At 66.3% G+C, this 55641-nt stretch carries 56 protein-coding genes (2 of these 56 cut by a window edge); 28 read left to right on the top strand and 28 right to left on the bottom strand.

Features of this window, described 5'->3' with window-relative positions:
- On the bottom strand, positions 1-487 hold the 5' portion of the coding sequence (locus VGN66_RS06555; RefSeq protein ID WP_327518047.1) for an O-acetyl-ADP-ribose deacetylase. 20 nt of this gene lie to the left of the window's left edge; the window shows 487 of its 507 coding nt (coding positions 1-487); it begins with the start codon at positions 485-487; the stop codon falls past the left edge of the window.
- 174 nt (positions 488-661) lie between these two features.
- Here VGN66_RS06555 and VGN66_RS06550 point away from each other — a divergent pair, with 174 nt between their 5' ends.
- Genes VGN66_RS06550 through VGN66_RS06535 form a run of 4 tightly spaced genes read left to right on the top strand, consistent with a single transcriptional unit; the run spans position 662 to position 5463 of the window.
- The gene (locus tag VGN66_RS06550; protein WP_327518046.1) at positions 662-2167 is read left to right on the top strand and encodes an efflux transporter outer membrane subunit; all 1506 of its coding nucleotides are present in this window, start codon (positions 662-664) and stop codon (positions 2165-2167) included.
- Positions 2167-3552, top strand: coding sequence for an efflux RND transporter periplasmic adaptor subunit (locus VGN66_RS06545; protein WP_327518045.1), 1386 nt, complete (start codon positions 2167-2169; stop codon positions 3550-3552). The genes VGN66_RS06550 and VGN66_RS06545 overlap by 1 nt, the downstream gene beginning before the upstream one ends.
- Positions 3545-4255: an ABC transporter ATP-binding protein gene (locus VGN66_RS06540; protein WP_327518044.1), complete on the top strand. Its 711-nt coding sequence runs from the start codon at positions 3545-3547 to the stop codon at positions 4253-4255. Before VGN66_RS06545 ends, VGN66_RS06540 begins: the two co-directional genes overlap by 8 nt.
- The gene (locus tag VGN66_RS06535) at positions 4255-5463 is read left to right on the top strand and encodes an ABC transporter permease (protein ID WP_327518043.1); all 1209 of its coding nucleotides are present in this window, start codon (positions 4255-4257) and stop codon (positions 5461-5463) included. The genes VGN66_RS06540 and VGN66_RS06535 overlap by 1 nt, the downstream gene beginning before the upstream one ends.
- Positions 5464-5466: 3 nt before the next feature.
- Here VGN66_RS06535 and VGN66_RS06530 read toward each other — a convergent pair whose 3' ends face one another.
- The 3 genes from VGN66_RS06530 to VGN66_RS06520 are packed head-to-tail and all read right to left on the bottom strand — an operon-like array spanning position 5467 to position 7797.
- On the bottom strand, positions 5467-6324 hold the full coding sequence (locus VGN66_RS06530) for a DMT family transporter (protein ID WP_327518042.1): 858 nt from the start codon (positions 6322-6324) through the stop codon (positions 5467-5469).
- Positions 6317-6889, bottom strand: coding sequence for a nucleotidyltransferase family protein (locus VGN66_RS06525; RefSeq protein ID WP_327518041.1), 573 nt, complete (start codon positions 6887-6889; stop codon positions 6317-6319). Before VGN66_RS06525 ends, VGN66_RS06530 begins: the two co-directional genes overlap by 8 nt.
- Complete coding sequence (locus VGN66_RS06520) at positions 6886-7797, bottom strand: XdhC family protein (protein ID WP_327518040.1); 912 nt, start codon at positions 7795-7797, stop codon at positions 6886-6888. The genes VGN66_RS06525 and VGN66_RS06520 overlap by 4 nt, the downstream gene beginning before the upstream one ends.
- Before the next feature lie 62 nt (positions 7798-7859).
- Here VGN66_RS06520 and VGN66_RS06515 point away from each other — a divergent pair, with 62 nt between their 5' ends.
- Positions 7860-8924 (top strand): glycerophosphodiester phosphodiesterase, encoded by a 1065-nt coding sequence (locus VGN66_RS06515; protein ID WP_414713182.1) that lies wholly within the window; start codon positions 7860-7862, stop codon positions 8922-8924.
- A gap of 11 nt (positions 8925-8935) precedes the next feature.
- A complete protein-coding gene (locus tag VGN66_RS06510) occupies positions 8936-9187 on the top strand; it encodes a hypothetical protein (RefSeq protein WP_224921456.1) in 252 nt (83 codons plus the stop codon).
- Positions 9188-9304: 117 nt separating this feature from the next.
- On the opposite strand, the gene VGN66_RS06505 is transcribed toward VGN66_RS06510, so the two are convergent.
- Positions 9305-10027: an alpha/beta fold hydrolase gene (locus VGN66_RS06505; RefSeq protein ID WP_327518039.1), complete on the bottom strand. Its 723-nt coding sequence runs from the start codon at positions 10025-10027 to the stop codon at positions 9305-9307.
- A 77-nt stretch (positions 10028-10104) separates the two neighbouring features.
- On the opposite strand from VGN66_RS06505, the gene phhA reads away from it, so the two are divergent.
- Positions 10105-10977 (top strand): phenylalanine 4-monooxygenase, encoded by an 873-nt coding sequence (gene phhA, locus VGN66_RS06500; protein ID WP_327518038.1) that lies wholly within the window; start codon positions 10105-10107, stop codon positions 10975-10977.
- Positions 10978-11073: 96 nt separating this feature from the next.
- Here the strand turns inward: phhA and VGN66_RS06495 are convergent, their stop codons facing one another.
- From VGN66_RS06495 to VGN66_RS06475, 5 genes are all read right to left on the bottom strand, one after another.
- Complete coding sequence (locus tag VGN66_RS06495; protein WP_327518037.1) at positions 11074-12051, bottom strand: 50S ribosomal protein L11 methyltransferase; 978 nt, start codon at positions 12049-12051, stop codon at positions 11074-11076.
- Positions 12048-12947, bottom strand: a complete 900-nt coding sequence (gene bla / locus VGN66_RS06490) for a subclass B3 metallo-beta-lactamase (protein WP_327518036.1) — start codon at positions 12945-12947, stop codon at positions 12048-12050. Before bla ends, VGN66_RS06495 begins: the two co-directional genes overlap by 4 nt.
- Entirely contained in the window at positions 12937-13638 is a 702-nt protein-coding gene (locus VGN66_RS06485; RefSeq protein WP_327518035.1) for an SDR family oxidoreductase, read from the bottom strand. The genes bla and VGN66_RS06485 overlap by 11 nt, the downstream gene beginning before the upstream one ends.
- 161 nt (positions 13639-13799) lie before the next feature.
- The gene (locus VGN66_RS06480) at positions 13800-15164 is read right to left on the bottom strand and encodes a methyl-accepting chemotaxis protein (protein ID WP_327518034.1); all 1365 of its coding nucleotides are present in this window, start codon (positions 15162-15164) and stop codon (positions 13800-13802) included.
- Between the two features lie 12 nt (positions 15165-15176).
- Positions 15177-16520, bottom strand: coding sequence for a methyl-accepting chemotaxis protein (locus VGN66_RS06475; protein WP_327518033.1), 1344 nt, complete (start codon positions 16518-16520; stop codon positions 15177-15179).
- A gap of 192 nt (positions 16521-16712) precedes the next feature.
- Here VGN66_RS06475 and sdhC point away from each other — a divergent pair, with 192 nt between their 5' ends.
- From sdhC to sdhA, 3 genes are read left to right on the top strand one after another with little or no spacing between them, the layout of a single operon-like run.
- On the top strand, positions 16713-17177 hold the full coding sequence (sdhC, locus tag VGN66_RS06470; RefSeq protein ID WP_327518032.1) for a succinate dehydrogenase, cytochrome b556 subunit: 465 nt from the start codon (positions 16713-16715) through the stop codon (positions 17175-17177).
- Positions 17177-17575 carry a succinate dehydrogenase, hydrophobic membrane anchor protein gene (gene sdhD, locus VGN66_RS06465; protein WP_327518031.1) on the top strand — a complete coding sequence of 133 codons (399 nt, stop codon included), beginning with the start codon at positions 17177-17179 and terminating at the stop codon, positions 17573-17575. The genes sdhC and sdhD overlap by 1 nt, the downstream gene beginning before the upstream one ends.
- Positions 17575-19377: a succinate dehydrogenase flavoprotein subunit gene (gene sdhA / locus VGN66_RS06460; protein ID WP_327518030.1), complete on the top strand. Its 1803-nt coding sequence runs from the start codon at positions 17575-17577 to the stop codon at positions 19375-19377. The genes sdhD and sdhA overlap by 1 nt, the downstream gene beginning before the upstream one ends.
- A 40-nt stretch (positions 19378-19417) precedes the next feature.
- On the opposite strand, the gene VGN66_RS06455 is transcribed toward sdhA, so the two are convergent.
- Positions 19418-19735, bottom strand: coding sequence for a type II toxin-antitoxin system RelE/ParE family toxin (locus VGN66_RS06455; RefSeq protein ID WP_327518029.1), 318 nt, complete (start codon positions 19733-19735; stop codon positions 19418-19420).
- Positions 19736-19749: 14 nt separating this feature from the next.
- Positions 19750-19992: a type II toxin-antitoxin system ParD family antitoxin gene (locus VGN66_RS06450; protein WP_327518028.1), complete on the bottom strand. Its 243-nt coding sequence runs from the start codon at positions 19990-19992 to the stop codon at positions 19750-19752.
- Between the two features lie 98 nt (positions 19993-20090).
- Between VGN66_RS06450 and VGN66_RS06445 the strand changes: the two genes are divergently transcribed.
- The 6 genes from VGN66_RS06445 to zapE all read left to right on the top strand — a co-directional run bounded on the left by VGN66_RS06445 (position 20091) and on the right by zapE (position 25729).
- A complete protein-coding gene (locus VGN66_RS06445) occupies positions 20091-21074 on the top strand; it encodes a C13 family peptidase (RefSeq protein ID WP_327518027.1) in 984 nt (327 codons plus the stop codon).
- Positions 21075-21260: 186 nt separating this feature from the next.
- A complete protein-coding gene (locus tag VGN66_RS06440; RefSeq protein ID WP_414713194.1) occupies positions 21261-21869 on the top strand; it encodes an ATP-dependent Clp protease proteolytic subunit in 609 nt (202 codons plus the stop codon).
- An 84-nt stretch (positions 21870-21953) separates the two neighbouring features.
- Positions 21954-23342 (top strand): cell envelope integrity protein CreD, encoded by a 1389-nt coding sequence (gene creD, locus VGN66_RS06435; protein ID WP_327518026.1) that lies wholly within the window; start codon positions 21954-21956, stop codon positions 23340-23342.
- Positions 23343-23357: 15 nt separating this feature from the next.
- Positions 23358-24140 (top strand): succinate dehydrogenase iron-sulfur subunit, encoded by a 783-nt coding sequence (locus VGN66_RS06430; RefSeq protein ID WP_327518025.1) that lies wholly within the window; start codon positions 23358-23360, stop codon positions 24138-24140.
- Positions 24141-24161: 21 nt separating this feature from the next.
- Positions 24162-24620: a PaaI family thioesterase gene (locus tag VGN66_RS06425; protein WP_327518024.1), complete on the top strand. Its 459-nt coding sequence runs from the start codon at positions 24162-24164 to the stop codon at positions 24618-24620.
- On the top strand, positions 24617-25729 hold the full coding sequence (gene zapE, locus VGN66_RS06420) for a cell division protein ZapE (RefSeq protein WP_327518023.1): 1113 nt from the start codon (positions 24617-24619) through the stop codon (positions 25727-25729). The genes VGN66_RS06425 and zapE overlap by 4 nt, the downstream gene beginning before the upstream one ends.
- Here zapE and VGN66_RS06415 read toward each other — a convergent pair whose 3' ends face one another.
- A complete protein-coding gene (locus tag VGN66_RS06415) occupies positions 25730-26275 on the bottom strand; it encodes a winged helix-turn-helix transcriptional regulator (RefSeq protein WP_327518022.1) in 546 nt (181 codons plus the stop codon).
- Between the two features lie 58 nt (positions 26276-26333).
- Between VGN66_RS06415 and VGN66_RS06410 the strand changes: the two genes are divergently transcribed.
- Entirely contained in the window at positions 26334-26750 is a 417-nt protein-coding gene (locus tag VGN66_RS06410) for a VOC family protein (protein WP_327518021.1), read from the top strand.
- A gap of 43 nt (positions 26751-26793) precedes the next feature.
- Positions 26794-28224: a transglutaminase-like domain-containing protein gene (locus VGN66_RS06405; RefSeq protein WP_327518020.1), complete on the top strand. Its 1431-nt coding sequence runs from the start codon at positions 26794-26796 to the stop codon at positions 28222-28224.
- Here VGN66_RS06405 and VGN66_RS06400 read toward each other — a convergent pair.
- Positions 28202-28639: a hypothetical protein gene (locus VGN66_RS06400; protein WP_327518019.1), complete on the bottom strand. Its 438-nt coding sequence runs from the start codon at positions 28637-28639 to the stop codon at positions 28202-28204. The two genes, VGN66_RS06405 and VGN66_RS06400, sit on opposite strands and share 23 nt — an antisense overlap.
- A gap of 137 nt (positions 28640-28776) precedes the next feature.
- Between VGN66_RS06400 and VGN66_RS06395 the strand changes: the two genes are divergently transcribed.
- From VGN66_RS06395 to VGN66_RS06375, 5 genes are all read left to right on the top strand, one after another.
- Positions 28777-29115, top strand: coding sequence for an ArsR/SmtB family transcription factor (locus VGN66_RS06395; RefSeq protein WP_327518018.1), 339 nt, complete (start codon positions 28777-28779; stop codon positions 29113-29115).
- Positions 29112-29591: an ArsI/CadI family heavy metal resistance metalloenzyme gene (locus tag VGN66_RS06390; protein ID WP_327518017.1), complete on the top strand. Its 480-nt coding sequence runs from the start codon at positions 29112-29114 to the stop codon at positions 29589-29591. The genes VGN66_RS06395 and VGN66_RS06390 overlap by 4 nt, the downstream gene beginning before the upstream one ends.
- An 11-nt stretch (positions 29592-29602) precedes the next feature.
- Positions 29603-30037, top strand: coding sequence for an arsenate reductase (glutaredoxin) (gene arsC / locus VGN66_RS06385; protein ID WP_327518016.1), 435 nt, complete (start codon positions 29603-29605; stop codon positions 30035-30037).
- Between the two features lie 10 nt (positions 30038-30047).
- Positions 30048-31097, top strand: a complete 1050-nt coding sequence (gene arsB, locus VGN66_RS06380) for an ACR3 family arsenite efflux transporter (RefSeq protein WP_327518015.1) — start codon at positions 30048-30050, stop codon at positions 31095-31097.
- Between the two features lie 120 nt (positions 31098-31217).
- On the top strand, positions 31218-33026 hold the full coding sequence (locus VGN66_RS06375; protein ID WP_327518014.1) for an SLC13 family permease: 1809 nt from the start codon (positions 31218-31220) through the stop codon (positions 33024-33026).
- A gap of 8 nt (positions 33027-33034) precedes the next feature.
- Here the strand turns inward: VGN66_RS06375 and VGN66_RS06370 are convergent, their stop codons facing one another.
- From VGN66_RS06370 to VGN66_RS06320, 11 genes are all read right to left on the bottom strand, one after another.
- The gene (locus tag VGN66_RS06370; RefSeq protein WP_327518013.1) at positions 33035-34702 is read right to left on the bottom strand and encodes a tetratricopeptide repeat protein; all 1668 of its coding nucleotides are present in this window, start codon (positions 34700-34702) and stop codon (positions 33035-33037) included.
- Between the two features lie 56 nt (positions 34703-34758).
- Complete coding sequence (gene metH, locus VGN66_RS06365; protein WP_327518012.1) at positions 34759-37365, bottom strand: methionine synthase; 2607 nt, start codon at positions 37363-37365, stop codon at positions 34759-34761.
- Between the two features lie 118 nt (positions 37366-37483).
- Positions 37484-38530 (bottom strand): homocysteine S-methyltransferase family protein, encoded by a 1047-nt coding sequence (locus tag VGN66_RS06360; protein WP_327518011.1) that lies wholly within the window; start codon positions 38528-38530, stop codon positions 37484-37486.
- Positions 38531-38649: 119 nt separating this feature from the next.
- Positions 38650-39570 carry a methylenetetrahydrofolate reductase gene (gene metF, locus VGN66_RS06355; protein ID WP_327518010.1) on the bottom strand — a complete coding sequence of 307 codons (921 nt, stop codon included), beginning with the start codon at positions 39568-39570 and terminating at the stop codon, positions 38650-38652.
- Positions 39567-40541: a metalloregulator ArsR/SmtB family transcription factor gene (locus VGN66_RS06350; protein ID WP_327518009.1), complete on the bottom strand. Its 975-nt coding sequence runs from the start codon at positions 40539-40541 to the stop codon at positions 39567-39569. The genes metF and VGN66_RS06350 overlap by 4 nt, the downstream gene beginning before the upstream one ends.
- 201 nt (positions 40542-40742) lie before the next feature.
- Positions 40743-41765: a glycosyltransferase family 1 protein gene (locus VGN66_RS06345; protein ID WP_327518567.1), complete on the bottom strand. Its 1023-nt coding sequence runs from the start codon at positions 41763-41765 to the stop codon at positions 40743-40745.
- Between the two features lie 11 nt (positions 41766-41776).
- A complete protein-coding gene (locus VGN66_RS06340; protein ID WP_327518008.1) occupies positions 41777-42661 on the bottom strand; it encodes a UDP-2,3-diacylglucosamine diphosphatase in 885 nt (294 codons plus the stop codon).
- An 85-nt stretch (positions 42662-42746) separates the two neighbouring features.
- Entirely contained in the window at positions 42747-43361 is a 615-nt protein-coding gene (locus VGN66_RS06335) for a glutathione S-transferase family protein (RefSeq protein ID WP_327518007.1), read from the bottom strand.
- Positions 43342-45066 (bottom strand): flotillin family protein, encoded by a 1725-nt coding sequence (locus VGN66_RS06330; protein ID WP_327518006.1) that lies wholly within the window; start codon positions 45064-45066, stop codon positions 43342-43344. Before VGN66_RS06330 ends, VGN66_RS06335 begins: the two co-directional genes overlap by 20 nt.
- Positions 45067-45069: 3 nt before the next feature.
- On the bottom strand, positions 45070-45666 hold the full coding sequence (locus tag VGN66_RS06325) for a YqiJ family protein (protein ID WP_327518005.1): 597 nt from the start codon (positions 45664-45666) through the stop codon (positions 45070-45072).
- A gap of 70 nt (positions 45667-45736) precedes the next feature.
- The gene (locus VGN66_RS06320; RefSeq protein WP_327518004.1) at positions 45737-46735 is read right to left on the bottom strand and encodes an NAD(P)H-quinone oxidoreductase; all 999 of its coding nucleotides are present in this window, start codon (positions 46733-46735) and stop codon (positions 45737-45739) included.
- A 123-nt stretch (positions 46736-46858) separates the two neighbouring features.
- Here VGN66_RS06320 and VGN66_RS06315 point away from each other — a divergent pair, with 123 nt between their 5' ends.
- Positions 46859-47053 (top strand): DUF1192 domain-containing protein, encoded by a 195-nt coding sequence (locus VGN66_RS06315; RefSeq protein WP_327518003.1) that lies wholly within the window; start codon positions 46859-46861, stop codon positions 47051-47053.
- A gap of 135 nt (positions 47054-47188) precedes the next feature.
- Positions 47189-49504 (top strand): ATP-dependent Clp protease ATP-binding subunit ClpA, encoded by a 2316-nt coding sequence (gene clpA, locus VGN66_RS06310; RefSeq protein ID WP_327518002.1) that lies wholly within the window; start codon positions 47189-47191, stop codon positions 49502-49504.
- 327 nt (positions 49505-49831) lie between these two features.
- On the opposite strand, the gene VGN66_RS06305 is transcribed toward clpA, so the two are convergent.
- Positions 49832-50539, bottom strand: coding sequence for a LuxR C-terminal-related transcriptional regulator (locus VGN66_RS06305; protein ID WP_327518001.1), 708 nt, complete (start codon positions 50537-50539; stop codon positions 49832-49834).
- Between the two features lie 68 nt (positions 50540-50607).
- A complete protein-coding gene (locus tag VGN66_RS06300) occupies positions 50608-51000 on the bottom strand; it encodes a UrcA family protein (protein ID WP_327518000.1) in 393 nt (130 codons plus the stop codon).
- A gap of 236 nt (positions 51001-51236) precedes the next feature.
- Between VGN66_RS06300 and VGN66_RS06295 the strand changes: the two genes are divergently transcribed.
- The 3 genes from VGN66_RS06295 (at position 51237) to VGN66_RS06285 (ending at position 54915) form a co-directional block, all read left to right on the top strand.
- On the top strand, positions 51237-52874 hold the full coding sequence (locus tag VGN66_RS06295; RefSeq protein WP_327517999.1) for a diguanylate cyclase: 1638 nt from the start codon (positions 51237-51239) through the stop codon (positions 52872-52874).
- A gap of 62 nt (positions 52875-52936) precedes the next feature.
- Positions 52937-53146 (top strand): hypothetical protein, encoded by a 210-nt coding sequence (locus VGN66_RS06290; protein WP_327517998.1) that lies wholly within the window; start codon positions 52937-52939, stop codon positions 53144-53146.
- A gap of 50 nt (positions 53147-53196) precedes the next feature.
- The gene (locus VGN66_RS06285) at positions 53197-54915 is read left to right on the top strand and encodes a long-chain fatty acid--CoA ligase (RefSeq protein WP_327517996.1); all 1719 of its coding nucleotides are present in this window, start codon (positions 53197-53199) and stop codon (positions 54913-54915) included.
- A gap of 367 nt (positions 54916-55282) precedes the next feature.
- On the opposite strand, the gene VGN66_RS06280 is transcribed toward VGN66_RS06285, so the two are convergent.
- Positions 55283-55641, bottom strand: partial view of a hypothetical protein gene (locus tag VGN66_RS06280; RefSeq protein WP_327517995.1) — the 3' portion only. It continues 58 nt past the right edge of the window; the window shows 359 of its 417 coding nt (coding positions 59-417); the start codon falls outside the window, past its right edge; the stop codon is at positions 55283-55285.

The raw sequence follows: 55641 nt of genomic DNA, 5'->3' as shown, positions 1-55641 counted from the left end.
TCGCGTGGTGGATATCAGTGGCGTAGGCGACCAAGGTAACGTGTAGATCCGTTCGCTCCTGGATCGCTGCACGACTTTCGCGCACCGCGATGATCGCGGCTTGATCAATCGGATAGCGAAATACGCCACAACTGATCGCAGGGAACGCGATGCTTGTGATCCCTCGCTCCGCAGCGATTTCGAAGCAGCGCCGGTAGCAGCGGGCCAGAAGCTCGGCCTCTCCCTTCGCCCCGCCCTGCCACACCGGGCCGACCGTATGGATGATGTATCGCGCGGGAAGCGCATAGCCCCCCGTGATCTTCGCATCGCCGGTCTTGCAGCCGCCCAGGGAGTAGAGCTTCCGGCATTCCTCCAAGAGTCCAGGTCCAGCCGCACGATGGATCGCGCCATCGACGCCTCCCCCTCCCAACAACGAGCTGTTTGCCGCGTTGACGATGGCGTCTACGGCGATTTTGGTGATGTCGGTCTGGACCAGTTCGATGCGCATGATGCACCGTTTCGACCGCGCCTTCGCATGGGTCAAGGCGCTGACAGCGACTCTTCAGGAATGTCGATGAGGCTCGCCGCAACCAAATCGTTTCGCGGGTGTTCCAACGCGATGCGTACAATTTGCGACACTCTTTTGGTGGACGGGCCGAGCGGTGCTGGCCATTTTCGGGGCATGATCGTTCGCCCCTTCCTGATCCTCGGCATGGCCGCGCTCCCGCTTGCCGGCTGTGCGGCGGGCCCCGACTACCGCCCCGGTACCGCCGCGCAGCTTGGCGTCCCGCCCGCTTTCTCGGTCGCGGCGGACCAGCAGGCGCAGGCCGACCTGCAACGCTGGTGGACCGCATTCAATGACCCGATGTTGTCCGGGCTGGTCGAGCAAGCGGCGACGCAAAATCTGGACGTGGCACAGGCGGTCACCCGGCTGCGTCAGGCGCGCGAGGCACTGGTCCAGTCGCGTGCATCGCTCCTCCCCTCGGTCAGCGCAAGCGGCGGCGCATCGCGGAGCGAGCCGATCCGCGGCACGAGCACGCAGGTCACCCTGCCCGACGGCACCATCACCAGCGTGTCGCAGGGCGGCAGCTCCAGCTTTTCGCTCGGCGGCGACGTCAATTATCAGCTCGACCTGTTCGGTGGCGTCCGGCGCGGGGTCGAGGCAAGCCGCGCGCAGCTGGAGGCATCGGGCTACAGCTATGCCGCGACGTTGGTGTCGATTCAGGGCGAGATCGCACGCAACTATATCCTCGCCCGCGCCGGTCAGGCGCAGCTCGCCAATGCGCGTGAGAGCCTGACCATTCAGGACGACAATCTCGAAATTGCGGGGTTCCGCGTGCAGGCGGGCCTCGTCTCCTCGCTCGATCAGGAACAGGCGCGCGCCACCCGCGCACAGACCGCCGCGTCGATCCCGTCGATCGAGGCAAGCTATAACAGCGCGGTCTCGCGCCTCGGCGTGCTGACCGGACAGGCGCCCGGCGCGCTCAAGGCACAGATGGAGGCGGTGCGCCCGATCCCGCAGGGGCCGGAGCGGATCGCGGTCGGCATCCCTGCCGATACGCTGCGCCAGCGGCCCGATGTGCGGCTCGCCGAACGCAACCTCGCCGCCGCCGTCGCGCAGATCGGCGTGTCGCAGGCGCAGCTCTACCCGCAGCTTTCGCTCGGCGGGAGCATCGATGCGGGCGCGGGCAATATCGGCGGCCTGTTCGACGTGATCACCGGCCGCGTATTCGCCAATATCGCCCAGACGATCTTCGACGCCGGCCGCACCCGCGCGCAGGTGCGATCGGCGCAGGCGGCCGCGGATGGTGCCTTCTACGCCTATAAGCAGACTGTGCTGATCGGCATCGAAGAGGTCGAGAATGCGGTCGTCGCGCTGCAGACCGCACAGGCGCGTGAGCGCGAGTTCATCATCGCGCTGGATGCCGCCAACAACAGCGCGATCCTGTCGCGCAGTTCCTACCGCGCGGGCCTCGCCGATTTCCTGACGCTCAGCCAGTCCGAGGCGTCGCTGATCTCCGCACGCAACGGGCTCAACCAGGCGCGGTCGGACAAGGCATCGGCGCTGATCCAGCTTTATCTCGCACTCGGCGGCGGCTGGGATGCCAGCGCCGCGCCGACCCCCGACAGCGTCGCGCCCCCGCCGCCCGCTACCCCCACCGCCCCCGAAACGACCGGAAGCAATTGATGGCCGACGCTGCAAATCCCAAGATCGACGAGTTTCTCGGCGGTAAGACGACCCCGGTCTGGCAACGCTACGCCAAATGGATCGCGCTCGCCTTGGTGATCGTCGCCGTCCTGTTCGGCGCGTGGAAGATGTTCGGCGGGACCGAGGAAGCGGGCTATGCGACGCGCGCGGTCGAAAAGGGATCGCTGACCGTCACCGTCTCCGCAACCGGCAAGCTCGCCCCGACCAATCAGGTTCAGGTCGGCTCGGAATTGTCGGGTCTGGTCAACCGCGTGCTGGTCGACGTCAACGACCGGGTAACGGCGGGCCAGCCGCTCGCGCTGATCGATCCCGAACGGCTTGATGACGCGATCACTCAGGCACAGGCATCGGTCGCCGCCGCACAGGCGACGGTCGCGCAGAATCAGGCGACGCTGACCGAGGCGCGCAGCCAGCTCGCCCGGTTCGAGGAAGTCAGCCGCCTGTCGGGCGGCCGCGTGCCGGCCAAGACCGAGCTCGACAATGCCCGCGCCGCCGTGACGCGTGCGGCGGCGACGGTGCGCGCCAGCCAGGCGCAGGTCACCTCGCAACAGGCCGCTTTGCGCTCGGCCACCACCCAGCGGAACAAGGCGATCATCCGCTCGCCCGTCAACGGCGTGGTGCTCGCGCGGCAGGTCGAGCCCGGCCAGACCGTCGCGGCATCGTTCAACACCCCGACTTTGTTCGTGATCGCCGAGGATCTCAGCGCGATGGAGCTGGAAGTCGCGATCGACGAGGCCGATGTCGGTCAGGTCAAGCAGGGGCAAAAGGCGAGCTTCACCGTCGATGCCTTCCCCGGCCACACCTTCCCCGCAATCATCCAGCGCGTCGATGTCGGCTCCAACCTGTCAGCGCAGGCGAGCACCACGACGACCACCACGACGGCGCAGGTGGTGTCCTATGCTGCCACGCTGTCGGTCGCCAATCCGGAGCAGAAGCTCCGCCCCGGCATGACCGCAACGGCGGAGATCATCACGCTGCAGAAGAACAATGTCCTGCTGGTTCCCAACGCGGCGCTGCGCTTTACCCCCAGCGCGGGCGGTCAGGAAGCAACAAAGGGCGGCGGCATGGCCGGTGCGCTGGTGCCGGGGCGCCGGCGCCGGGGCGGAGACAATGAGAAGTCCGCAACGATCCAGCGCGGTGCCAAGCAGACCGTCTATGTGAAGGGCGAAGACGGCCAGCCCCAGCCGATCGAAGTGACCACCGGCGACACCAACGGACAAGTGACCGAAGTGCTGTCCGGCAACCTCAAGCCCGGCATGGAAGTCATCACCGGCCAGTTTTCGGGTGAGAGCGGCGGGAGCGCCAAGCGCTCGGGCGGCGGCTCCGGTGGGGGCCAGCGCAAGGCGGGGGCGTCGGGTGGCTGATCCGATCATCCGCCTGCGCGGCGTCACCAAGACCTATGGCGAGGGGCCGACCGCGTTTCAGGCGCTCAAGGGCATCGACCTCGACATCGAACAGGGCGATTTCGTCGCGGTGATGGGGCCGTCGGGCTCGGGCAAGTCGACGACGATGAACATCCTCGGCTGCCTCGACGTGCCGAGCGCAGGCGAGTTCCTGTTCAAGAATGTCCATGTCGAAGCGCTCGACCGCGACCAGCGTGCCTTGCTGCGCCGCCGCTACCTCGGCTTCGTGTTCCAAGGGTTCAACCTGCTCAGCCGCACCAGCGCGCTGGAGAATGTCGAACTGCCACTGTTGTATCGTGGCGAGGACAAGAAGACGCGGCACATGCTCGGCATGGCCGCGCTGGAGAAGGTCGGGCTCGACAAATGGTGGGACCATACCCCCGCCGAACTGTCGGGCGGCCAGCAGCAGCGCGTCGCCATCGCCCGCGCGATCGTCACCAGCCCGGCGGTGCTGCTCGCCGACGAGCCGACCGGAAACCTCGATTCGGAACGGTCGGTGGAGATCATGCAATTGCTGACCGGCCTCAACAAGGACAGCGACATCACCGTCCTGATGGTCACCCATGAATCGGAGATGGCGGCGTTCGCGCGGACCATCGTCCACTTCAAGGACGGGCTGGTTGAGCGGGTCGAGACGGGCCTGAAGGCGGGGGTTCACGCCTGATGCTCGGCACCACCTTCACCCTCGCGATCCGGTCGATCCTGCGCCACAAATTGCGCTCGTTCCTTACGACGCTCGGCATCATCATCGGTGTTGCTGCAGTCGTAGCGATGGTTACGCTCGGCAATGCGACGACCGCAGCGGTGCAGCAACAGATCGCCAGCCTCGGCACCAACATCCTTCAGGTGCGCCCGGGTCAGGGCTTTGGCCGCGGCGGCGGCGGGCCGCGTCCGCCCGATTTCGAGCAGCAGGATGTGGAGGCGATCAGCGAACAGATCGCCGGCGTCACCGCCGTCGCTCCGCAGGCGCAGGCGACCGGCACCGCGATCTATAACGGGGCAAACTGGTCGACCACGATCAACGGCACCACCAACGCCTTTTTCCAGGTCCAGCCCTGGCCGCTGACCGGCGGCCGAACCTTCTCTTCGGCAGAGGAGGCGGCGGGCAAGGCGGTGTGCATCATCGGCAATACCGTGCGCCAGAACCTGTTCCGCGGCGGCGAGGCGATCGGGCGGCGGATCCGGATCAACGACGTGTCGTGCGACGTGATCGGCACGCTCTCGACGCGCGGTCAGGCCGGCTTTGGCGGCGATCAGGACGATGTCGTGATCATGCCGATCAAGACGGTGCAGCGACGTTTTTCGGGCAATCGCGACATTCGCGTGATGCTGGTGGGCGTGGACAGCGCCTATGATTCTGCAGCGGTGCAGGCGTCGCTGAGCGACCTGTTGCGCGAGCGGCGCGGGATCGAGGCGGGCGAGCAGGACAATTTCAACATCTTCGACACCGCGCAGATCAGCGCGACGCTGACCGGCACTACCCAGTTGCTGACCAGCATCGTGGCCACGGTTGCCGCGATCAGCCTGATCGTCGGCGGCATCGGCATCATGAACATCATGCTGGTGAGCGTGACCGAGCGGACGCGCGAAATCGGCATCCGCCTCGCCATCGGCGCGGTCGCGCGTGAGGTGCTGATGCAATTCCTTGTCGAGGCGATCGTGCTGTCGATGCTAGGCGGAGTCATGGGGCTGCTGGTGGCGCAGGTGGCGGTCGCCGCGCTGACGCCGTTGATGCAGGTGCCATGGACGTTTGATCTTCAGATCAACATCATCGCCTTTGCCATCGCAGCGGGGATCGGGGTGGTGTTCGGATATTTCCCGGCACGCCGCGCGGCGAGCCTCAACCCGATCGACGCGCTGCGGCACGAGTGATTTTTAGCTGAACTGGAGGAGTACCAACCCGCCCGCGAGAACGACCGCCGCAACGATCCGCCGCGCGCCGAATCCTTCGCCGAGCATCCACGCGCCCATCAGCGCGGCCCACACCACCGCCGTTTCGCGCAGCGCCGAGACCTTCGCGACCTCCATCAGCGAGAAGGCGTAGAGCGCGGAGCCGAACGAGACGCTCGACAGCGCCCCCGCCGCGACACCGTGCTTCCACGTCGCCTGCACCGCCCGCCGCAGCTCCCGACGGCGCAGCAGCAGGGCGGTGGTGGTGATGCACACGCTATCGAGCATGAACAGCCATACGATATAGGTGAATGGGCTCGGCGCGACGCGCACGCCGCGCGCGTCGGCCATGTTATACAGCGCGACCCCGATCGCCGTCGCAAACGCCCAGCCGAGCGCGACCTTGTCGGGATGCGCGGCGATCGACACCCCGCGCGCGGGCAGCGCGAACACGATCACCGCCCCGGCCGCGAGCATCAGCCCGACCCAGCCGATCAGCGGCAACTGCTCACGCAGCACCAGCACCGCGAACCCTGCGGTCAGCAGCGGCGCGGCGCCGCGCATGATCGGGAAGACGAGGCTCAGATCGCCGCGCTGCATCGCCCGAACCAGGCAGATCTGATAGGCGAAATGCGCCGGTACCGCCCAGGCGAGCGCGGTCCAGGTCGCGGCATCGGGCAGCGGCACGATCAGCGCGAACGGGGCGATCACGATTGCGGCGCTCGATGACAGCACCGCACGCCCGACCAGAATGTCCTCCCCCCGCTTCACCGCCATATTGGCGAGCGCCAGCGTGAACGCGGAGATCAGGCCCAGCGCGATCGCCAGCGTCTGATCAGCCATGCGCCAGCTTTGCCAGATCCTCCGGCGTGTCGATGTCGATCAGCTCGGCCGGCGGGGCGACGATATGATGCCCGCGCCGCACCAGATCGCGCGCGCCGACATCGCCGCGCGCAGCGAGCAAGGCCGGGAAATGCGCGCGGCCGAACAGAACCGGCGGGCGCGGGATGACGCCATCGCTGGACGCGACGATCGCCTCGTCGCCGCGCGCATCGTCGAGCAGGCGATAGATTTGCGTCGCGGTGACGCGGGGCATGTCGGCGAGCGCGATCACCACCGCATCGGGATCATGCTGCGCCGCTGCCTCAACGCCAAGGCGCAGCGAGCGCCCCAGCCCGGCAGCGGGGTCGTCATTGGTGACGACGCTGTACCCGCAGCTCGCGAGATCGAGCGCCGTGCCCGCGACTACACCGATGCGCGAGCAGAACGGGATCGCCTCCAGCGCCACCACCACATGCAGCCCGAGCGGGCGGCCGAGATACGGCACGGTCAGCTTGTCCACGTCGCCAAAGCGCAACGATCGGCCAGCGGCGAGCAGGATGAGCGCAGTACGTTCGGGCGCGATCATGCGTGCAGTGCCCGGACCATGCCTGCCGCGATCGACAATGCGATCTCCGCCGGGCCGACCGCGCCGATGTCGATCCCCGCCGGTCCCTCGACCTGGTCGATCTGCTCGGAGGTCAGGCCCGCCTCGGCCAGCCGCTCGCGCCGCGCCGCATGGCTCTTGCGCGACCCGAGCGCGGCGACATAGCCCGCCCCGCCGTTCAGCGCGGCGAACAACGCCGGATCATCGATCTTGGGATCATGGCTCAGCGTGACCACGGCAGTCGCGCCATCCGGACGCAGCGCCGCGACCGCCTCATCGGGCCAGCGATCGTCCAGCGTGACGCCGGGGAAGCGCTCGGGCGTCAGGAATCGCCCGCGCGGATCGATCACCACCGTGGCGATGCCAAGTTCGCGCGCGAGGCCGGCGAGCACCTGCGCGATCTGCACCGCGCCGACGATCAGCAACCGACGCGGCGGTTCGTAGCGGTTGATAAAGGCGTCGGGCAGCGGGTCGAGGCTGCTGCGCCCGGTTGCGAGGTCGGTGGCGACCGCGAGGCCCCTGCCCGCTTCGCGCGCCTTCGCAATCGCATCGAACAGCGCCGGGTCGAAGCCGTCGGGCGCGACCGGCTGGACCATCACCTCGATCTCGCCGCCGCATGGCAGTCCGACTTCCCACGCCGCCGCGTCGGCCACGCCATAACGACGCAGCGCGAACGGCGCGCCAGCGATCACCTCTGCGGAGACCGCCATGATGTCCGCCTCGACGCAGCCACCCGACACCGATCCTTCGAACCGCCCATCTTCATGGACCAGCAGGTGGCTGCCGCGCGGGCGCGGGGCCGAACCCCAGGTCGACACCACCGTCGCCAGCGCCATCCGCGCGCCCGCCCACCCGCGCGCTGCGGCGATCACGCTGTCGTTATCGGCCATGGTGCCTCCATATTGTCATCCGAATCACCTAGCCGCCGGAATGAACTGGTGGAGATAGGACGATGACTGGGATGTTGCGAGCGGCGCTGGTGCTGGCCATGATTGCAACGCCCGCACTCGCCAAGGAGGCCGCCATCTCGTCCAAGCCTATCGTCATCGCGCATCGCGGCGCCAGCGGGGAGCGGCCCGAGCATACGCTCGCCGCCTACACCCTCGCGATCGATCAGGGTGCAGACTTTATCGAACCAGATCTGGTGGTGACCAAGGACGGCCAGCTGGTCGCGCGGCACGAGAACGACATCACCGGCACTACCGATGTGTCGAGCCGCAAGGAATTCGCCGACCGCAAGCGCACCAAGCTGATCGACGGCACCAGCCATACCGGCTGGTTTACCGAGGATTTCACGCTCGCCGAACTCAAGACGCTGCGCGCGAAGGAGCGGCTGGCGCTGCTGCGCCGGGGCAACACCAAATATGACGGCCAGTTCGAGGTGCCGACGCTGCGCGAGATCATCGCGCTGGCCAAAGCCGCGACCGCGAAGACCGGGCGCACGATCGGCATCTATCCGGAGACCAAGCACCCCAGCTATTTCGCGTCGATCGGCCTGCCGATGGAAGCGCTGCTGGTCGCGGAGCTGAAGGCGGCGGGATGGGACCGCGCCGATGCGCCGGTGTTCATCCAGTCGTTCGAGGTGAATAATCTCAAGGCGCTGAAGCAGCTGACCCCGGTCAAGCTGATCCAGCTGATGGCGGCCGAGGGCGGCCCGGCGGACAAGGCGCACCCCAGCTACGCGGCGATGGCGACGCCGGAGGGGCTGAAGGCGGTCGCGGCCTATGCCGCCGGTATCGGTCCGCACAAGGACATGGTGGTTGCGGGCGACGGCGCCGTCTCCGCGCTGGTCTCCGACGCGCATGGCGTTGGGCTGAAGGTCCACCCCTGGACGTTCCGCGCCGAAAATTACTTCCTGCCGTCGCGCCTGCGCAAGGGGATCAATCCCGCCGGACATGGCGACATGGCCGCCGAAATTGCGCGATTCCTCGATGCCGGTGTGGATGGTTTATTCACCGATTACCCCTATCTGGGTGTCGAGGCACGCGACCGGCAATCCCGCCGTCGGGCTGAATGAGGGACCGCGCGATGCGCAAGAACCTGATTGTTGCTGTCGCGGTTCTGCCGCTGCTGTCCGGCGGCTGCGTCGCCAAGACCGCATTCGACGTCGTCACCGCGCCGGTAAAGGTCGTGGGCAAGGCCGCCGACTGGGCAACCACCAGCCAGGACGAATCCGACCGCAATTACGGCCGCAAGATGCGCGAGAAAGAGGCCAAGGAAGGCCGCGAGCGCAAGAAGCAGGACGAAAAGTGCCGCAAGGATCCCGACGAATGCGATTGATGCGCCGCCGCGCTTCCATCACCCGCTTGCCCTGAGCCTGTCGAAGGGCCGAAGACCACCAGTCGTGGGTCTGGTGCTTCGACAAGCTCAGCACAAACGGAGGTTGGTGCACAGCCGCTAGGCTGCTGCACTCCGTCCCAAAGTCTGCGCAATCGCGCGCAGCACCTGCGGCTTCATCTGCACCCACAAATGGCTCGAATCGACTTCGATCGATCGCGCGGTTTCGCAGTCCGGCTCGTGGCAGATCGCGCCGTTGACCAGCCCGTCGCTCGCACTCCAGATCGCGGTTGCGGGGACGGGCAAGGGCGAGGACGCCTCCTCCAGCATCGCGCGCACCGCCGGATCGTCGGCGCGCTGGCCGCTGACCAGTTCGAACACGCGCCAGACATTGGTCGCGGTGGGCAGGCCGGCGAAGGGCGAGCTGACCGTAATCACCTCGCGTACCAGCTCTGGATGGCGATGCGCCGCGATCCGCGCCATGATTCCGCCGAGCGAGACGCCGACCAAGGTCACCGTTTCCCCGGTTTCCTCGTGAACCTGCGCGATCCGCTCGAACAGGCGCTCGCCCTCCGCCCCGATCGCGCGCGCGCCGAAATTACGCCCCAACGCCCACGGATAGGCGCGATACCCGAGCGCATCGAGATACCGGCGCATGACGATGTTGCTCAGGTCGCTGTTGACCAGCCCCGGCAACGTCATCACCGGCCGCCCGTCGCCGCGCGGCTCGGCCAGCAGCTCCTTCCATGCAAAGGGCAGCGCCCCTACCGACAGCGCAGCGCGCGGCCATTCGGCGAGCAGCGCGGAGGCCGGTGGCGCCTTGGCGTCGAGATTCACGGGCATCGCATCACTCCTCGCCGACACAATCTCCGGCAAACCCCTCGGTTCCGCGTGTCGCGCACCCATGCTATGCTGCGGACATGACGAGTGAAACCCATGTTCTTGAACGCCCGCCGGAAGGCGCGGGCACCGATTGGACCATCCCGCAGAATTGGGATGCCTTCACGGCTGAAGACCATGCCGTGTGGGACACGCTGTACGAACGCCAGATCAAGCTGCTCCCCGGTCGCGCGTCAAAAGCATTCCTGCGCGGGCTCGATCTGCTCAAGCTGTCCGAAAGCGGCATTCCCAATTTCGAGGATCTGTCCGAACGGCTGATGAAGGCGACGGGGTGGCAGGTCGTTGCCGTCCCCGGGCTCGTCCCCGACGATGTGTTCTTCGATCACATGGCCAATCGCCGCTTCGTCGCGGGCAATTTCATCCGCCGCGCCGACCAGCTCGATTATCTGCAGGAGCCGGACGTCTTCCACGACGTGTTCGGCCATGTCCCGCTGCTCGCCGACCCGGTGTTCGCCGATTATATGGAGGCTTATGGCCGCGGTGGCCTGCGCGCGCTGGAACATGGCGCGCTCAAGCAGCTCTCGCGCCTCTACTGGTACACGGTCGAATTCGGGCTGATCCAGGAGGATGACGATCTGCGCATCTATGGCGCCGGGATCGTGTCGAGCTATGGCGAGAGCCGCTTCGCGCTCGACAGCGACAGCCCGAACCGGATCGGCTTCGACCTCAAGCGCGTGATGCGGACCAACTACCGCATCGACGATTTCCAGCAGAATTACTTCGTCATCCCCAGCTTCGACGAACTGCTACGCGTCACGATCGAAACCGACTTTGCGCCGCTCTACGACGAGATCCTGGCTCAGCCGGATATCGCCATCGCCGCGATCAAGCCGGACGACCGGGTGATCACGCTGGGGACGCAGGAATACGCACGGAGCCGCGACGCGGCCTGAAACCCCTCATCGTCGCCCCGGGCTTGACCCGGGGCCGGGCTGTTCTTGATGAAGAAGAAGCCCTGTCCCCGGCTCAAGGCCGGGACGACGAGAGGCTCACCAGCTCCCAAACCCCGGAGCCAGCCCCTGCCCGTCCGGCCCGGGCCGCGTCGTCCGGCCCCAGCCATAGCGCGTGCGCTTGCGCAGCCGCAGCGTCGGCCAGTCGCCCATCGGGGTCTTGCCCGCCAGCCGCAGGCCGTGGCGGCGATACGCCCCCGCGACGCGCTCCGCCTGTGTCTCCAGCAAGCCGGCCAGGATCAGCGTCCCGCCCTCGGCCAGCACCGCGCTGATGCTCGGCGCGAGTTCGATCAGCGGCCCGGCCAGCACATTCGCGATGACGAGGTCATAGGGCGCGCGGCCGGTGAGCAGCGGATGCTCAAGCCCCGCCGCTGCGGCGAGCGCGAGTTGCCCCTGCATCACGCCAAGCGGCACGCCGTTGATGACGGCATTCTCCTCCGTGACCTCGACCGACACCGGATCGATGTCCGATGCGGTGGCGTAGGCACGCGGCCACAAATGCATCGCGGCAAAGGCGAGCAGCCCGGTGCCGGTGCCGATATCGATGAGATTGTCGACCCGCTCGCCCCGCGTCCGCATCGCATCGAGCGTGCGCAGGCATCCCGCGGTCGTTTCATGCGTGCCAGTGCCGAATGCCCGGCTGGCCTCGATCTGGAAGGTCTTGGCGCCCTCAGGCACCTCGCCCCGATTGGTCGAGGTGTGGACATAGAAGCGACCGGCATGGACCGGCGCGATCCCTTGCTGGCTCAGCGTTACCCAATCCTCGTCCGGGATCTGCTCGATGACCTCCTTCGCCTTCTTCGCGCTGGGGGCCAGCGTGCGGATGGCGGCGATGTCGGCCTTGCCCGGTTTCGCCTCGAAATAGGCCTCCAGCTGCCAGGCGAGCGGATCGTCGGGAATCGTCTCGCTGGTCAGCAACACCGGCGCCGGGTCGATGCCGAGCAACTCCGCGCCCTCGAAATCAATCGCCTCAGCCTCGTCGCGGGTGCACGGCAGAGTCAGTTTCCAGCTGGTCATCGTGACTGCTCCTTCGCCAGCCGTGCATCCAGGCGCGCGCGTGCCCCGGCGGCGTAGGTGGCGCAGCCCGTGGCATCGATCAGCGACGCAGTTCCAGCGAGGCGGGCGTGGAAGTCGCTCGCGCCGGGGTGTGGGGTGATCAGGATATCGCAATCCAGCCCCGCCAGCCGGTCGAGACCGGCGCGGAAGGCGGCGACATAGGCCGGGTGGTCGGAAAAGCGGTAGCTGTCATTGGACAGCGCGCTGATGCTGTCGGCGTACACGATGTTGCGGCACTCCGCGCCCGCACAGCTGCGCCACGACCAGCTGGTCGATCCCGGCGTATGGCCGGGTGTCGCATGGGCGGTGAGCGCGAGCGGGCCGAGCCGCACCACCTCGCCGTCGGCGACAATTCCATCGACACGCGCGCCGGGAAATTTGGCGTTCATGCCCAGCTGTGGATCGTCCGGCGACGCCTCTCCGCTTTCCAGCGCGGCGCGCGCGGGGGCGCGGGCGAGCAGGCGCGCGCCGGTCATCCGCTGGAGCGCGCCGATCCCGCCGGCATGGTCGAGATGCTCATGCCCGTTGAGGATGATCTTCACGTCTGAGAGCTTGAACCCCAGCCGTTCGATATTGCGCGCGATGCCGGGTGCGGCTTTGTCGGTCGCCGCGTCGATCAGGATGTGACCTGCATCCGACGTGACCAGCAGCGCGACGATGCCGCAGGTGCCGACCTGCCAGACATTGGCGTACACCTGCACCGGCGGCGCAGCATCGCTCCAGCCGTCGCGGTCCTTGCATTGCGCGACATGCTCCTTGCCGGATACGGCGCCGGCGGGCGCGCTTGCCTGCGGAACGGGTGCCGCCGCCGCGCATCCGCCGAGCGCTACGGCCAGCAGCGCGCCCTTAACGGACATAGCTCGCCCCGTTCACGTCGAGCACCGCGCCGGTCATCGACGGCGGGGCCTCCAGCGCGCAGAAACGGGCCATGGTCGCGACCTCATCGGGCATCGCGACACGGCCGAGCGGGATGTCGGCGAGCAATTTGTCGCCGCCGCGGCTGGCCAGATAATCCTCCGCCATGCCGGTCATGGTGAAGCCGGGGCAAATAGCGAAGGCGAGGATGCCCTCCTTCGCATAGCCCCGCGCGATGCTCTTGGTCATGCCGATCATGCCCGCCTTCGACGCGGCATAATGCCAATGCGCCGGCGAGTCGCCGCGATAGGCGGCGCGGCTGGCGATGTTGATCAGACGGCCACCCTCACCCCGCTCCTGCCAGTGCCTGACCGCAAAGCGGCTGAGCTGGGCCGAGGCGGTCAGGTTGACCTGCATCGTCCGCTCCCACGCGGCCAGCCAGGCGTCGTCGTCGAGGTCGATCGGTGCGGCTTCGAAAATCCCGGCATTGTTGATCAGCACATCGATCCGCCCGTCGAGCTGGTCGAGCGCGGCCTGCCACAATGCGGCCGGCGCGGCGGGGTCGGTGAAATCGGCGGGAATGCCGCTCGCCGTCCCCTGCCCGACCGCGCGCACGTCACGACCGTCAAAGCTGGAGAGGATCGCGGCGCCAATGCCGCGGCTGGCGCCGGTGATCAGGATATGGGTCGTCATGGCGACCCGGTTAGTCGGAACGCTCGGCTTCGTCACCCCCGATCAAGTCTCCCCTCCCGCTTGCGGGAGGGGACGAGGGAGGGCCTGTCACAACAGGCTTTTCTCCGTGTGGACAGGCCCTCCCCTAGCCCCTCCCACGAGCGGGAGGGAGATTAGGAAGTTTACGCCGCCACGCTGGCCGAAAAGCTGGTCGCCGCGTCGCTGAGCTGGCCCAGCCGTTCGTCGATCTCGCCAAAAGCGTGTTCCAGCGAGTCGATCTCGCCCGCCACCGCATGGCTGTCCTCACGAATCGCGCCGATCGTGGCGGACATCGAATCTGCCGCCAGGGCAGTTTCGTCGACCGCCGCAGTGATCGCGGTGACCGTCTGCGCCTGCATCGCCATCGCGTCACGGATGCGGTCGGCGCTCGCCTGCACCTCGCTCACCGTGACGCGGATCGTGGTATTGGTCGCCACCGTCTGGTCGGTCGCCGCCTGGATCGCGGCGATCTTGGCGGCGATATCGTCGGTCGCGCGCGCGGTTTGGCTGGCGAGGCTCTTCACCTCCTGCGCCACCACGGCAAAGCCCCGCCCGGCATCCCCGGCCCGCGCCGCCTCGATCGTCGCGTTCAGCGCGAGCAAATTGGTCTGCCCGGCAATGTCGCGGATCAGGCCCAGGATCGACTCGATCGACTGGGCATGGCCGGCCAGTGTCGCGCTCATCATCACCGCTTCGCTGGCATGGCGGCTGGCGCGCTGGGCAACATCGCCCGCGACATCGACCTCGGCGCGCGCATCCTCGATCGCGCGGATCAGGCCAGCGGCGGTCGACGCCGCCTCACGCATCGCCAGCGCCGATTGCTCGGCGGCGGCGGCGACTTCGTTGGTCTTGCCCTGCATCCCGCGCGCGGCATTGGCCGCACCACGCGCCTGATCGCGCACCCGCGCGCCCAGCGTGCTGGTCATGTCGATCGTCCCGGCGATATCGGCGCGAAAGCGGTCCGACTGACCCTGACGCGCCCGCCGCGCGAGTTCAGCATCCCGGATACCCAGCCGCGAGGCCATGAAGTCCGCCTCGAGCATCGACATGCGGGTCGCGACATCGCTCAACTGGCGGAACCCAGCGACATCGTCTGGCAGGCGATTGCCCAGGATCTCGAACGTCCGCCCATGGGCAAAGGCAAAGGCGGAGAGCAAGGCGGGCAACGGAATCCGCGCACGATGCGAGTCTTCGGCATGCTTGCCGGCCATTTCGACCCATTCGCTGTCGAATGGACGCGAATATTTGATGCGCGTGTAGCGCGTGCTGAGCACGATCTGCTCATCGAGCCGCGCGCCGACGAAGTAGCTGCGGATATGCGCCGTCGCGGGAAGCGACAGATAATGATCCCAGAAGCCGCGTGCGATCGTCTCGAAATCGTCGCCGATCAGCTCGGCAATGCGCGCGCAGCCTGTGGTGATCGCACCATCCCAGTCATAGTCACGCATCCGCTCGGCAATGGGGCGATCGTCGCCGCTCCATTGCCCAAGCTCCCTGGCTACGGCCATTGATCCCCTCCATCATGCAGCGACTTTTGCGACGAATTCGCCCGCGCTGTTCTTGAGTGCACCCAGTTCGGCATCGAGTGCGGCAAAGCCCTGGCCGACCCGCTCGATATCGCTGGCGACGCTTTCGGTATCCTCACGGATCGCGCCGATCGTGGCGGACATCGAGTCGGCCGCCAGCGCAGTCTCATCGACTGCCGCAGTGATCGCCGTCACCGTCTGTGCCTGAACTTCCATCGCGCCGCGGATGCGGTCGGCGCTGGCTTGCACTTCCTGAACGGTGTTGCGGATCGAGGCGTTGGTTTCGACCGTGCCGCGCGTCGCGGACTGGATCGCCGCGATCTTGCCGGCGATATCGTCGGTCGCGCGCGCAGTCTGGTTGGCAAGGCTCTTCACCTCCTGCGCAACGACGGCAAAGCCGCGCCCGGCATCGCCCGCACGCGCCGCCTCGATCGTCGCATTGAGCGCGAGGAGGTTGGTCTGGCCGGCAATGTCGCGGATCAGACCCAGGATCGATTCGATCGACTTGGCATGGTCGGACAGCATTTCGCTCATCGCCACCGCTTCACCCGCCTGCGCCGAAGCGCGGGTTGCGACGTCCGCCGCAACCTCAACCTCGGTGCGCGCATCCTCGATCGCCCGGATCAAGCCGGCGGCGGTGTGCGCAGCCTCGCGCATCGCCAGCGCTGATTGTTCGGCAGCCGCAGCCACTTCGCTCGCCTTGCCCAGCATGCCGCGCGCCGCCGACGACGTATGGCTGGCCTGCGCACGCAGCGCCTCACCCTCGCTCGATGCGCGTTCGACGGTCGTGCCGATCGAGTCGCGAAACTGGCTGGCGAGCCGGTCGCGCGACACCTGCGCGCTGTATTCGCGGTACAGATTGTAGATTTCGACCGTGATGTCGCTTTCCAGCGCGGACAGGCGCATCAGCGTATCGATCATCGTGGACAAGCGCGCATCGCCCTGCTCGACCCGACGCACCAGCACCTCCAGCGCGGCGCGGTCACTGGCGTTGATCATCGACAGCAGCGCGGTCGGGGCCACATCGGCGCCATAGGCAGCCGCCACCGAGCGTTCGATCGATTCGATCCATGCCCGCCCGCGCGTGTCGAGAAAGCGGTTGCGCAGGAAGACGATACCCACATCGATCATCTTCTGTGTATCGTCGGGCGCCCAGTCGCGTTCATCGGCGAAGCAGCGCAGCCATTGCTGCCAATAGGCTTCGGACACCGAGCGAATCTCGGGCTCCAGCAGGTCCCACACGTCGCGACTCAGCCGGTCCATCGACCCGTCAAAATCGAAAATCCGCAACCGCGCGGCGATGTCGATCCGCGCGCTCATCGCTCCGGTTGCGGGCATATCGGTGTTCGCTCGCGCTCGAGTCACGGAAACAGTCCCCCATTGTCCCGGACGCACTTCGCCCCGGGCCTTACTCACAACGCTACAAGCGAAGTGGTTAAGGGTGGGTTAGGGACACATCATTTGCGGGGTAGCTTCTTGCATCGGCGACGCGGGGGGCTATTTGGAGGCGCAAATCATAGGGGACACGTCGTGGCCAAGGCCCGCAACATCAACCGCCCGCTCTCACCCCATCTCCAGGTCTGGAAATGGGGACCGCACATGCTGGTCTCGATCCTGCACCGCGCGACCGGCAGCGGGATGGCGACCGTTGGGGTCGGCGTATTCCTGTGGTGGCTGTGTGCATTGGCCTCGGGTCCGGAAAGCTACGCCAAGTTCCTCGACTGCCTGACGGTCGAAAGCGGCGCGCCGAACGTGATCGGCTACATTCTTGGCGTTGGGCTGACGCTCAGCTTTTTCCAGCACATGATGACCGGCATCCGCCATTTCTTCCTGGATGCCGGCGCCGGATATGAGCTCAAGACGAACAAGAGCTTCGCTGTGCTGACCATGATCGTGGCGGTCGCGCTGACCGCCGCTCTGTGGGGCTGGATCGTCTATGGCGAACTGGCCAAGGCACCGAAGACCGAAACCCCGATCGCGGTGGAGACGAAGTAATGGGCACCGGAACCAGCATCGGCCGCGTTCGCGGTCTCGGCTCGGCGCATGAGGGCACGCACCACTGGTGGCACCAACGGATGTCGGCGGGGTCCAACCTGCTGCTGATGACCTGGCTGATCGTCAGCCTGATCCGTCTGCCTGACCTGGGCTATGAAACCGTTCAGGCGTGGCTGTCCGCGCCGGTCGCCGCAGTGCCGATGATCCTGCTCGTGTTCAGCGTCTTCTATCACCTCAAGGCCGGACTTCAGGTCGTGATCGAAGACTACGCGCGCGACGCCAGCCGCATCGTGCTGATGACGCTGCTCAACTTCTTCGCCATCGGCGGCGCGGTCTTCGCGATCTTCTCGATCCTCAAGATTGCCTTCACCACCGTTGCTACCGGAGCACCAGCCTGATGTCCGCCGCCTACAAGATCATCGATCACAGCTATGACGCCGTCGTCGTCGGCGCAGGCGGTTCGGGCCTGCGCGCAACCATGGGCTGCGCCGAGGCGGGCCTGAAAACCGCGTGCATCACCAAGGTGTTTCCGACCCGGTCGCACACTGTCGCGGCACAGGGCGGCATCGCCGCCTCGCTCGGCAACAATTCGCCCGATCACTGGACCTGGCACATGTTCGACACCGTCAAGGGGTCGGACTGGCTGGGCGACCAGGACGCGATCGAATATATGGTGCGCGAAGCACCGGCGGCGGTGATCGAGTTGGAGCATGCCGGCGTGCCGTTCAGCCGCAACGACGACGGGACGATCTATCAGCGTCCGTTCGGCGGCCATATGCAGAATATGGGCGAAGGCCCCCCTGTTCAGCGCACCTGCGCCGCCGCCGACCGCACCGGCCACGCGATGCTGCACGCGCTGTATCAGCAGTCGCTGAAGTATGACGCGGACTTCTTCGTCGAATATTTCGCGCTCGACCTGATCATGGAAAACGGTGCGTGCCGTGGCGTGGTCGCCATGTGCATGGAGGATGGCAGCATCCACCGCTTCCGTTCGCACGCCGTGGTCCTCGCCACCGGCGGCGGCGGGCGCGTGTACCAGTCGGCGACCAGCGCCCATACCTGCACCGGCGACGGCAACGGCATGGCCCTGCGCGCAGGGATCGCGCTGCAGGACATGGAGTTCGTCCAGTTCCACCCGACCGGTATCTATGGCGCCGGCGTGCTGATCACCGAAGGCGCGCGCGGCGAAGGCGGGTACCTGACCAACTCCGAAGGCGAGCGCTTCATGGAGCGCTACGCCCCCTCGGCCAAGGATCTCGCCAGCCGCGACGTCGTCGCGCGCTCGATGGCGATGGAGATCCGCGAAGGTCGCGGCGTCGGCAAGGACAGCGATCATATCTTCCTGCACCTCGACCATGTTCCCGCCGATGTGCTCGCACAGCGCCTGCCGGGCATTACCGAGACGGGCAAGATCTTCGCGGGCGTCGACCTGACCAAGAAGCCGCTGCCGGTGGTGCCGACGGTGCATTACAATATGGGCGGCGTGCCGACCAACTATCATGGCGAAGTCGTGCAGCTGCGCGACGGCAACCCCGATGCGGTCGTCCCCGGCCTGTTCGCGGTCGGTGAAGCGGCGTGCGTGTCGGTGCACGGCGCCAACCGTCTCGGCTCGAACAGCCTGATTGATCTGGTCGTGTTCGGCCGTGCAACCGGCCTGCGGCTCAAGGAGCTGCTCAAGCCCAACACGCCGCACAACCCGCTGCCCAAGGGGTCGGAGGAGTTTGCGCTCACCCGCCTCGACCATTTCCGCAACGCCAAGGGCGGCACCCCGACCGCGAAGATCCGCGCCGAAATGCAGCGCACGATGCAGCGCAACGCCGCCGTGTTCCGCGACACCGCGCTGCTCGCCGAGGGCGTGACGAAGATGGACGCGGTCTATCAGAGCATGAACGATATCAGCGTGACCGACCGTTCGCTGATCTGGAACACCGACCTGATCGAGACGCTGGAGCTGGACAACCTGATCAGCCAGGCCGTCGTCACGATCCGCAGCGCCGACAACCGCAAGGAATCGCGCGGCGCGCACATGCACGAGGACTTCCCCGATCGCGACGACGCGACCTGGATGAAGCACACGGTGGCGAGCTTCGAAGGCTGGGGCGGCAAGGGCGGCGCGGTCGCGATCGATTACCGCCCGGTCCACGACTACACGCTCACCGACGAGGTCGAGTATATCAAGCCGAAGAAGCGGGTGTATTGAGGCAGGGTGCCGGTTGCGGCTTCGCGACCGGCGCTCGCCTTTATCCTCCGGGCCGATACTCCATCGCCGGGCTTTGCAGGGTCGCCCGAACGCCCGCGACATCCATCTTTGCGTGCAGGACGCGCACGATCAACACGACATCGCCGCCCACGCGGTAGAAGATGTTATGCGACCCGCTGCGCCATTTGCGCAGGCCGGGCGACACATCAGCCTGATCGCTGCCAGCGAGCGGCATTTGTGCAATCTGATCTAGGCTGTCCGCAATCGCATCGAGGTATCGCTGGGCCTGCGCCTTTCCCCATCGCTCATCGGAGTAATCGCCGATATCGCGCACATCGGCAAGAGCGCGGGGGCGCATTTCAATCCTGTAGCTCAAGCCTCGGAATACCGTTCAGCGATCCACGCCCGCATATCGAAAGGCTCCGGCTCCCCGCTCTCATCCCCCTCCCGGATTGCCTCGCGCAGCGCGGTCATCCGCTGTTCTTCATCCTCCAGCAACCGCAACCCAGCGCGAATGACCTCGCTCATCGAACCATAACGGCCCGTCGCTACCTGCTCGGCGGCGAACAGAGTGAAGTGTTCGCCCAGGGCGACGGAGGTGTTTTTAGCTGCCATTCACACAGATTACCAAAATCCGGTACCGGCAGCAACTCTGCGCCGTCCCTTGACCTTGCCGCGCCCCCAAAGCACCTTTGCCGTCAGGGGGTGATTTGATGCGTTCGATCCTGCCGTTTGCACTGGCGCTGCTCGCGCTTCCCGCCGCGTCCGCGCAGCAACAGCCCTATGCTCCGCCGAAACACACCGCACCCCCGCCGCCCGCCCTGACGCGATCGACGCCACAGGAAGTCGTTCAGCAAGCCGATGGCGGGATGCAGATTGAGCGTGATCGCACCGCAACCCACGCGCTCGCCGAACATCGCCGCCTGACCCGCGCGCTTGGCCCGCTGCTGCCGCAGCGCAAGGGCGTGGTCGATGCCTATGTCCTCTCGGTCGGCCTCGACAGCGACCCCGTGTTCGGGCGGGAGGCGCGCGAGGCGGGCAAGGTGCTTTCGCGGCGCTACGACGCGGTCGGCCGTACGATCATCCTTGGCGGAAGCGACGGCAAGGCCCCCTCGCCGCTCCCCATGGGGTCGCCAGCCAATGTCGAGGCCGCCCTCTCCCGTATCGCGGAACTGATGGACGAGAAGGAGGATGTGCTGATCCTCTACACAACCAGCCACGGGGCGCCATTCGGGGTGGTGTATCATGACGGCAATGAGGGGTTCGGCGCGATCTCGCCCAAACGGCTGGCGCAGTTGCTTCAGGCACATGGCATGCAGCGCCGGCTGCTGATCGTCAGCGCCTGTTATTCGGGTGTGTTCGTCCCCGTCCTGTCGAGCCCGCAGACCGCGATCATAAGCGCGGCGGCGGCGGATCGCTCGTCCTTCGGCTGCGCGGCCGAGAATGACTGGACCTTCTTCGGCGATGCGCTGGTCAACCGCGCGCTGCGCAAGCCCCAGCCGCTCGGCAGCGCAGTGACTGAGGCGATTGCCGAGATCGCCACCTGGGAAACGCGCGGCAAGCTCAAGCCGTCGCTGCCCCAGCGGAGCATTGGCACCGACGTGCAGAAATGGCTCGCCCCGCTCGAGGCGCGCATGCCCAAGATCGCGACCCAGCCGGTGGGCAAGCCATCGGTCGACAGCCTGCAGGGTCCCTGACGCTGATCCTTTCGCCCGGTTGCGGGTTGAAGCGGCGTGGAGACCCTTATCCCCCTCGCCTTTCTCGCGTTGCTTGCGGCGGGCATCGCGCTGGTCGCCATCGGCGTGCGCGACGGTCTGCGGCGCGCCCGGCGGGAACCTAGTCCCCGGCCGATGGTTGCGCGGGCGATGACCCAAGCATTCGACATCCCCGCCCCGGCCTTCGACGCCCCGTCCGATCCCGCGACGCCAGCCCCCTACAGCACGCGCTATCCGCTGCTCGCGACGCCGCACATCTGCCTTTCGGGGCCGGTCGACCATGCGATGTACCACAGCTTCCGCGACCAACTCGCCGCCGCGCCGACCGACGGCACGCTCGTCATCGCGATTTCGACGCTCGGCGGCGATCCCGAGGTCGCCCGGCTGATGGGCGATGAAGTCCGGCTGTTGCGCGAATATACCGGGCGCGAGATCCTGTTCCTCGGCAAAGTCGCGGTCTATTCGGCGGGCGCGACCTTCATGGCGCATTTCCCGGTCGACAAGCGCTTCCTGACTCAGGGTACGCGACTGATGATCCATGAGCGCAAGCTCACCGCCGACATCCATCTCGAAGGCCCGCTCAAGACGCTGGTCCCGATCCTTCAGGCCAAGCTGCACGAGATCGAGGAATCGATCCGGATCGAGGAAGAAGGGTTCCGTGACATCGTCGCCGGATCGAAGCTGGGCTTTGACGAGCTGTGCAAAAAGGCGCCGTCGAACCTGTATATCGAGGCCGAGGAAGCACGCGATCTGGGCCTCGTCCTCGACGTGATCTGACGCGCTCAGAAAAACCTCACCATGCGCTCATGCCGCGCGGATAGCGGCGCGTTACGCCAGCGACTTCACTGACAGGAGTCGCTCATGGACCTGCACGCCGCCAACCGTTCGCCCGGAATGAAATTGCTGCTCGCGCTGATCATCGGCGCGGTGCTGACCATTCCGCTCTTCATGGTCTATCTGCTCGTCTATGACCGACAGAGCCAGTCGGAGACCGCGCGCAGCAGCATCGCCGAGGGCTGGGGCGGGCCGCAGACCCTCGCCGGGCCGTTACTCGTCATCCCCTATGCGCTGCCGGTGACGGAGACGGTGCAGGAAAATGGCAAGCCCGTCACCCGCACCACGACCCAGCGGCGCCAGCTGTTCATCGCCCCCGCCACGCTCGACATCGACACGCGGATTAAGCCCAACCGGCGCACGCGATCGGGCATCTATGAGGCGGTGGTCTATGACGCCGACATCTCGGGCGGCGCGTCCTTCCGCCTGCCACCCGACACCGCGCGCATCGTCGATCTCGCGACGCTCGAGTTCGACAAGGCCGAATTGCGCTTCGGCGTCGCCGACCCGCGCGGGCTGAAACCCGCCAACCGCGTCACCATCGATGGCCAGCCCGCCCCGGCCCAGCCCGGCAACGGCGTCGCTGCCACCGGCGGATCGGGCTTCTTCGCCAATCTCGACGCCTCGACCCTGCGCGAGCGGCCGATCACCGCCAAATTCGCCTATGCCCTGCGTGGCCATTCGGTCGTCGCCCTCGCTCCGCGCGCGGGCGCGACGCGCTGGACTGTCACCTCGCCGTGGCAGCATCCCAGCTACACCGGCGGTTTCCTGCCTGAAAAGCACAGCAACACGGCCGAGGGGTTCAGCGCGACCTATCGCATCTCCAACCTCGCACTCGGTACGACGTTGGTCAGCACCAGCGACTCGCCCACCGAGTCGCGCGAGCTACAGCCAGCCTACGACTCGCGTTCGCCCGCCGCCGCCCCATCGGCGCAGGCGCAGGTCGGCCTGATCCAGCCGGTCGACCTGTATGCGCAGGTCAATCGAAGCGTGAAATACGGGTTCCTGTTCATCGGCTTCACCTTCATGGCGTTCCTGCTGTTCGACGTCGTCGCGGGGGTGCGCGTATCGGCGGTCGAATATCTGCTGGTCGGCGCCGGGCTCGTGCTGTTCTTCGTCCTGCTGCTCGCCTTTGCCGAGGTCGCCGGCTTCACCCCGGCCTATCTGGTAGCGTCGGGCGGGGTCATCGCGCTGCTGACCGCATATAGCGCCGCGGTGCTCGGCAGCCGCCGTCGCGCAGGGTTTATCGCGGGCCTTCTTGTAGCGCTGTATGGCGTTCTCTACATCCTGCTCAGCCTGGAAGCCTATTCCTTGCTGATCGGATCGCTGCTTCTGTTTGCAGCCTTGGCAGCGGTTATGTATCTGACGCGCAATCTGGACTGGGGTGGCCGCGTCGCCAGCCCGTCCGCGGTGTAGTTTAAGAGGTTCACGATGGCCGACTTCGTCCTTCCGAAGAACAGCAAGATCACGAAGGGCAAGGCGCATCCGGCGCCGGTCGGCGCATCGCGAAAAAAGACCTTCACCATCTATCGCTACGACCCCGACTCGGGGAAGAACCCGCGCTACGACCAGTTCACCATCGACCTCGACGAATGCGGGCCGATGGTGCTGGACGCGCTGATCAAGATCAAGTCGGAGATCGACCCGTCGCTGACCTTCCGGCGTTCATGCCGTGAGGGAATTTGCGGGTCGTGTTCGATGAACATCGACGGCAAGAATGGCCTCGCCTGCACCACCGCGATCGAGGATATGAAGGGGGACATCAAGATCACCCCGCTGCCCGCGATGGACGTGATCAAGGATCTGGTGCCCGACTTCACGCATTTCTACGCGCAGTACGCCTCGATCAAGCCGTGGCTCGAGACCGTGACCCCGCCGCCCTCGGGCAAGGAGCGGCTGCAGTCGCCGGAAGACCGCGCCAAGCTCGACGGCCTGTACGAATGCATCCTGTGCGCATGCTGCTCGACCAGCTGCCCGAGCTATTGGTGGAACAGCGACCGGTTCCTGGGGCCAGCGATCCTGCTTCAGGCGTATCGCTGGCTGGCCGACAGCCGTGACGAGGCGACCGGTGAGCGGCTCGACGAGCTCGAGGATCCGTTCCGCCTCTATCGCTGCCACACGATCATGAACTGCGCCAATGTCTGCCCCAAGGGTCTGAACCCCGCCAAGGCGATTGCCGAGATCAAGAAGCTGGAAGCCGAGCGGGTCGTCTGATCCGCTCCGGCAACCCCTGACTTGTCGCAGGCCGACACGCATTTCGTCTATGTGGACGACCCGGACCATCCGGGTTGGAAGCGCTGGGAACTGCGCGATCCGACGCGCTTCAACGCGTTCCTTGGCCGGATCCTGACGCGGATCGAAGGCGGCAACGCGCTGGTGCGGATGGTGCCGGGCCGCGAACACTCGAACTTGCGCGAGTCGACCCATGGCGGCGCCTTGCTCGGCTTTATGGACGTCGCCCTGTTCGCGGCCGCGCGTAGCTTCGGCGTGCTGGGAGCTGGCGGTGCGGTGACGCTAGACCTGTCGGCGCAGTTCATCGGCACCAGCCGGATCGGCGAGCCGATCGTCGCGGAGGTTGAGCTGCTCCGCGAAACCGGGCGGATGCTGTTCATGCGCGGGCTCGTGCGGCAGGACGAGACCGTCCTCGCCAGCTTCTCCGGCACCGTCCGCAAATCATCGCCGCCAAGCGCATGACCGGCGTCCTCGAACGCTATCAGGCGCTGGTCGCCGCGGGCGAGCTGCGCGCCGACCCCGACCAGGCCCTCGCCGCACGCCGCCTCGCCCATCTCGCGCGTGAACTCGAACAAGGGCCGCGCAAGGGCAGCGTGCTGTGGCGGCTCGCCCGGCGTGCGCCTGATGCTCCGCGCGGCGTCTACATGTGGGGCGGCGTCGGGCGCGGTAAGTCGATGCTGATGGACCTGCTGTTCGGCTGCGTGAAGATTGAGCGCAAGCGCCGCGTCCATTTCCACGAGTTCATGATCGAGGTCCACGCGCGGATTGCCGAGGAGCGCAAGAAGGAAGCGGGCGACCCGATCCCGCCGGTGGCCAAGGCGATCGCCGAAAACCTGCGCCTGCTCGCATTCGATGAGATGGTGATCAACAACACCGCCGACGCGATGATCCTCAGCCGGTTGTTCACCGCGATGATGGCCGAGGGGCTGTGCGTGGTCGCGACCTCCAACCGCCCGCCGGACGACCTGTACAAGGACGGGTTGCAGCGTGACAGCTTCCTGCCCTTCATCGCGTTGCTCAAGGACAAGCTCGACGTCCTGCCGCTCAACGGCCCGACCGATTATCGCCGCGACCGGCTGGGCAAGATGGACCTGTGGCTGGTGCCCAACAGCCCCGCCAACACCGCGACGCTGTCCGCCGCCTTCTTCCGCCTGACCGATTACCCGATCGAGGATCGCGCGCATGTGCCGAGCGAAGACCTGTCGGTACAGGGCCGCACGCTGCACGTGCCCAAGGCGCTGAAGGGCGTCGCCGTCTTCTCGTTCAAGCGATTGTGCGAGGAGGCACGCGGGGCGAGCGACTATCTCGCAATCGCGCGCCGCTACCACACCGTCATCATCGTCGGCATCCCGCGCCTCGGTCCGGAAAACCGCAACGAAGCCGCGCGCTTCGTCACGCTGATCGACGCGCTGTACGAGCATAAGGTCAAGCTGCTGGCGATGGCCGACGCCGCCCCGATCGACCTTTATGCGGAAGGCGACGGGAAGTTCGAGTTCGAACGCACCGTCAGCCGCCTGATGGAAATGCAGTCGGAAGAGTATCTGGCGCAAGGGCATGGCGCGGCGGGGTGATTATCCCGCCACCGCCTCCGCCAGCTCCGTCCCGCGCCCGGTGAGGCCATAGAGCGCCACCGGCGGAAACCGGTCCTCCAGCCGCCGCGTCACCAGATCCTGCCCGATCATCGCCTGCAGCGTTAGCGACAGCGCGCGCGGCGTCACCGGGGCCAGCCGCGACTGCAGCGCGTTGAAGCGAGTCCAGTCGTCGCCCAGCCCGCCCGCCACCGGCAGCGTCCAGCGCGACAGATCGGGCGCCTCCAGCCCCAGCCGCACACGCACATCGTCGATCCGCTCGCACGCCGCGCCGATCGCGCGCCCAGCGTCGGTCAGCACATATTCGGGGCGCAGTGGGTGGCCATGGCCGGGATTGGGCATCACCCAACCCTGCTCGCGTAGAGTGGCGAGCGTCCGCGTCAGGCTATTGCGCGACAAGCTGAACCGCCGCTCGATCACCGCGAAGCGCGATCCCTGTTCCCGGCTGAGCAGCGCCAGCACGGGGATCGTCCACCGCCCCGCCGCCAGCCGCTGCAACACCGCACTTGTCAGAACCGGATCATTCACGCCCTTGACCAAATCACAATCTACTATACAAATGGAACCATAGAGTCGGGAGGACGAAATGGCAAGCGAAGCTACTCTTGAGGCGACCACCACCGCGATCAGCTATGACGGCGGACTGACCTGCGCGCTCAGCGTCACCAGCCTCGATCGCTCGATCCCGTGGTACGAGAATGTGCTGGGGATGACGCTGATGTACCGGATGGACGAGATTGCGTGGTGCGAACTGACCTCGTCGGTCGCGCGCGTAAGCGTCGGCCTGTCGCAGGTCGAAAGCGCGGGCGGCCCCGGCGGCGCGACGCTGACCTTCGGCGTCATCGACCTCGACGCGGCCAAGGCGGCGCTGGATGCCGCCGGCGTGCGGCAGGACGGCCCGATCAACGAGATTCCGGGGATGGTGCGCCTCCTCACCTTCTACGACCCCGACGGCAACGCGCTGATGTTCTATCAGGATATGTCGGGCGGCGGGGCGGGTTGAGCGGGGTCTAGCTCTGCACATGCGGGCGACGTAACATCGCGCGATGCTGCGCCGCCTGCTCTTCCTGACCCTCGCCACCGCAGCATTGCCTGGCGCGCGCCAGGCCGATCCCGCGCCGCAGGGCTGGTATGTCATCGCCGACGATGCCGGCGCGGTGCTGGGTCATGCTGCGACCACCACCCTCGGACTGCTCGACGGACGCGAGACGATCGAGCGGCGCGAACTGCGGCTGGCCGATGGCGAGCGGCCGAGCACCACGCTGACCGACACGACCACCACCCGCGTCGACAGCACCGGCCGCCCGCTGCTGATCGTGACCGAATCGCGCGACGGCCGCACGATCCGCCGACTCGAAACCCGGATCGCAGCGACCAGCGCCACCGTCACCCGCCAGAGCGAGAGCGGCCGCCACGTCACTCGCATCGCGCTGCCCCCGGGCACCCGCTTCGACAATGGCGAGGCGCTGATGCGCGGCTGGACCGGCGACGCGCCGCTCGGCTTCCTCAACCTCAACCCCGCCGACGCGCTGGTTGAGCGGGTTACGATCGAACGCGCACCGACCCAGCGCCCCGGCACGCTGACGGTCCTGCGCAAGCGCTTCGAGGGCAGCGAACTGCGCGGGATCATGCGACTCGACCTCGACGCATCCGGGCGCATCGTCGCCGCCATCCAGCCGATGTTCGGCGTCGCCGTCACCACCCGCCCCGCCGACCGCGACACCGCGTTACGCCCGCATCCGCCCTATCGCCTGCTGCGCAACGTCATGGCCAAATCGCCCGTGCGGATCGGCCCCGCCGCCGCGCAGGGCCATATCCGCTACCGCTTCGGGTTCATCGACGGCATCGCCTTCGCCCCGCCAGCAACCGAGGAACAGCGCGTGAGCGCCGACGCCACCGGCATCACGCTCGACATCTGCACAAGCTGCGGCCCCGGCCTGCCCAGCGATCCGGCGGCCCTCGCCGATGCCCGCCGCGCCACCGCCTGGCTGCAGCATGACCATCCCCGCGTCATGGCCCTCGCCCGCCCGGTGATCCGCCGCCAGCTATCGCAAGCGCACACGATGGAGGAACTGGCAGTGCGCGCGCGCACCGTCATGCACCGCATTGACTTTACCGGCCATCGCAGCGCCGCCGATGCGCTGGCATCGGGCGCTGGAGATTGCACCGAAGACGCGGTGGTGCTCGCCGCGCTCGGGCGCGCCGCGGGCATCCCCACGCGCGTCGCCAGCGGCCTCGTCTATTCGCGCGAACGCTATCACGGCGTCAGCAACGTGTTCATGCCGCACAGCTGGACGCTCGCTTATGTCGACGGAGCGTGGCGCAGCTTCGACATGTCGCTCGACGGGTTCGATGCCACGCATATCGCGCTTACCATCGGCGACGGCGATGCGCGTTCGATTACGGCGGCGGGGCAGCTTGCCAGCCTGCTCGACTGGCAATCGCTGGCGGAAGTCAGGACGCGGGCTTCACCGTGACCGGCTGCGGCGCGTCGTCATAGACCACCGGCAATTCGGGCAAGGCCGCATCAGCCGGATCCTCGACCATCGCTACCGCCTTGGGATCCTTGATCCCGCCGACGATGATCATATCATAGTCCTCGTCCGGCACGGCGACGTCGCCATAGACCACCGTCGGCTCCTGCGCCGCTACCGGCAACGCGATCACCGCCGCCGCCAGCGCTGCAGCGGCCAGCGCAGGCCGCACCGGCAGCGTGTAGCGCACGCACACTTCGGTCTCGCACCCCTTCAGGAACGCGACGCGCTCGCCATCGCTCCAGCCGGACAGGTCGAACACCTCGCGCTTGCACATGCGACAGAAATCGCCGTCCATGATCGCGGCCAGATCGGCCTTGTAGGGACAGGGGCTGTCGATCTTCGGGAACTTGGCCATGGCATGCTCTCCGGTCGTTTGCGCGAGCCTACCGCATTTTGCGGCTGGAGTCAGGCCCACCCCGCACGACCTTCGTCGTTCCACAAAACTCGAAATAAGCCTTGTCCTGACCCATCCGATTCGATATTTCCACTAATATGGAAATAAACGACGACAGCACGGCCGTCACCGCCCTCTCTGCACTGGCGCAGGAGCATCGCCTCGCACTGTTCCGCCTGCTGGTTCAGGCCGGACCGGACGGCCTGCCCGCCGGGGCGATCGCCGATAAGCTCGGCGTCCCCGCCTCCTCGCTCTCGTTCCACCTGGCCCATCTCAACCGCGCCGGGCTGGTCAGCCAGACGCGGCAGGGGCGGTCGCTGATCTATGCTGCCGACTATGCCGGGATGAACGCGCTGCTCGGCTATCTCATGGAAAATTGCTGCGGTGGCGCGGGATGCGCGGCCCCGGCGGAACAGCCCGAAAGGAAGACCGCATGAAGCGCATGCACGTGCATGTCGGCGTCACCGATCTCGATCGCTCGATCGCCTTCTACTCCACCCTGTTCGGTGCCGAGCCGAGCGTGACCAAGCCCGATTACGCCAAATGGATGCTGGAGGATCCGCGCGTCAATTTCGCAATTTCCGCCGGCAATCACGCGGCAACCGGGATCGAACATCTCGGCATCCAGGTCGAGGATGGCGACGAACTGGTCGAGGTCTATGGCCGCCTGCGCGCCGCCGACCGTCCGGTGCTGGAGGAAGGGGCAACCACCTGCTGCTACGCCCAGTCGGAGAAAAGCTGGATCGCCGACCCCGACGGCGTCGTCTGGGAAGCGTTCCTGACGCAGGGTGAAGCGACCGTCTATGGCGACTCCCCGCCGCTTTCCGCACTGTCGGACACGGCCCGCCCCGACGCCTGCTGCGCGCCGCAACTCGCGCCGCCCGCACCCGCACCCAAGCCCGCCTGCTGCTAAGGGGACGCGCGATGCCAGAGCCGGTCGATATCGTGATCTACCACAACCCCGATTGCGGCACGTCGCGCAACGCGCTGGCGATGATCCGCAATGCCGGGATCGAGCCGCATGTGGTGGAGTATCTCAAGACCCCACCCAGCCGCGCGCTGCTCGCCCAGCTACTCGCCCGCGCCGGGGTCACCCCGCGCGACTGGCTGCGCGAGAAGGGCACGCCCTATGCCGATCTCGGCCTCGACGACGCGACGCTCTCCGACGATGCGCTGCTCGACGCGATGATGACGCATCCGATCCTCATCAACCGCCCGATCGTCGTCTCCCCGCTCGGCGTCGCATTGTGCCGCCCGTCCGAAGCGGTGCTGGACCTGCTCCCCGCCGCCCAGCGCGACGCATTTGCCAAGGAAGATGGCGAACAGGTCATCGACGCGACCGGCACCCGCCTTTCCTGACAGGACCGCCATGCAGCCCCAACCCTCCCCGCTCGGCCTGTTCGAACGCTGGCTCTCGCTCTGGGTCGCGCTGGCGATCCTCGCCGGTCTCGCCCTCGGTCTGGTCGCCCCGGGCGTCACCACGGCGCTGGCGGGGCTAGAGTATGCCTCGGTCAATCTGGTCGTCGCGGTGCTGGTCTGGGCGATGATCTATCCGATGATGGTCGGCGTCGATTTCGCCAGCATCCGCGATGTCGGCCGCAAACCCAAGGGGCTGGTGATCACTTTGGTCGTCAACTGGCTGATCAAGCCGTTCACCATGGCCGCGCTCGCGATCCTGTTCTTCGACTGGATTTATGCCGACCTGATCCCGCGCGACCTGGGCCAGCAATATATTGCCGGGCTGATCCTCCTCGGTGCAGCGCCCTGCACCGCGATGGTGTTCGTCTGGTCGCAAATGACGAAAGGCGACCCCGCCTACACGCTGGTGCAGGTGTCGGTGAACGATCTCGTCATGATTATTGCCTTCGCCCCGATCGTCGCATTGCTGCTCGGCGTCACCGATATCGTCGTGCCGTGGCAGACCTTGCTGCTCTCGGTCGCGCTCTACGTCGTGATCCCGCTCGCCGCCGGCGCGCTCACCCGCCGCCGTGTCATCGCCAGCCATGGCGGCGATGCGGCTGCGGTCGATGCCTTCACCGCCCGGCTCAAGCCCTGGTCGATCATCGGCCTGCTCGCCACCGTCGTGCTGCTGTTCGCGTTTCAGGCGACCACGATCGTCGCCAACCCGCTGCTGATCGCGCTGATCGCGGTGCCGATCCTGATCCAGTCCTATGCGATCTTCGCCATCGCCTATGCCGCAGCCAAGGCATGGCGCGTACCCCATAATATCGCCGCCCCGTGTGCGCTGATCGGCACATCGAACTTCTTCGAGCTGGCGGTGGCGGTCGCGATCGGTCTGTTCGGCTTGTCGAGCGGCGCGGCGCTCGCCACCGTGGTCGGCGTGCTGGTCGAAGTGCCGGTGATGCTCAGCCTCGTCGCCTTCGCCAACCGCACGCGCGGCAGCTTTCCCGCGGCCTGACCCCGGGGTCAGGCTGGCGTCGCGTGCGGGGCACCGCTAGGTAACGGGGATGACCTCCCTTTTTGCCGCCGATCGCGCGACTCCCTGCCCCCCGCGTCCCGACCCCGCGGTCCGGGCGCGATGATCGACGCGATCGGCGCAGCGATCGCGCCGCACCAGCCACTGCTGGGCCTTGGCTTCATCGTTGCGCTGTTCATCGCCTTTGCGACCGAACGCTTTCCCCCGGTGACGATCGCGGTGTTCGGCACCGCTGCGGCGATCGCCTTTGGCTGGCTGACCCCCGACATGGTTGGCGCGTCCTTTGCCAATCCCGCGCCGATCACCATTGCCGCCTTCTTCGTCCTGTCGAGCGCGCTGGTCCGCACTGGAGCGATCGAGGCGGTGGCGAGCATACTCGTGCGGCGCGCCGCCGATGCGCCGCGCCGCACCGTCGCCGAAATGTTCGTCGGCGCCGCAACCGCGCCCGCCTTCATCAACAATACGCCAGTGGTGATCGTGCTCATCCCGATCGTCAAGCGGCTGGCCAAGGCGGTGCAGATCCCCGCCACCCGCCTGCTGATCCCGCTGTCCTATCTCAGCATCCTCGGCGGCACGCTGACGCTGGTCGGCACCTCGACCAATTTGCTGGTCGACGGCGTCGCGCGCGCCAATGGCCAGCCGGGCTTCGGCATTTTCGACATCACCCTGGTCGGGCTGTGCACCATGGCCGCGGGCGTCGCGACGTTGCTCATCCTCGGCCCGCGCCTGCTGCCCGCCCGCGACGACGACGACAGCGCCGACCAGCATCACCTCACCTATCTCACCGACCTCCAACTGATCGGCGAACTCGCCGACCGTCCGCCGATGGTCTCGGAGCTCGGCTTTCTGAAGCGCGACGCGGTGCGGCTGATCGGGGTTCGGCGCGGCAACGACTTGCTGCGCGATCCGGCGCCCGACCTTGTGATATCGGGCGAAGATCGACTGGTCGTTTCCGCCTCGGCCGACGAACTGGACGGGCTGGCGCGGCGCAGCGACGTGCGCGTCGGCCTTCAGAATGTCGGCCAGCCGATCCGCCTGTCAGAGGATGTGCGCGCCGAGGATGTCCGGCTGATCGGGGTGACCATCGCTCCCTCGCATCCCACGCTCGGCCGCCAGCTGCGCGAGATCCCGTTTCTCTCCAACCTCCCCGCCCGCATCCTCGGCATCGGCCGTGCGCGCCATCTGCCCGGACCGTTTCTAGGCAGCGTGCGGCTGCGCGCCGCCGACAGCCTGCTCGTCGCAGCCGATTCGAATGGCGCCGCGGCCTTGCGCGACAATCCCAACCTGATCGTCGGCGATACCAGCGCGGTGCGCGCGTTCCGTCGCCGCCGCGCGCCGATCGCGGTGCTGACGCTCGCCGGCGTCGTGCTGCTTGCCGCGCTTGGCGTCGCGCCGATCCTGACGCTCGCGATTCTCGGCGTCGGCATCGTGCTGCTCACGGGCTGCATCGACCCGGAAGAAGCGTGGAATTCGATCGACGGCAGCGTGCTCGTGCTGATCCTAGCCATGCTCGGCATCGGCGCGGCGCTCGACCGGATCGGCACCGTCGGGCTGATCGTCGAGACCGCCTCGCCATGGCTCGGCACCCTCTCGCCGCTGATGCTGATCATCGTCCTCTATTTCCTCACCTCGGTGCTGACCGAGGCGGTGACGAACAACGCGGTTGCGGTGATCATGACCCCGGTCGCGATCGGGCTGGCCCAGGCGACCGGCAACGATCCGGTCGCGCTGATCGTCGCGGTGATGTTCGCCGCCTCGGCCAGCTTCGCCACGCCGATCGGCTATCAGACCAACACCATGGTCTATGCCGCGGCCGACTATCGCTTCTCGGACTTCGTCAAGATCGGCATCCCGATGAACGTGATCGTCGGCGTCGCCACCTGCGTCGCGATCCACCTGCTGATCGGGTAAAGTCGGCTTCAGTTTGCCCTGCCAAGATCCCACGCCGCGCGCACCTGCCCGATGAAGATCGGGCGATAGGCGCGCAACTCCTCCTGCGCGGCCGCGTCGAATCCGGCAAAGCCGCCGATCCGCTCCTGCGCCCCGCGCGCGGCAGCGCTGTAGAGCGCGCGCACCTCTGGCGTCCCCGCGCCGCGCCCCTGCAAATGCGTCGCCAGCGCCCAATAGCCGCCGATCCGGTCAGGGTGCGACCGCACATAGCCTGACCGGATCGCCATCGCGCGCCGGTACAGCGCCTCGGCGTCCGCCGCGCGCCCCTGCGCCGCCAGATTCGCGGCCAGGTTGTTGTAGCTTCTCGCAATGCGCGGATGTGCGGCGGGGAGCGCCCGCTCGTTCAGCTGAACCGCCTTGCGATACAGCGGCTCAGCCTGCGCCAGCTTGCCCTGAACGCTCAGATTATAGGCCAGGTTGTTATACCCCGCCGCGATCTCCGGGTGTCCAGGCGGCAGCACCGCCTCGCGCATCGCCAGCGCCTTGCGCAAGAACGGCTCGGCCTCGCCATATTTGCCCTGAAGAGTCATGTTGTAAGCGACATTGGCATAGCTGGCGGCGATCTCGGGATGCCCCGCTGGCAGCGCCGCCTCGCGGATGGCCAGCGCGCGGCGATAGAGCGGTTCGGCCTCGGCCGGGCGGTTCTGATCGTCCAGATTGGACGCCAGGTTGTTGTAGGCCTGACCGACCGCCGGATGCCCGGTGGGCAACGCAGCCTCAAGCGTTGCCAGCGCCTTGCGGAACAAGGTCTCCGCCTCGCGATACCGCGCCTGTCCGTTCAGGTTGAACGCCAAGTTGGTATACGAATCAGCCAGACGCGGATGCCCGGCAGGCAGGACCTGTTCGACCATCGCCATCGCGCGGCGGTGGATCGGCTCGCCTTCCGCAAACCGCCCCTGATTGTCGAGCGCAGCGGCCAGGTTGCTCAAATTGGTGGCAATCGCCGCATGCCCCGCCGGCATCACCTGCTCGTGGATCGCCAACGCCTTGCGGTACAGCTGCTCCGCTTCGGCATAGCGCCCCTGATTGTTCAGGTTGAACGCGATATTGTTGTAGCTGGCGGCGATGTCCGCATGCGGGGCGGGCAATGCCTGCTCGCGTATCGCCAACGCCTTGCGGTACAGCGGCTCAGCATCGGTGTAGCGCCCCTGCCGGTCCAGATTTCCGGCCAGATTGTTCAGACTCGTCGCGATGTCGAGATGCCCGGCCGGCAACGCCCGTTCCCGCATCGCCAGCGCCTTGCGATACACTGGCTCTGCCTCAGGCGAGCGGCCAAGCGCGTCCAGATTACTCGCCAGATTGTTGAGGCTCGCGGCGATGCCGGGATGCCCGGCGGGCAAGGTCTTCTCCGCCAGTGCCAGTGCGCGCCGGGCATAGGGTTCCCCCGCTTCCGCCATACCGGCATGAACCGCGATATTGGTCAGGGCGAGCAGCAGGTCGAGGCACTGGTCCGCATCGGGGCGGCTCGCCTCGCACTTGGCCAGTTCGCCCTTCAACGCCGTCAGCGCACCCGCAAAGTCCCCGCGTCCGAATGCCGACGTCGCGGCATCACCATAGGGCCATCGCTGCGTGGCCTCGGCGGGAACCGCGCCAGCGCATAGCGCCAGTGCAACGAGAAGCGGGAGATTTGCCTTCATCCCCGACAGTCTAGCCAGAATCGCCCGTGAGAAAACTGACGTTTGGCGTCGATCCCTCAGTCCAGATTGGGCCGTAGATAGCGTTCCGCCAGCTCGACGCTGACCCCGCGCCGTGTCGCATAATCCTCAAGCTGGTCGCGCCCGACGCGCGCCACGCCGAAATACTCCGCCTGCGGGTGGCCGAAGTAAAAGCCGCTGACCGCCGCCGTCGGCAGCATCGCAAAGCTCTCGGTCAGCGACACGCCGGTATTCTTGTGCGCGTCGAGCATCTCGAACAGGATCGGCTTGAGGCTGTGCTCGGGACAGGCGGGATAGCCTGGCGCCGGGCGGATGCCGCGATATTGTTCCTTGATCATCGCCTCGTTGGTCAGCTGCTCGCCCTCGGCATAGCCCCACAAAGCCGTGCGCACGAAATGGTGCAGCCGCTCGGCAAACGCCTCGGCCAGACGGTCGGCGAGCGCCTTCAACAGGATGTCGCTATAATCGTCGATCGCAGCCTTGAACCGTGCCAGATGCGGCTCGATGCCGTGGATCGACACCGCGAACCCGCCGATCCAGTCGCCCTGCCGGTCGATGAAATCGGCGAGGCACATATTCGCCCGCCCCTCGCGCTTCTGGATCTGCTGGCGCAGCATCGGCAGTGTGACGTGCTTCTCGTCCTCGACATGGACGATGATGTCGTCGCCCTGACGACGGCACGGCCACAGCCCGGCCACGCCGCGCGCGGTCAGCCATTTCTCATCGATGATCTTGTCGAGCATCTTCTGCGCATCGGCGAACAGGCTGGTCGCGCTCTCGCCGACCACCTTGTCCTCCAGAATCGCCGGGTAATTGCCCGCCAGCTCCCACGCGCGGAAGAATGGCGTCCAGTCGATATAGTTGCGCAGGTCCTTGAGGTCCCAGTCGGGGAACGCATGCACACCCGGCATGCGCGGGCGACCCGGCTTCAGGTTCATGTCCGCATCGAACGCATTGTCGCGCGCAGCTTCGATCGGGACCAGCTCGCTCTGGCCCTTGTTCGCGCGGGCAACGCGCACCGCTTCATATTCGTCGGCGATCTTGGCGACGTAATCGTCGCGGATCGTCTCGGAGACGAGCGTCGTCGCAACACCCACCGCGCGGCTGGCGTCGAGCACATGCACCACCGGCCCGTCATAAGCCGGCGCGATCCGCAGCGCGGTATGCACCTTCGACGTCGTCGCCCCGCCGATCAGCAGCGGCATGGTCATGCCCGACCGCTTCATCTCCTCGGCCACCGTTACCATCTCGTCGAGCGAGGGGGTGATCAGGCCCGACAGGCCGATCATGTCGGCGTCATTCTCGTTCGCGGCGGCAAGGATCGTCGACCACGGCACCATCACGCCTAGGTCCACCACCTCGAACCCGTTACACTGCAGCACCACGCCGACGATGTTCTTGCCGATGTCATGCACGTCGCCCTTGACGGTCGCCATGATGACCTTGCCCTTGCCCTTCGCGCCCGGCTCCTTCGCCGCCTCGATATAGGGGAGGAGGTGCGCGACCGCCTTCTTCATCACGCGCGCGCTCTTCACCACCTGCGGCAGGAACATCTTGCCGCTGCCAAACAGGTCGCCGACGACGTTCATCCCGTCCATCAGCGGCCCTTCGATCACCTCGATCGGCCGCGCAGCCTTGAGCCGGCACTCCTCGGTGTCCTCGACCACATATTGGTCGATGCCCTTGACCAGCGCATGCTCGAGCCGCTTTTCGACCACCCAGCCGCGCCACTCGGCCGCCTGCTTCTCCGCCACCACATCGGTGCCGCGAAACTTCTCGGCCAGCGCCACCAGCCGGTCGCCCGCCTCGGGATCGCGGTTGAGGATCACATCCTCGCACGCGGTGCGCAGCTCGGGCTCGATCTGGTCATAGATGTCGAGCTGTCCGGCGTTGACGATCGCCATGTCGAGGCCAGCAGGGATCGCGTGGTACAGGAACACGCTGTGCATCGCGCGGCGCACCGGCTCATTGCCGCGGAAGCTGAACGACAGGTTCGATAGTCCGCCCGAGAAATGGACATGCGGGCAGCGCGCCTTGATCTCCTTCAACGCCTCGATGAAGTCGACGCCGTAGTTGTTATGCTCCTCGATCCCGGTCGCGACCGCGAACACATTGGCGTCGAAGATGATGTCCTCGGGCGGGAAGCCAATGCCTATCAGCTCCTTGTACGCCCGCTCGCAAATCTCGACCTTGCGCGCCTGGGTATCGGCCTGCCCGACCTCGTCAAACGCCATGACGACGACCGCAGCGCCGTAGGCCATGCACTTGCGCGCATGCTCGAGGAACTGGGGAACCCCCTCCTTCATGCTGATCGAATTGACGATCGGCTTGCCCGAAACGCACTTCAGCCCCGCCTCGATCACGTCCCATTTGGAGCTGTCGATCATCACCGGCACGCGCGCAATGTCCGGTTCTGCGGCAATCAGCTTGAGGAACGTCGTCATCGCCTCATGCGCGTCGAGCAACCCCTCGTCCATGTTGACGTCGATCACCTGCGCGCCATTCTCGACCTGCTGCCGCGCGACCTCGACCGCGGCGGGATAGTCGCCCGCCATGACCAGCTTCTTGAACCTGGCAGAGCCGGTGACGTTGGTGCGCTCGCCGATATTGACGAAGGCGGTGGAGGAGGAGGCAGTCGCGGTCATTGGTTCTTCTTCTTCCCCCCTCCCGCTTGCGGGAGGGGTCGGGGGAGGGCGTGTCAGTCTCGGGCGGCGCAGAGGAGGACAGGCCCTCCCCTAAGCCCTCCCGCAAGCGGGAGGGGAATTACGCCGCCATCACAAACGGTTCGAGGCCAGCCAGCCGCGTCTGCACCGGCGGCGTCGGGATCACGCGCGGCGCGAGATCCTTCACCGCGTCCGCAATCGCCTTGATATGCGCCGGGGTCGACCCACAGCAGCCGCCCAGCACATTGACCTGCGCCTGATCGGCCCATTCCTTGACCAGACCCGCGGTCGTGTGCGGCGCCTCGTCATAGGCGCCCAGTTCGTTGGGCAGGCCGGCATTGGGATAGACCATGATCAGCGTGTCGCACAGCGCCGACAGCGTCTTGACGTGCGGCCGCAGCTGCTCCGCGCCGAACGAACAGTTCAGCCCGATCGTCACCGGCTTGGCATGACGGATCGCCGCCCAGAACGCCTCGACCGTATGCCCCGACAGGTTGCGGCCCGACAGGTCGGTCAGCGTCATCGACATCATGATCGGCAGGTCGCGGCCCAGATCGTTCGCCGCCTCGATACACGCCATCACGCCCGCCTTGGCGTTCAGCGTGTCGAACACCGTCTCGATCAGGATGAAGTCCACCCCACCCTCGACCAGCGCGTCGATCTGCTCGCGATACACGTCCTTCAGCGTATCGAAATCGATCTCGCGATAGCCCGGATCATTGACGTCGGGCGACAGCGACAGCGTCTTGTTGGTCGGGCCGAGCGCGCCAGCGACGAAGCGCGGACGCCCATCCTTTGCCTCGAACTCGTCGGCGATCTGACGCGCCATCTTCGCGCTCTCGACATTGATCGCGCGCACCAGATGCTCGGCGCCATAATCGGCTTGGCTGATGCGGTTGGCCGAGAAGGTATTGGTCTCGGCAATATCCGCCCCCGCCTCGAAATAGGCGCGGTGGATGCTCGCCGGCACCTCGGGCTTGGTCAGCGCGAGGATGTCGTTATTGCCCTTCTGGTCGTGCCCGAGATTGAGGTCGCCGGCATAATCCGCCTCGGACAGCTTCCAGTTTTGGATCTCAGTCCCGAACGCCCCGTCGGTGATCAGGATGCGCTTGGCGGCTTCGGCCAGCAGTTTCTCGCGTGGTGTCATGTCTCTTCTCTCTCCCCTCCCGCTTGCGGGAAGGGCCGGGGGAGGGCCTGTTCAATCACGGGAAGGTCTGGCCTCCGACAGGCCCTCCCCTACCCCCTCCCGCAAGCGGGAGGGGAACTTTACGCCGCCACACTCGCCGCCGCGCCGCGCGGGCGCACGCCGAGCAGATGACAGATCGCGTAGCTCAGCTCAGCCCGGTTGAGCGTGTAGAAGTGGAACTGCCGCACGCCGCCGGCATAGAGGTTGCGGCACAGCTCGGCCGCCAGCGTCGCGGCGACCAGCTGGCGCGCGGCGGGATGGTCGTCCAGCCCGTCGAACAGCCGCGCCATCCACGCCGGGACATCGGTGCCGCACATCGCCGACATCTTCTGGACCGCGGCAAAGCTCATCACCGGCATGATCCCCGGCACGATCTCCGCATCGATCCCCGCCGCAGCCGCTGCGTCGCGGAAGCGCAGGAAGGTATCGGCCTCGAAAAAGAACTGCGTGATCGCGCGGTTGGCACCGGCATCGATCTTGCGCTTGAGGTTATCCAGGTCATGCGCCGCATCGGGCGAATCCGGATGGCTTTCGGGATAGGCGGCGACCGAAATCTCGAACGGGTGCAGCTTGCGCAGCCCCCCGACCAGATCGGCGGCATTCTCATATCCGCCGGGATGCGTCGCGTACTTCTCGCCCACGCGCGGCGGATCGCCGCGCAGCGCGACGATGTGGCGCACGCCCGCCGCCCAATATTCCTCGGCCACCGCGTCGATCTCGGCCTTGGTCGCGTCGACGCAAGTCAGGTGCGCGGCGACCGCGATCGGCGTTTCGCGCGCGATCCGCGCGACGGTGTTGTGCGTCCGCTCGCGTGTCGTCCCGCCGGCGCCATAGGTCACCGACACGAAGCGCGGATCGAACGGGCTCAGCGTCCCGACCGACTCCCACAGCGTCTTTTCCATCGCCTCGGTCTTGGGCGGAAAGAACTCGAAGCTGACGTCGATGTCGCCTGCAACGTCCGCGAACAGCGGCGGAGAGGACGGATCCCGATCGATACTCATGCTGCCTTCACCTCATTCACTGGCAGTTGTTCACCCGGCTGCCCCGCCTTGCGGCCCAGCCATAATTTCACGGTCAGCGCGCCGCCTTCCAGCGTCTGGGTCTGGACCGGCGCCAGCCCCGCCTTGCTGAACCAGCCGAGCATCTGCTCGTCCGAAAAGCCGAGGCGCACATGTCCCTCGCGCGTCCGCAATTCCTCCCGGTCGTGCGGCGCGAAATCGACGATCAGCAGGCGACCGGCGGGCGCGAGCACGCGCGCGGCCTCCCCGATCGCGGCCCCCGGCTGTTGCGCGAAGTGGAGGACATGGTGCAGGATCGCCGCATCCGCCTCGCCATCGCTCATCGGCAGCGCATACAGGTCCGCCTGGCGCAGCTCGGCATTGCCGATGCCCTGCTCCGACAGCTTCGCCCGCGCCAGCCGCAGCATTTCCGACGAGCGGTCGATGCCCAGTGCGCTCTCGGCATGCGGCGCGAACAGCTCGAGCATCCGTCCGGTGCCGGTGCCGATATCGATCAGCCGCGCGATCCCCGGGGTGGCCAGCGCTGCGGCCATCGCCGCCTCGACCTGCTCCTCGGCAACGTGCAGCGACCGGATCGCGTCCCACTCACCGGCATGCGCCTCGAACCACTCCGCCGCCGCCGTGGCGCGATCGGCGCGCACCGCCGCCAGCCGCGCGCTATCGGCGATCGCCCAATGATCCTCACCCTCGCTGCGCCAGGCATCGAGCGCGGCGAGAATCGGGCCGGTACGCTTCGCATCGCCCAACGCGACGAACACCCAGCTACCTTCCTTGCGCCGCTCCGCAAGTCCCGCATCGCACAGGATTTTCACGTGGCGGCTCACCCGCGGCTGGCTCTGCCCCAGCACCTGCGCCAGTTCGCCCACCGACAGCTCCATCAGCCACAGCAGCGCCAGAATGCGCAACCGCGTCTGGTCCGCGAGCGCGCGGAAGGATTCGAGAGCCGTGTTCATAGGTATATAGATATAAAGATATCTTTATATCAGGTCAATGAGGGTTGGGTGGGAACGGCCACGCGCCTTCTTAGCCCCTCCCGCCTTCGCGGGAGGGGTTGGGGAGGGTCTTCTTCTTTGAAAACCCTGACGTCGCTGCCCCAGAAAGAAGAAGACCCTCACCCAACCCTCTCCCGCAAGCGGGAGAGGGCTAGAAAAAGATCAAGCCGCCCGCGCTTCCTCGATAATCGGCACCAGCGCCGCCAGAAACTGCGCGGCGCTCGCCTCCCAGGTGAAGCTGCGCCCATAGGCGGCACAGTCGGCGCGGTCGCGCGTCAACGCGTCAGCAATCGCGACATCCAGATCATCGGCCATCGCCCCGGTCTCCGGGGTCAGAATGTCGACCGGCCCGGTCACCGGATAGGCCGCGACCGGCGTGCCGCACGCCAGCGCCTCGATCATCACCAGCCCGAACGTGTCGGTCTTGCTCGGAAACACGAATACATCCGCCGCGCGATAGGCCTGCGCCAGCTCCTCGCCGAACATCGGCCCCATGAACTTCGCGTCGGGATATTTCGCCGTCAGCGCCGCGCGCGCCGGGCCATCGCCTACCACGACCTTGGTCCCCGGATGCTCTGAAGCCAGAAACGCCTCAAGATTCTTCTCGACCGCGACCCGCCCGACATAGAGCTGTACCGGGCCCGGCAGCTCCGCCATCGCCGGATGTGGCGTCACGCCGGGGTAGAAATTGGACAGGTCCACGCCCCGCCCCCAATGCCGCACCTGTGGCAACCCGTGATCGACCAGCGCCTGCCGGATCGACGCAGTCGAGGCGAGGATCGACTGCGCCGGCGCATGGAACCACCGGATATACCGCCACACCCACTCCGCCGGCACGCCCGACCGCGCCTCGACATAATCGGGGAATTGCGTGTGGTAGGCGGTGGTGAACGGAAAATCATGCCGCAGGCACCAGCGCCGCGCCGCAACGCACACCGGCCCTTCGGTCGCGAGATGCACCGCGTGCGGCGAAAATTCGTCGAGCAGATCGCCGATCGTCCGGCTGCGCACCATCGCCAGCCGGATCTCGGGATAGGTCGGGCACGGCACGGAATAGAACAGGTCGGGCGAGATCACCGTGACCTTGTGCCCCTGCCCCTCCAGCACGCGCCGCACCGACTGGAGCGTGCGCACGACGCCATTCACCTGGGGCTCCCAGGCGTCGGTTACGATGGCGATCCGCATCTCGTCGTCGCTCAAGCCGCTACGCGCTCCTCGACCCGTTCCGGGCCGAGGTCACGCTTAGCGATCTCATCGGCCCAATGGAGAATTTCCATCCGACCATCGTAGTGTTCGACCAGAGCGGTGCAACCCTCCACCCAGTCGCCGTCATTATAATATTCGATGCCATCGATCGTGCGCATCTCGGCAGTGTGGATATGCCCCGCGATCACGCCATCGACACCGCGTGCGGCGGCTTCCTTCGCGACGATTTCCTCAAAGCCACAGATGAATTCGACCGCGTTCTTGACCTTCTGCTTGGCGTGCTTGCTGAGTGACCAATAGGGAAGGCCGCGCCAGCGCCGATATTTGTTGCACCAGCGGTTGAGCGTCATCACCGCTGTATAGGCCGCGTCGCCGACATGGGCGAGCCAGCGGTGGCTCAGCGTGATCGCGTCGAACTCGTCGCCATGCAGCACCAGCAGGCGCCGGCCATCGGCGGTCTGGTGGATCGCCTGCCGCTTGATCTCGACCCCGCCAAAGCTCAGCCCAGTGAACTGGCGGAAAATCTCGTCATGGTTGCCGGGGATATAGATGACCCGGCTGCCGCGCTTGGCGCGCTTGAGCAGGCGCCACACGATGTCGTTATGCGCCGCAGGCCAGTAGAATTTCTTCTTGAGCTGCCACCCGTCGATAATATCGCCGACCAGATAGATCGTGTCGCTGTCGACATGATCCAGAAAGTCGATCAGCATCTCGGCATTGCAGCCGCGCGTACCAAGGTGGATGTCGCTGATCCAGATCGTGCGATAGCTGCGCCGCTCTGTGACGGTCTTTTCCGGAATCGATGGATTGGCAGCGGCCAGTTCCGCCAGATCGGTGACATGCGTGTCGAACGGAAGTCGAGTGATCGTGGCCATAGATGCGCCCCGTGCAATGCCCTTGCCCGGCCCGCCTATGGCGATGGAATGTTACAGCTCGAATGGTGCGCGCGTCACCGAAATGTCACGCGGTGATGGGGACATAGCCGTCCAGCCGCTCGAGCCGCGCGATCCAGGCGCGCACCGCCGCGAATGGCGCCAGCGCAAACCCGCCCTCCTCGGCGACATGGCTATAGGCATAGAGGCAGATGTCAGCGAGGCTCGGCGCATCCCCGACGAACCAGTCGCGATCCGCGAGATGCGCGTCCATCAGCTTCAGCGCCGCCACCCCCGCCGCGCGCTTGCCCGGCAGCAAGGCACGCTGCAGATCGTCGAGATTGTCCTCCCCGACCCAGCCCATCCAGAACCGCACCGTCGCGATGTTCGGTTCGTGATTATACTGCTCCCAGAACATCCAGCGCAGCATGTCGGCCCGGTCGAACGCTTCGGTCGGCACCAGCGCGGTGCCGTCGCCGAGGTAGAAGGTCGCCGCATTGCTCTCAGGCAGGAACCGCTCGCCATCCTGCAACACGGGGATGCGCCCATTGGCGTTGACGCTGGCGAGGAAGTCCGCCGTCCGCGTCTCCCCCGCCAGGATGTCATAGCCACGCCGCTCGATCGCCGTGCCGGTCAGCGCGGCGGTCAGGCGGATCTTGTAGCAATTTCCCGACGGGGCATATTCATGCAGGATCAGCGGCATCGTCGCTCCCTGCCGGCTTTGGCGTCGCACCAAGCGAGACATTCCCCGCCGCCGCCGCACCCTTGACCAGCCCGTCGAGCGAGCCGCCGTCAAAGCCCAGTTCCTTCATCAACCCGTCGAGCATCGGTGCCTGCGCACGATAGCGCAGCGCCGCGGCGACCGCGGAATCGGCGAGATTGCCCCCGTTCTCGCTGCCGCCGCTCCCGCCGCTCGCCGCACCGGCGCCGCCAGTGCCGCCGCTGGTCAGCCCGTCGACCTGGACGATCTTGATGCTGTCGATCGCCTCCATCGGCTTGGCCGCCTCGCGGATCACCTCAGGCAGCACCTTGAGCAGCGCCAGTTTGGTCTGGAGTGAGATCTGGTCGGACGACAACAGGTTCGCGGCCTCGTTGATCGCGCGCTGGCCCGCCGCCTCGACCTCGAACCGCACCCGGTCCGCCTCGGCACGCAGCTTCGCCGCTTCGGCCTCACCTTCCGCGACCAGCCGCACAGATTCGGCGCGATCCGCCGCCGCCTGCTTCTCGGCCTCTGCCTCGACCTTCACGCCGATCGCCGCACGCTCCGCCTCACGCGCCGCGTCGATCAGTTCGATCCGCTTGGTACGCTCGGCAATCTCCGCCTCGCGCGCGGTCGCGACCTGCTCCTCGGCCACCACCGCCGCAGCGCGCGCCTTGTCGGCCTCGGCGCGCGACTGGCTCTCTTCGCGGCTCTTGTTCTGCACCGCGATCTGCTGTTCCTGCCGCGCCAGTTCCAGCGCCTGTTGCTGGGCGATCTGCGCTTCCTTGACCGTGCGGTCGGCCTGGATCTGCGAATTGTCGATCTCGCGCTTCGCCTCGATCCGCGCCTGATCCGCCTCACGCGTGCGCAGCGCCTGTTCCTGCGCCACTTCCGACGCCTGCGCCGCGCGCTTCAGCTCGATCTCGCGCTCCTGCTCCAGCCGCGCGAATTCGGTGTCGCGGCCGATCAGGAAGGACTGGCGCTCGGCCTCCAGATTCTTGGTCTCGATCTGGACGCGCGTATCCTGCTCGATGTCGTTGCGTGCCTTTTTACGCAGCTCGATCTGCTCGGTCAGCTTGGTCAGACCCTCGGCGTCGAATGCGTTGTTGGCGTTGAAATGCTCGATGCTCGTCTGGTCGAGCCCGGTCAGCGACACGCTCTCCAGCTCCAGCCCGTTCATCGCCAGATCGGCGGACGACACCTGCTGCACCTTCTGCACGAACTCGGCGCGCTGCTCGTGCAGCTGGTTCATCGTCATCCCCGCCGCGACCGAGCGCAGCGCATCGACGAACTTGCCCTCGACCAGCTCCTTGAGCGCATCGGGGTTCATCGTGCGCATGCCCAAGGTCTGCGCGGCGGTCGCGATCGACTGGCTGTCGGGCTTCACGCGGACATAGAATTCCGCCTTCACGTCGATGCGCAGCCGGTCGAGCGTGATCAGCGCATCGGCATTCTTGCGCTCGACCGCCAGCCGCACGGTGTTCATGTTCACCGGCATCGTCTCATGAAACACCGGCAGCACCAGCGCGCCGCCGTTGATCACGACCTTTTCCCCGCCAAAGCCGGTACGGACGAAGCCGATCTCCTTCGACGCGCGCTTGTACAGCCGCGCAATGATCAGCCCGATCACCAGCAGCGTCAGCAGCCCGCCGCCCGCATAAATCAGATAGGGCAGGATCGATCCCCCCGTCGTGGCCACTTCCTGCATGTCCTAAACCCCCAGTCTCGGCAGATGATGATCGCCAACCGCGATCGCACGGAAGACATCGCCCTCGCGCCGCACCAGCAGCACGCGCTCGCCTTCCTCGAAAACCTGTCCCGCATTGTCGGGCTCAACCATCAGATAATGCGCCTGGCCGTGCCAGTCCTCGACCCGCGCGCGCGCCGGCGATCCGGTGGTGGCGCGCCCGGTAAGGATCGTCGCGCCGCTGCCCACCAGCGTCTCAATATCGATCGCGGTCGTGTGGTCCTGCGGCAGGATCGGCGCGAGCAGCCGCGCCGACAGCGCAGTCGCGGGCAGCGCCAGCACGCCCGCCCCCGGCACCGCGATCCAGCCGGGAAGAAGAATGCCGAAGATGTCGCGCGCCAGCTGCTGTCCGATCAGCCCGATCAGCCCGAAGCTCGCCAGCAGCAGCACGATGACCACCAGCAACGGAACCCGCCCGAACCCCAGCCAGTCGAGCCAGTCCGGCGCGTCGAAATCCGCGTCCCCGGCCAGCCCTACCGCCTGCACGATTCCGAGCAGCAGCATCAGGACAAGCGCCGACACGAAGACGATATTCTCCGGCGCTGACAGAAAGGCGAACACGTTGATTTCCCCCCGATTCGCCGCTCAGTCTAGGGGCTCACCCCCCGCGTCGCCAGCGAATCCGAAGCCGTCACACCTCCAGCACGATCTTCCCCATATGCGCGCCGCTCTCCATCCGGCGATGCGCCTCTGCCGCCTGCGCCAACGGAAAAATGCGGTCGATCACCGGACGCAGGCTGCCGTCGGCAACATGCGGCCACACCGCACGCGACAGCTCATCGGCGACCAGCGTCTTGAACGCCGTATCCCGCGCCCGCAGCGTCGATCCGGTCAGCGTCAGGCGGCGGCGCATGATCTCGAACACCGGCACCGTCGCCATCGCCCCGCCCTGCACCGCGATCGACACATGCCGCCCGTCATCGGCCATGCACTTCATGTTGCGCGCGACATAGTCGCCGCCGACCATGTCGAGCACGACATTGGCCCCGCGCCCTTCGGTCAGGTCCTTGACGCGGGCGACAAAATCCTCGGTCTTGTAGTTGATCGCATGATCCGCGCCGTGTGCCAGACAGGCGGCGACCTTCTCGTCGCTGCTTGCGGTCACGATCACCGTGACCCCGAACAGATTGCACAGGCTGATCGCCATCGTGCCGATCCCGCTGGTCCCGCCATGGACCAATGCGACATCGCCCTCGCTGGCATAGCCGCGCTCGAACAAATTGGTCCACACGGTGAACAGCGTTTCGGGGATCGCCGCCGCCTCGACCATCGACAGCCCGTCGGGCACCGTCAGGCACTGGCCGAGCGGCGCGACCGCATATTGCGCATAGCCCCCGCCCGCTACGAGCGCACACATCGGCTGGCCGATCATCTCGGGCGGCAGGTCCGCGCCGACCGCAACCACCTCACCCGCGACCTCCAGCCCCGGGATGCTCGTCACGCCCGGCGGTGGCGGATAGCCGCCCATCCGCTGAAGCACATCGGGCCGGTTGACCCCGGCCGCGGCGACGCGGATCAGCACCTCGTCCGCGCGCGGCACCGGCACCGGTCGCTCGACCGGGACCAGCACCTCAGGACCACCCGGCTGGTCAGGGTCGATCGCCATCATCCGGTCGGGCAGGCTGGTCATGCATATCCCCCAAGAACTGCGCCTGAATCGGGGTCGCATCCGATGACGTCAAGGCCGCAGTTGCGTAAAATGGCGGCGACCACCCGCTTGACATCAACAGACCCGCGTCCGACCTTGGCCTGCATGGACTCGGACGATCTTCCCCGCCGAACCGACGACCCCGCCGCTCAGCTCGCGCGCCAGGATCTCGATCCGTTTTCGGTGGCGGAGCTGGAGGCGCGGATCGCGCTGCTCGAAACCGAAATCGTGCGCTGTCGTAGAATCATTGAACGCGCCGTTAACCATCGCGCAAGCGCGGATGCCTTATTCAAGCGATGAGTGGAGCACCGAACCCCGGGCGTCACGCTATAAGAGTCTTGGGGACAGGTGTGGCGCTTGATGCACGGTGCAACGCTCCCGACATAGGGAATGCACGGGCCGCGTATCCCTTTGGCCCGACTGGAGTTGACCTGAATGCCTAGTTTCGCCTCCGCACTCGAATCGACCCTCCACCGCGCACTCGAAGCGGCCAGCTCGCGTCGCCACGAATATGCGACGCTTGAGCATCTGCTGCTCGCGCTGGTCGACGACGAACATGCCTCCAAGGTGATGGGCGCATGCGGCGTGGACCTAGGCGAGCTCAAGACCACGGTCGCGCATTATCTGGATACCGAGCTTCAGGCGCTGCGCGTCGACCAGACCACCGACCCCTCGCCCACCAGCGGGTTCCAGCGCGTCGTCCAGCGCGCGATCCTGCACGTCCAGTCGTCGGGCCGCGACGAAGTGACCGGCGCCAACGTCCTCGTCGCGCTGTTCAGCGAGCGTGAGAGCTACGCCGTCTATTTCCTGCAGCAGCAGGATATGAGCCGCCTCGATGCGGTCAGCTATATCAGCCACGGCGTCGGCAAGGGCTCGACCCCGGTCGAATCCGCCCCGCCCAAGGGCGCCGAGGAAGACAAGACGCAAAAGAGCGACGGCAAGAAGGGCGAAAGCGCGCTCAAGCAGTTCACCGTCAACCTCAATGAAAAGGCCAAGACCGGCAAGATCGATCCCCTGATCGGCCGTGGCCCAGAGGTCGACCGCACCGTCCAGATCCTGTGCCGTCGCAGCAAGAACAACCCGCTCTATGTCGGCGATCCCGGCGTCGGCAAGACCGCGATCGCGGAAGGGCTGGCGCGCAAGATCATCGAAGGCGACGTGCCCGAAGTGCTCAAGGAAGCCGTCATCTACTCGCTCGACATGGGCGCGCTGCTCGCCGGCACCCGCTATCGCGGCGATTTCGAGGAGCGGCTGAAGCAGGTCGTCAACGAACTCGAAAAGCTGCCCCATGCGGTGCTGTTCATCGACGAGATCCACACGGTGATCGGCGCGGGTGCCACCAGCGGCGGCGCGATGGACGCATCGAACCTGCTCAAGCCGGCGCTGTCGGGCGGATCGATCCGCTGCATCGGTTCGACCACCTACAAGGAATTCCGCAACCACTTCGAAAAGGACCGCGCCCTGCTGCGCCGGTTCCAGAAGATCGACGTCAACGAACCGACGATCGAGGATACGATCAAGATCCTCGCCGGCCTGCGCTCGGCGTTCGAGGATCACCACAACGTCAAATACACCCCCGACGCGATCAAGTCGGCGGTGGAGCTCAGCTCGCGCTACATCAACGACCGCAAGCTGCCCGACAAGGCGATCGACGTGATCGACGAAGTCGGCGCGATGCAGATGCTGGTGCCCCCGTCCAAGCGCAAGAAGACGATCACGCCGAAGGAGATCGAACTGGTCATCGCGACCATGGCGCGCATCCCGGCCAAGACCGTGTCGAGCGACGACACCCGCGTGCTCGCAAACATCGAAACCGACCTCAAGCGTGTCGTGTTCGGGCAGGACAAGGCGATCGAAGTGCTGTCGAGCGCGATCAAGCTCAGCCGTGCCGGCCTGCGCGATCCCGAAAAGCCGATCGGCAACTATCTGTTCAGCGGCCCGACCGGCGTCGGCAAGACCGAAGTGACCAAGCAGCTCGCCGAACTGCTCGGCATCCCGCTGCAGCGCTTCGACATGTCCGAATATATGGAGCGCCACTCGGTCAGCCGCCTGATCGGCGCCCCTCCGGGCTATGTCGGCTATGATCAAGGCGGCCTGCTGACCGACGCGATCGACCAGAACCCGCATTGCGTGCTGCTGCTCGACGAGGTCGAAAAGGCGCATCCGGACCTGTTCAACATCCTGCTGCAGGTGATGGACAATGGCCGCCTGACCGATCACCACGGCAAGACGGTCGATTTCCGCAACGTCATCCTGATCATGACGACCAATGCGGGCGCGTCCGACATGGCACGCGAGAGCATCGGCTTTGGCGACATCAGCCGCGACGATGTTCAGGAAGACGCGGTGAAGAAGCTCTTCACCCCCGAATTCCGCAACCGTCTCGATGCGATCGTGCCGTTCGACTATCTCCCGACTAAGGTGGTCGAGCGCGTGGTGGAGAAGTTCATCCTGCAGCTCGAACTCCAGCTCGCGGACCGCAACGTCCATATCAGCCTGGACGATGAGGCAAAGGCGTGGCTCACCGAACGCGGCTATGACAAGCTCTACGGCGCCCGCCCGATGGGCCGCCTGATCCAGGAAAAGATCAAGCAGCCGCTGGCCGAGGAACTGCTGTTCGGCAAGCTCGTCCATGGCGGCGAGGTCGAGGTGAAGCTCAAGGACAACGCGCTGACCTTCGCGATCACTCCTGCGGCACCGAAGCGCGCGAAAAAGGGCGGCAAGAAGTCCGAGGCCGAGAAGGCGAAGTAACGCGCCTCACCGTCGAAAACCACGAAGCCGCCCCGGTGAAAGCCGGGGCGGTTTTCGTTTGCGGGAAGAACGTCTCCAGTTCGTCGTCCCGGGCTTGACCCGGGACCGGGCTGCCTTTGAGCCGCAAGGAGCCCAGCCCGGGCTCAAGGCCGGGCCGACGAGAATTTGTCATCGGCAGTCCCCACCGTCATGCTGAACTCGTTTCAGCATCCACCGCGCAACCGGTGACGGAGCCGCTGGCGGAGACGTGGATGCTGAAACAAGTTCAGGACGACGGACACTGCTCTACCCGTTTGGCGAATGGACCCAACTGCCCACGGACCACCGCTAGTCCGATTTCGCCTTAAACCGAATACGGTGCGGTTGTGCCGGTAGCCCGCCCAGCGATCTGAAATTCATGTAAGGCGGACGGTTGAACCACACCTCGTAACTGCGCCCCGCCTTGGCCGTGCACCGCATAGTGTAACTCATGCCATCGGGCGAAATCGGCGCATTTGGCGAGCAATCCGGGAACGTATCCGCCGAGACCTGGACGAACGAGTAACCGCCCTTCCGCATGGGTCTGTCGAATCTCACGGTAAGGTCGAACGGCCCCGGTGTAACGGTGCTCCCGTCCGCCGGGCTCGTCGCCACCACACGCGGCGGGACGTCGTCCGCGCTCCCCATGCTTCCGAACAAGAAACCAATAACTGCAACTGAAGAAAGAACCATGATCGACACTCCTGCCAGCACGAAGCGCTTACTCGCTACGGCTGGTCGAAGCTTTGGTTCGGGGTCCGACGCAACGGCCACCCCCAATTCCTCGGATCCCCCATTTCTTGGGGGGTGCCGTTCCGACTGAGCAAGCAGGCGGGCAGCCGATCGACTGCTTGGAACGCCCAAATGCCTGCGTGCTTCGCTCAAATGCTCGTTGACGGTATGCACGGAAATGCCGAGTTCAACTGCGGCAGACTTCGCATCATGTCCGTTGGACAGGAGACGAAGTATGTCCTTCTGCCGCTCGGTCAGCCTTGCGATGCCATCTGGAAGTTCCACCCGGCCCTTATTTCCACTTTTGCCAATGGCGGCAACGGGGCGTAGCGGAACGTCAGCCCATCAACCCGTCAATTCCGCACCACCACCGCCGTAACGCCCCCCGGCGGCGGCGGCGGCGCATACCAGGCCGCCGGCCGCGAACACCGCTCCCGGCACGCCCGCAGCTGCGCCGCGCGCTCGTCCGCCAGCCGCCGCCAGGCGCGTGCCTTACGAATCATCCGGTCCACCTGCCACTCGGTGCTTTCCCACGCCCCGTCGCGGCACCGCCGGTCGCTCCCGCACATCCGCTTCACCGCATAGTCGATCCGCGCCGCAAGAATATCGATCCCCGCCTCGGTCGACAGGTCCAGCCCCGCCGCAGGAACGGCAATCTGGCGCGTCTCATACCGCTCGCCCGCGCTCGCCGGGCCGGTCAGGATCATCGCCGCAGCCAGCGCGGCCATCAGGTGCATCGGTCTCATCGCAATCCTCTTCGCGCACCAGCATAGCGTAAAACATATGAGCCGTTAACCAGCCTGACGCCCGCACCGTCCCGCCATCGGACAGGCATCGCATGACCTTGCACCGCATTTCGAACGCCTCCGGCAGCGCCGTCGGATGCGTAACGTTAACCTGTTCTTCGCGTTCGACCGTTTAGTTCAGCGGTATGACAAGGGGGATCGTCACACTGCTGGGACTCGCGGTCGCATTGGCCGCGATGCTCGTCTTTCCGGCCGAGGCGCGCCCGCCCGGCTTGAGCGCGGGCACCACCGGCCGACCGCTGGCCACCTGCATCCGCCGCGCCGCGCCGGGCGATGATGCTCGCGCCATCGCGCGCGATCTTGCCGGTTTCGACTGCGTCACCCCGCAGCAACAGTTCGGCAGCGGCGATTTCTGGGTCATCTCGGAACCCGTCGGCGAACGCTCGCGCTCGCGCCGCCCGCTCAACGCGCGGATGCTCAGCCTGTGGCAGGAGCGCGTGACCCTCAATGTCCTCTACGCCGACGGGCGCATCGAGACGATGTCCGACGACAGCGTCGGCATGTCCAGACGGCTGCAACTCGGCGCAGTGATCGAATACCCGATCCCGCGCCTGCGCGCGCCGGTCGACCGGCTGCTGTGGAAGGTCGAAGGGTCGAGCAACCTCTATGCCGTGGTCCGCAACCCGCGCGTCGCGACCGAGGCAGAGAGCAACCGCGCCAATCTGTTCATGACCGCGCTCTATTCCGCATTCGGCGGGCTGTGCATCGCGTTGCTGACCTACAATCTCGCGCTGTGGACCACGCTGCGTTACCGGTTTCAGCTGGCTTATGCCGCGATGGTCACGGCGTTGATGGCTTATGCCTTCACGTCGTCGGGTGCGCTCGCCTGGGCGATGCCCGACATTTCAAACATCTTCCGCCTGCGCCTCAATTACATGCTGCTGACCCTGACCGCCGCATCGGCGCTCTGGTTCGCGCGCACCTTCTTCGAAGAGCATGTGTTCGGCCCGCGGATGCGCATGCTGATCCGCGTCAGCATCGCCATATTCCTCACCACCGGAATCGGCTTTGCCGTGTTCGCGCCGCTCGCGCCGAATCTCGCGCACACCATCTACAACTGGGTATTCGCCAGCCTGTTGCTGCCGATCGTCGCGATCGTCGTGTCGGCGTGGCGTCACCGCTCCAATTTCCTGTGGCTGTTCGGCATCGCCTGGGCCGCGCCGATCGCCGCCGGCTGCCTGCGCGTGCTGTCGAGCCTCGGCGTGCTCCCGTGGAGCTTCTGGCTCGACAATTCGACGCTGATCTCGATGGCGGCAGAGGCGTTGCTGTCGTCGGTCGCGATCACCTACCGCATCCGCCTGCTCAGCCGCGAGCGTGACGCTGCGTTAGCAGCCGAAACGGTCGCGCGGCGCCTTGCCGATCTCGATCCCCTCACCGGCCTGCTCAACCGTCGCGCCTTCCTTGGCCATGCCATCGGGCGCAGCGGGCCACAGACGCTGCTGATCCTCGACCTCGACCGGTTCAAGCAGGTCAACGACACGATCGGCCATGACGGCGGCGACGAAGTACTGCGCACCGTCGCCCGCACCTTGCGTACGCTCGCCCCCGAAACCGGGATGATCGCCCGCATCGGCGGTGAGGAGTTCGCCTTGCTCTGCCACGCCGACCAGCCGGTCGACCCCGAAACCCTGCTCGCCCGGCTGCGCGCGACGCGCATGCCCTATGACCTGCGCGTCACCGCCAGCATCGGCAGCGCGCACGGCCCGATCGCCAGCGAACGCGAGTGGAAAGCACTCTACCGCGCTGCCGATCAGGCGCTGTTCGACGCCAAGTCCGCCGGCCGCGACCGCGCCAAAACCGCGCTGGCCGCCTGACCAAAAATTCAGATGTCGTTCATCTGTGATTTGGTTTACAGCCGCTCCATCGGGAGGGCATGATGGACCAGTTGAACAAGCGCAGGATCATTCTGGCCGCCGGCGCCGCCGCGCTGCTGATGACCGCCGCGACGGTGCATCCGACTGCCGAGTTCGAAATCCTGACCCACGAACTCACCGACAAGACCCCGCGCAAATTCCAGGCCGCGGTCGATACTGGCCTGCTCGCCGTCTCCGTGATCTACACCTGGACCGAACGCTCGCTCCGCTGACCACGATGGCCCGTCTTGCCTTCCGCCGGGCTTTGCTTACACTCGTGTAAATGAGCGATCCCGAGCACGCCTGGCGCACTAACTATCGTCATCCCGGTCCGTGGGACCAGACCCTGCCGCCGCTGTCCATGGTCGATGCGTTCGAGGAATCGGCGAGGCGCAAGGGCAATGCCCCGCTGCTCGACTTTCTCGGCCGCCATTACAGCTTTGCCGAAACGCTCGACGGCGCCAACCGCGTCGCCTGCGGCCTGCGCGCACTCGGCTATGGCCCGGGCGACCGCATTGGCCTGTTCCTGCCCAACGCCCCCCATTATGTCGCGGCCTATTACGGCATCCTCAAGCTCGGCGCGACGGTGGTCAATTTCTCGCCGCTCTACAGCGTCGATGAACTGGCCGCGCAAGTCGCCGACAGCGGCACGCGCCTGCTGTTCACGCTCAGCGCCACCGCCCTGCTCCCGACCGCGCTCAAGGTGCTGGACAAGAGCGGCCTCGAACGCCTGATCGTCGGCTCGGTCGCCGGCGCGCTGCCCCCCACCAAGTCGATCCTTTACCGCCTGTTCAAGCGCGCCGAGGTGGCGGAAAAGCCCAACGACCCGCGCGTCACCGCCTTTTCGCAGTTGATCGCCAATGACGGCGCATGCGTCGCGCCACCGATCGATCCCGACACCCAGCTCGCGCTGATCCAGTACACGGGCGGCACCACCGGCGTGCCCAAGGGCGCGATGCTGACCCACCAGAACCTGTCCGCCAATGCGCGGCAGGTGGCAAAGCTCGACCCCGATCTCGGCCATAGCCTCGACCGCGTGCTCGGCGTGCTCCCCTTCTTCCACGTCTTCGCCAACACCTGCGTCCTCAACCGCACCATCTTGACCGGCGGCGAGATCATCATGCTCCCGCGCTTCGACGCGGCCCAGGCGCTCGCCGCGATCAACCGCACCAAGCCGACCGCGCTGCCCGGCGTGCCGACGATGTTCCAGGCGCTGATCGACCACCCGCATTCGAAATCGACTGACTGGTCGAGCCTCAAATATTGCATCTCCGGCGGTGCCCCCTTGCCCGCCGAGCTCAAGAAACGGTTCGAGGCCGAAACCGGCGCGACTCTGATCGAGGGTTACGGCCTGTCCGAAAGCTCGGGCGTCGTCTCCGCCAACCCCTATCGCGGCGAAGGCAAGTCCGGCACCATCGGCCAGCCGATCGTCGCCACCCGCGTGCGCCTGGTGGACAAGGAAGACCCCTCACGCGACGCGCCAGAAGGCGAACCGGGCGAGATCGTTCTTGCGGGTCCGCAGATCATGGCCGGATACTGGGATCGCCCGGAGACCGACGACACCACCTTCTGCCACGACGCCGCCGGCACCCGCTGGCTGCGCACCGGCGATGTCGGCCAGATCGACACGGACGGCTTCATCCGCATCGTCGATCGGCTCAAGGACATGATCTCGGTCGGCGGGTTCAAGGTCTTCCCCAAACATGTCGAGGACGTCCTCTACCGCCACCCCGCGGTCAAGGAAGTGCTGGTCGTCGGCATGCCCGACCCCCGCATGGGCGAAGTCCCCCGCGCCTATGTCGCCCTCAACGCCGACGCCGAGCCGGTGACCGGCGACGAGTTGCGCACCTGGCTCAACCCGCAAGTCGGCAAGCACGAGCGCGTCGACGCGGTCGTGGTGCGCGACAAGCTGCCCAAGACGATGATCGGAAAGTTGAGCCGCAAGGACCTGCTGCTGGAAATCGCGGCCGAGGCGGCAGCAACCCCGCCCGCTTCCTCTTAAGCCCCTCCCGCTCGCGGGAGGGGCTGGGGAGGGTCTTCTTCTTGAAGGCACCCCCAAACCCATGTGAGTCACCCACCAAAATCCGTTCGTGCTGAGCTTGTCGAAGCACCACCCCCGCCCTATCCGATGACAGGATGCCGCCCTTCGACAAGCTCAGGGCAAACGGAGGTTGGTGCCGAACCTCCCCACCACTCGCTTCGTCACCCCGGCCCTGTGCCGGGGTCCACCCCACCCCACGCCCAGCGCTAGAGCCTCACCCACCACGCCAGCCTCCCGGTAGACCCCGGCACAAGGCCGGGGTGACGGATAAGATTGAATCGAGTGGTCTCCACTCCCATTTTCTCGGGGGAGCGGAAATGGCTCAATGTCAATCTTTTGCGCCACGCACTTCCTCAAACCAAGGTTCGGCAACCTCCTTGATAAAGAGCCCCAACTCTTCCACGCACCTTTCATAAGTGCTGCCTGTCTCAGCGTTAAAACGATGATGGTAACAGTAGCCCGTAGATCGTCGTGTTAGCTGGATCGTATGGTGATCTAGATATGACTTCTTTCCACTGCCCAAACATACCGAGGAAAGGTCCAGCTGGAGCGAAATGCTAGCCGAGTATGGCGCGCCATAACTGGCGCCGCTTCTCGAGATGAAAATCACCTCTTCGAATCCGTCGATCTGCCGCACCCATTTGCGCCCGCTACCTCTCTTGAAGCCCAACGGTTGCACAAATCCCG

The organism is Sphingomonas sp. (assembly GCF_035998645.1).
Lineage (GTDB): Bacteria > Pseudomonadota > Alphaproteobacteria > Sphingomonadales > Sphingomonadaceae > Sphingomonas.
The sequence above is the reverse complement of the archived record's forward strand: the minus strand, read 5'-3'. Positions and strand labels throughout refer to the sequence as shown.

Bases quoted from the DNA above. Each gene is read 5' to 3' on its own strand.
- VGN66_RS06550 (WP_327518046.1), top strand. From the start codon at position 662: ATGATCGTTCGCCCCTTCCTGATCCTCGGCATGGCCGCGCTCCCGCTT.
- VGN66_RS06545 (WP_327518045.1), top strand. From the start codon at position 2,167: ATGGCCGACGCTGCAAATCCCAAGATCGACGAGTTTCTCGGCGGTAAG.
- VGN66_RS06535 (WP_327518043.1), top strand. From the start codon at position 4,255: ATGCTCGGCACCACCTTCACCCTCGCGATCCGGTCGATCCTGCGCCAC.
- VGN66_RS06530 (WP_327518042.1), bottom strand. From the start codon at position 6,324: ATGGCTGATCAGACGCTGGCGATCGCGCTGGGCCTGATCTCCGCGTTC.
- VGN66_RS06525 (WP_327518041.1), bottom strand. From the start codon at position 6,889: ATGATCGCGCCCGAACGTACTGCGCTCATCCTGCTCGCCGCTGGCCGA.
- VGN66_RS06520 (WP_327518040.1), bottom strand. From the start codon at position 7,797: ATGGCCGATAACGACAGCGTGATCGCCGCAGCGCGCGGGTGGGCGGGC.
- VGN66_RS06515 (WP_414713182.1), top strand. From the start codon at position 7,860: ATGACTGGGATGTTGCGAGCGGCGCTGGTGCTGGCCATGATTGCAACG.
- VGN66_RS06510 (WP_224921456.1), top strand. From the start codon at position 8,936: ATGCGCAAGAACCTGATTGTTGCTGTCGCGGTTCTGCCGCTGCTGTCC.
- VGN66_RS06505 (WP_327518039.1), bottom strand. From the start codon at position 10,027: ATGCCCGTGAATCTCGACGCCAAGGCGCCACCGGCCTCCGCGCTGCTC.
- phhA (WP_327518038.1), top strand. From the start codon at position 10,105: ATGACGAGTGAAACCCATGTTCTTGAACGCCCGCCGGAAGGCGCGGGC.
- VGN66_RS06495 (WP_327518037.1), bottom strand. From the start codon at position 12,051: ATGACCAGCTGGAAACTGACTCTGCCGTGCACCCGCGACGAGGCTGAG.
- bla (WP_327518036.1), bottom strand. From the start codon at position 12,947: ATGTCCGTTAAGGGCGCGCTGCTGGCCGTAGCGCTCGGCGGATGCGCG.
- VGN66_RS06485 (WP_327518035.1), bottom strand. From the start codon at position 13,638: ATGACGACCCATATCCTGATCACCGGCGCCAGCCGCGGCATTGGCGCC.
- VGN66_RS06480 (WP_327518034.1), bottom strand. From the start codon at position 15,164: ATGGCCGTAGCCAGGGAGCTTGGGCAATGGAGCGGCGACGATCGCCCC.
- VGN66_RS06475 (WP_327518033.1), bottom strand. From the start codon at position 16,520: ATGCCCGCAACCGGAGCGATGAGCGCGCGGATCGACATCGCCGCGCGG.
- sdhD (WP_327518031.1), top strand. From the start codon at position 17,177: ATGGGCACCGGAACCAGCATCGGCCGCGTTCGCGGTCTCGGCTCGGCG.
- sdhA (WP_327518030.1), top strand. From the start codon at position 17,575: ATGTCCGCCGCCTACAAGATCATCGATCACAGCTATGACGCCGTCGTC.
- VGN66_RS06455 (WP_327518029.1), bottom strand. From the start codon at position 19,735: ATGCGCCCCCGCGCTCTTGCCGATGTGCGCGATATCGGCGATTACTCC.
- VGN66_RS06450 (WP_327518028.1), bottom strand. From the start codon at position 19,992: ATGGCAGCTAAAAACACCTCCGTCGCCCTGGGCGAACACTTCACTCTG.
- VGN66_RS06445 (WP_327518027.1), top strand. From the start codon at position 20,091: ATGCGTTCGATCCTGCCGTTTGCACTGGCGCTGCTCGCGCTTCCCGCC.
- creD (WP_327518026.1), top strand. From the start codon at position 21,954: ATGGACCTGCACGCCGCCAACCGTTCGCCCGGAATGAAATTGCTGCTC.
- VGN66_RS06430 (WP_327518025.1), top strand. From the start codon at position 23,358: ATGGCCGACTTCGTCCTTCCGAAGAACAGCAAGATCACGAAGGGCAAG.
- zapE (WP_327518023.1), top strand. From the start codon at position 24,617: ATGACCGGCGTCCTCGAACGCTATCAGGCGCTGGTCGCCGCGGGCGAG.
- VGN66_RS06410 (WP_327518021.1), top strand. From the start codon at position 26,334: ATGGCAAGCGAAGCTACTCTTGAGGCGACCACCACCGCGATCAGCTAT.
- VGN66_RS06405 (WP_327518020.1), top strand. From the start codon at position 26,794: ATGCTGCGCCGCCTGCTCTTCCTGACCCTCGCCACCGCAGCATTGCCT.
- VGN66_RS06400 (WP_327518019.1), bottom strand. From the start codon at position 28,639: ATGGCCAAGTTCCCGAAGATCGACAGCCCCTGTCCCTACAAGGCCGAT.
- VGN66_RS06395 (WP_327518018.1), top strand. From the start codon at position 28,777: ATGGAAATAAACGACGACAGCACGGCCGTCACCGCCCTCTCTGCACTG.
- VGN66_RS06390 (WP_327518017.1), top strand. From the start codon at position 29,112: ATGAAGCGCATGCACGTGCATGTCGGCGTCACCGATCTCGATCGCTCG.
- arsC (WP_327518016.1), top strand. From the start codon at position 29,603: ATGCCAGAGCCGGTCGATATCGTGATCTACCACAACCCCGATTGCGGC.
- arsB (WP_327518015.1), top strand. From the start codon at position 30,048: ATGCAGCCCCAACCCTCCCCGCTCGGCCTGTTCGAACGCTGGCTCTCG.
- VGN66_RS06375 (WP_327518014.1), top strand. From the start codon at position 31,218: ATGATCGACGCGATCGGCGCAGCGATCGCGCCGCACCAGCCACTGCTG.
- VGN66_RS06370 (WP_327518013.1), bottom strand. From the start codon at position 34,702: ATGAAGGCAAATCTCCCGCTTCTCGTTGCACTGGCGCTATGCGCTGGC.
- metH (WP_327518012.1), bottom strand. From the start codon at position 37,365: ATGACCGCGACTGCCTCCTCCTCCACCGCCTTCGTCAATATCGGCGAG.
- VGN66_RS06360 (WP_327518011.1), bottom strand. From the start codon at position 38,530: ATGACACCACGCGAGAAACTGCTGGCCGAAGCCGCCAAGCGCATCCTG.
- metF (WP_327518010.1), bottom strand. From the start codon at position 39,570: ATGAGTATCGATCGGGATCCGTCCTCTCCGCCGCTGTTCGCGGACGTT.
- VGN66_RS06350 (WP_327518009.1), bottom strand. From the start codon at position 40,541: ATGAACACGGCTCTCGAATCCTTCCGCGCGCTCGCGGACCAGACGCGG.
- VGN66_RS06345 (WP_327518567.1), bottom strand. From the start codon at position 41,765: ATGCGGATCGCCATCGTAACCGACGCCTGGGAGCCCCAGGTGAATGGC.
- VGN66_RS06340 (WP_327518008.1), bottom strand. From the start codon at position 42,661: ATGGCCACGATCACTCGACTTCCGTTCGACACGCATGTCACCGATCTG.
- VGN66_RS06335 (WP_327518007.1), bottom strand. From the start codon at position 43,361: ATGCCGCTGATCCTGCATGAATATGCCCCGTCGGGAAATTGCTACAAG.
- VGN66_RS06330 (WP_327518006.1), bottom strand. From the start codon at position 45,066: ATGCAGGAAGTGGCCACGACGGGGGGATCGATCCTGCCCTATCTGATT.
- VGN66_RS06320 (WP_327518004.1), bottom strand. From the start codon at position 46,735: ATGACCAGCCTGCCCGACCGGATGATGGCGATCGACCCTGACCAGCCG.
- VGN66_RS06315 (WP_327518003.1), top strand. From the start codon at position 46,859: ATGGACTCGGACGATCTTCCCCGCCGAACCGACGACCCCGCCGCTCAG.
- clpA (WP_327518002.1), top strand. From the start codon at position 47,189: ATGCCTAGTTTCGCCTCCGCACTCGAATCGACCCTCCACCGCGCACTC.
- VGN66_RS06300 (WP_327518000.1), bottom strand. From the start codon at position 51,000: ATGAGACCGATGCACCTGATGGCCGCGCTGGCTGCGGCGATGATCCTG.
- VGN66_RS06295 (WP_327517999.1), top strand. From the start codon at position 51,237: ATGCTCGTCTTTCCGGCCGAGGCGCGCCCGCCCGGCTTGAGCGCGGGC.
- VGN66_RS06290 (WP_327517998.1), top strand. From the start codon at position 52,937: ATGGACCAGTTGAACAAGCGCAGGATCATTCTGGCCGCCGGCGCCGCC.
- VGN66_RS06285 (WP_327517996.1), top strand. From the start codon at position 53,197: ATGAGCGATCCCGAGCACGCCTGGCGCACTAACTATCGTCATCCCGGT.